The 48,031-nt window shown below is 58.0% G+C and carries 39 protein-coding genes and 1 tRNA gene (1 of these 40 only partly in view); 18 read left to right on the top strand and 22 right to left on the bottom strand.

All coding sequences use genetic code 11. From position 1 onward, the window contains the following. From F8A88_RS11285 to F8A88_RS11310, 6 genes are all read left to right on the top strand, one after another. Positions 1–471, top strand: the 3' portion of a protein-coding gene (locus F8A88_RS11285) for a 4Fe-4S dicluster domain-containing protein (protein ID WP_151151255.1). 432 nt of this gene lie to the left of the window's left edge; the window shows 471 of its 903 coding nt (coding positions 433–903); the start codon falls outside the window, past its left edge; its stop codon occupies positions 469–471. Further along, entirely contained in the window at positions 461–1,624 is a 1,164-nt protein-coding gene (gene nrfD / locus F8A88_RS11290) for an NrfD/PsrC family molybdoenzyme membrane anchor subunit (protein WP_151151256.1), read from the top strand. The genes F8A88_RS11285 and nrfD overlap by 11 nt, the downstream gene beginning before the upstream one ends. Continuing rightward, the gene (locus tag F8A88_RS16055; RefSeq protein ID WP_151151257.1) at positions 1,621–3,777 is read left to right on the top strand and encodes a tetrathionate reductase family octaheme c-type cytochrome; all 2,157 of its coding nucleotides are present in this window, start codon (positions 1,621–1,623) and stop codon (positions 3,775–3,777) included. Before nrfD ends, F8A88_RS16055 begins: the two co-directional genes overlap by 4 nt. 187 nt (positions 3,778–3,964) lie before the next feature. Continuing rightward, positions 3,965–5,287 (top strand): sigma-54 interaction domain-containing protein, encoded by a 1,323-nt coding sequence (locus F8A88_RS11300; RefSeq protein WP_151151258.1) that lies wholly within the window; start codon positions 3,965–3,967, stop codon positions 5,285–5,287. A 215-nt stretch (positions 5,288–5,502) separates the two neighbouring features. Then, positions 5,503–6,801: a (Fe-S)-binding protein gene (locus tag F8A88_RS11305; protein WP_151151259.1), complete on the top strand. Its 1,299-nt coding sequence runs from the start codon at positions 5,503–5,505 to the stop codon at positions 6,799–6,801. A gap of 263 nt (positions 6,802–7,064) precedes the next feature. After that, the gene (locus F8A88_RS11310; RefSeq protein WP_161598398.1) at positions 7,065–7,361 is read left to right on the top strand and encodes a DUF5320 domain-containing protein; all 297 of its coding nucleotides are present in this window, start codon (positions 7,065–7,067) and stop codon (positions 7,359–7,361) included. 198 nt (positions 7,362–7,559) lie between these two features. Here the strand turns inward: F8A88_RS11310 and F8A88_RS11315 are convergent, their stop codons facing one another. The 3 genes from F8A88_RS11315 to F8A88_RS11325 form a co-directional block, all read right to left on the bottom strand. Further along, positions 7,560–8,360 (bottom strand): gamma-glutamyl-gamma-aminobutyrate hydrolase family protein, encoded by an 801-nt coding sequence (locus F8A88_RS11315; protein WP_161598399.1) that lies wholly within the window; start codon positions 8,358–8,360, stop codon positions 7,560–7,562. Continuing rightward, positions 8,353–9,333, bottom strand: coding sequence for an amidoligase family protein (locus tag F8A88_RS11320; protein ID WP_161598400.1), 981 nt, complete (start codon positions 9,331–9,333; stop codon positions 8,353–8,355). Before F8A88_RS11320 ends, F8A88_RS11315 begins: the two co-directional genes overlap by 8 nt. A gap of 64 nt (positions 9,334–9,397) precedes the next feature. Further along, entirely contained in the window at positions 9,398–10,438 is a 1,041-nt protein-coding gene (locus tag F8A88_RS11325) for an Lcl C-terminal domain-containing protein (protein WP_241667430.1), read from the bottom strand. 534 nt (positions 10,439–10,972) lie between these two features. Between F8A88_RS11325 and F8A88_RS11330 the strand changes: the two genes are divergently transcribed. Together F8A88_RS11330 and F8A88_RS11335 are read left to right on the top strand one after the other, a co-directional pair. Then, entirely contained in the window at positions 10,973–12,232 is a 1,260-nt protein-coding gene (locus F8A88_RS11330) for a DcrB/PsbP domain-containing protein (RefSeq protein ID WP_151151262.1), read from the top strand. Between the two features lie 51 nt (positions 12,233–12,283). Beyond that, positions 12,284–12,712 (top strand): hypothetical protein, encoded by a 429-nt coding sequence (locus F8A88_RS11335; RefSeq protein ID WP_151151263.1) that lies wholly within the window; start codon positions 12,284–12,286, stop codon positions 12,710–12,712. Between the two features lie 85 nt (positions 12,713–12,797). On the opposite strand, the gene nhaB is transcribed toward F8A88_RS11335, so the two are convergent. The 3 genes from nhaB to F8A88_RS11350 form a co-directional block, all read right to left on the bottom strand. Then, positions 12,798–14,420: a sodium/proton antiporter NhaB gene (nhaB, locus tag F8A88_RS11340; protein ID WP_151151264.1), complete on the bottom strand. Its 1,623-nt coding sequence runs from the start codon at positions 14,418–14,420 to the stop codon at positions 12,798–12,800. A 172-nt stretch (positions 14,421–14,592) separates the two neighbouring features. After that, positions 14,593–16,392 (bottom strand): SLC13 family permease, encoded by a 1,800-nt coding sequence (locus tag F8A88_RS11345; protein ID WP_151151265.1) that lies wholly within the window; start codon positions 16,390–16,392, stop codon positions 14,593–14,595. 45 nt (positions 16,393–16,437) lie between these two features. After that, positions 16,438–16,890 carry a universal stress protein gene (locus tag F8A88_RS11350; protein WP_151151266.1) on the bottom strand — a complete coding sequence of 151 codons (453 nt, stop codon included), beginning with the start codon at positions 16,888–16,890 and terminating at the stop codon, positions 16,438–16,440. 704 nt (positions 16,891–17,594) lie between these two features. Here F8A88_RS11350 and F8A88_RS11355 point away from each other — a divergent pair. Beyond that, the gene (locus F8A88_RS11355; RefSeq protein WP_151151267.1) at positions 17,595–19,664 is read left to right on the top strand and encodes a S16 family serine protease; all 2,070 of its coding nucleotides are present in this window, start codon (positions 17,595–17,597) and stop codon (positions 19,662–19,664) included. Here the strand turns inward: F8A88_RS11355 and F8A88_RS11360 are convergent. The 6 genes from F8A88_RS11360 to F8A88_RS11385 form a co-directional block, all read right to left on the bottom strand. After that, the gene (locus F8A88_RS11360; RefSeq protein WP_151151268.1) at positions 19,642–20,973 is read right to left on the bottom strand and encodes a sigma-54-dependent transcriptional regulator; all 1,332 of its coding nucleotides are present in this window, start codon (positions 20,971–20,973) and stop codon (positions 19,642–19,644) included. The genes F8A88_RS11355 and F8A88_RS11360 overlap by 23 nt on opposite strands. Next, positions 20,970–22,382 (bottom strand): sensor histidine kinase, encoded by a 1,413-nt coding sequence (locus F8A88_RS11365; protein WP_151151269.1) that lies wholly within the window; start codon positions 22,380–22,382, stop codon positions 20,970–20,972. The genes F8A88_RS11360 and F8A88_RS11365 overlap by 4 nt, the downstream gene beginning before the upstream one ends. Before the next feature lie 108 nt (positions 22,383–22,490). Continuing rightward, positions 22,491–23,669, bottom strand: a complete 1,179-nt coding sequence (locus F8A88_RS11370; protein ID WP_151151270.1) for an ABC transporter permease — start codon at positions 23,667–23,669, stop codon at positions 22,491–22,493. Beyond that, on the bottom strand, positions 23,666–24,340 hold the full coding sequence (locus F8A88_RS11375) for an ABC transporter ATP-binding protein (RefSeq protein WP_151151271.1): 675 nt from the start codon (positions 24,338–24,340) through the stop codon (positions 23,666–23,668). The genes F8A88_RS11370 and F8A88_RS11375 overlap by 4 nt, the downstream gene beginning before the upstream one ends. Positions 24,341–24,346: 6 nt before the next feature. Then, the gene (locus F8A88_RS11380) at positions 24,347–25,687 is read right to left on the bottom strand and encodes an efflux RND transporter periplasmic adaptor subunit (protein ID WP_151151272.1); all 1,341 of its coding nucleotides are present in this window, start codon (positions 25,685–25,687) and stop codon (positions 24,347–24,349) included. After that, positions 25,677–27,185, bottom strand: coding sequence for a TolC family protein (locus F8A88_RS11385; protein ID WP_161598401.1), 1,509 nt, complete (start codon positions 27,183–27,185; stop codon positions 25,677–25,679). Before F8A88_RS11385 ends, F8A88_RS11380 begins: the two co-directional genes overlap by 11 nt. A 111-nt stretch (positions 27,186–27,296) precedes the next feature. Here F8A88_RS11385 and F8A88_RS11390 point away from each other — a divergent pair, with 111 nt between their 5' ends. Next, positions 27,297–27,908 (top strand): hypothetical protein, encoded by a 612-nt coding sequence (locus tag F8A88_RS11390; RefSeq protein ID WP_151151274.1) that lies wholly within the window; start codon positions 27,297–27,299, stop codon positions 27,906–27,908. A 147-nt stretch (positions 27,909–28,055) separates the two neighbouring features. Here F8A88_RS11390 and F8A88_RS11395 read toward each other — a convergent pair whose 3' ends face one another. Beyond that, the gene (locus tag F8A88_RS11395) at positions 28,056–29,468 is read right to left on the bottom strand and encodes an MFS transporter (RefSeq protein WP_151151275.1); all 1,413 of its coding nucleotides are present in this window, start codon (positions 29,466–29,468) and stop codon (positions 28,056–28,058) included. 137 nt (positions 29,469–29,605) lie between these two features. On the opposite strand from F8A88_RS11395, the gene F8A88_RS11400 reads away from it, so the two are divergent. Continuing rightward, complete coding sequence (locus tag F8A88_RS11400; RefSeq protein WP_151151276.1) at positions 29,606–30,001, top strand: hypothetical protein; 396 nt, start codon at positions 29,606–29,608, stop codon at positions 29,999–30,001. A 7-nt stretch (positions 30,002–30,008) separates the two neighbouring features. Here the strand turns inward: F8A88_RS11400 and F8A88_RS11405 are convergent, their stop codons facing one another. The 8 genes from F8A88_RS11405 to F8A88_RS11440 all read right to left on the bottom strand — a co-directional run bounded on the left by F8A88_RS11405 (position 30,009) and on the right by F8A88_RS11440 (position 40,130). Continuing rightward, a complete protein-coding gene (locus tag F8A88_RS11405) occupies positions 30,009–31,220 on the bottom strand; it encodes an ABC transporter substrate-binding protein (RefSeq protein WP_161598402.1) in 1,212 nt (403 codons plus the stop codon). A gap of 115 nt (positions 31,221–31,335) precedes the next feature. Next, the gene (locus F8A88_RS11410; RefSeq protein WP_151151278.1) at positions 31,336–33,966 is read right to left on the bottom strand and encodes a PocR ligand-binding domain-containing protein; all 2,631 of its coding nucleotides are present in this window, start codon (positions 33,964–33,966) and stop codon (positions 31,336–31,338) included. A 396-nt stretch (positions 33,967–34,362) separates the two neighbouring features. Then, the gene (locus F8A88_RS11415) at positions 34,363–35,433 is read right to left on the bottom strand and encodes a DUF3644 domain-containing protein (RefSeq protein WP_151151279.1); all 1,071 of its coding nucleotides are present in this window, start codon (positions 35,431–35,433) and stop codon (positions 34,363–34,365) included. Between the two features lie 297 nt (positions 35,434–35,730). Beyond that, a tRNA-Thr gene (locus tag F8A88_RS11420) sits at positions 35,731–35,806 on the bottom strand. Positions 35,807–35,860: 54 nt separating this feature from the next. Continuing rightward, the gene (locus tag F8A88_RS11425) at positions 35,861–36,745 is read right to left on the bottom strand and encodes a universal stress protein (protein ID WP_151151280.1); all 885 of its coding nucleotides are present in this window, start codon (positions 36,743–36,745) and stop codon (positions 35,861–35,863) included. Between the two features lie 10 nt (positions 36,746–36,755). Then, positions 36,756–38,012 carry an EAL and HDOD domain-containing protein gene (locus F8A88_RS11430; protein ID WP_151151281.1) on the bottom strand — a complete coding sequence of 419 codons (1,257 nt, stop codon included), beginning with the start codon at positions 38,010–38,012 and terminating at the stop codon, positions 36,756–36,758. A 272-nt stretch (positions 38,013–38,284) separates the two neighbouring features. Beyond that, a complete protein-coding gene (locus tag F8A88_RS11435; protein ID WP_151151282.1) occupies positions 38,285–38,827 on the bottom strand; it encodes a hypothetical protein in 543 nt (180 codons plus the stop codon). An 85-nt stretch (positions 38,828–38,912) separates the two neighbouring features. Continuing rightward, on the bottom strand, positions 38,913–40,130 hold the full coding sequence (locus F8A88_RS11440) for a molybdopterin molybdotransferase MoeA (RefSeq protein ID WP_161598403.1): 1,218 nt from the start codon (positions 40,128–40,130) through the stop codon (positions 38,913–38,915). 150 nt (positions 40,131–40,280) lie between these two features. Here F8A88_RS11440 and mobB point away from each other — a divergent pair, with 150 nt between their 5' ends. Beyond that, on the top strand, positions 40,281–40,790 hold the full coding sequence (mobB, locus tag F8A88_RS11445) for a molybdopterin-guanine dinucleotide biosynthesis protein B (protein ID WP_151151284.1): 510 nt from the start codon (positions 40,281–40,283) through the stop codon (positions 40,788–40,790). Position 40,791: 1 nt separating this feature from the next. Here the strand turns inward: mobB and mobA are convergent, their stop codons facing one another. Then, complete coding sequence (gene mobA, locus F8A88_RS11450; protein WP_151151285.1) at positions 40,792–41,400, bottom strand: molybdenum cofactor guanylyltransferase; 609 nt, start codon at positions 41,398–41,400, stop codon at positions 40,792–40,794. A 138-nt stretch (positions 41,401–41,538) separates the two neighbouring features. Here mobA and F8A88_RS11455 point away from each other — a divergent pair, with 138 nt between their 5' ends. The 6 genes from F8A88_RS11455 (at position 41,539) to F8A88_RS11480 (ending at position 47,812) form a co-directional block, all read left to right on the top strand. Continuing rightward, positions 41,539–42,081, top strand: coding sequence for a pilus assembly FimT family protein (locus F8A88_RS11455; protein ID WP_151151286.1), 543 nt, complete (start codon positions 41,539–41,541; stop codon positions 42,079–42,081). Continuing rightward, entirely contained in the window at positions 42,078–42,518 is a 441-nt protein-coding gene (locus F8A88_RS11460; protein ID WP_151151287.1) for a type II secretion system protein, read from the top strand. The genes F8A88_RS11455 and F8A88_RS11460 overlap by 4 nt, the downstream gene beginning before the upstream one ends. A gap of 10 nt (positions 42,519–42,528) precedes the next feature. Then, positions 42,529–43,050, top strand: coding sequence for a prepilin-type N-terminal cleavage/methylation domain-containing protein (locus tag F8A88_RS11465; RefSeq protein WP_151151288.1), 522 nt, complete (start codon positions 42,529–42,531; stop codon positions 43,048–43,050). Positions 43,051–43,064: 14 nt separating this feature from the next. Continuing rightward, the gene (locus F8A88_RS11470; RefSeq protein ID WP_151151289.1) at positions 43,065–45,257 is read left to right on the top strand and encodes a LamG-like jellyroll fold domain-containing protein; all 2,193 of its coding nucleotides are present in this window, start codon (positions 43,065–43,067) and stop codon (positions 45,255–45,257) included. Between the two features lie 8 nt (positions 45,258–45,265). Continuing rightward, on the top strand, positions 45,266–45,598 hold the full coding sequence (locus F8A88_RS11475; protein ID WP_151151290.1) for a hypothetical protein: 333 nt from the start codon (positions 45,266–45,268) through the stop codon (positions 45,596–45,598). A 99-nt stretch (positions 45,599–45,697) separates the two neighbouring features. Continuing rightward, the gene (locus F8A88_RS11480; protein WP_151151291.1) at positions 45,698–47,812 is read left to right on the top strand and encodes an acetate--CoA ligase family protein; all 2,115 of its coding nucleotides are present in this window, start codon (positions 45,698–45,700) and stop codon (positions 47,810–47,812) included. Positions 47,813–48,031 lie beyond the last annotated feature (219 nt).

The following is a 48,031-nucleotide window of genomic DNA, read 5'->3' on the forward strand; positions in this document are numbered from 1 at the left end:
ATCGGCTGCCGCTATTGCATGGCGGCATGTCCCTTTGAAATTCCCGCCTACGAGTACCACGACCCGATCACGCCGCAGGTGCGCAAGTGCACCTTCTGTTTCGACCGGCTGGAAAAGGGCCAGAAACCCGGCTGCGTTTCCATCTGTCCGGTGGAGGCCATCACTTTTGGCAAGCGCGACAAGGTGCTGGAGCTGGCCAAGGGCCGCATCAGCCGCGATCCGGCGCGGTACGTGGACCACGTGTATGGAGAAAAGGAAGTGGGCGGCACGAGCTGGCTGTACATTTCCGGCGACGACTTCGGCAAGGTCGGTTTCCAGAACTTGCCCGCGCGGCCCATGCCCCAGACCTCGGAAACGATTCAGCACGCGCTGTTCAGTTATCTGTGGTCGCCGCTGGCCCTGTTCGGTCTGCTGGGCGCGGTCATGGGATACACCTCCCGCAAGCACAAGGAGGAAGACCATGACGCATAAGCCGTACCCCGTGGACAGGCCGTTCTGGACCCCGGGCACCTATGTCATGCTGGTGTTCATGATTGCGGCCGCCCTGACGCTGGTGGTTCGCTACACCTTTGGTCTGGCCGCTGTCACCAACCTGAACAACCACTACCCGTGGGGCATCTGGATCGGGCTGGACGTGGCCTCGGGCGTAGCCCTTGCCGCGGGCGGATTCACCACCGCGTTTCTGGCCCACATCCTCGGCCGCCACTATTACGAGGCCGTGACCCGGCCCGCGCTGCTGACCGCCGCACTGGGCTACACCTTCGTGGCCATCGCGGTGTTCGTTGACATCGGGCGTTCGTGGGCCATCTGGAAACCCATCGTCTACCAGAACCACAACTCGGCCCTGTTCGAGGTGGCCATGTGCGTGATGACGTATGTGACCGTGCTCTGGATCGAGTTCATCCCGGTTCTTGCCGAACGCCTCGGGAAAAAGATTCGCCTGCTGGCCTTTTTGAACCGCATTCTGGACAAAACCATGTGGGTGTTCATCATCCTCGGCGTGGTGTTGTCCTGCATGCACCAGTCCAGCCTCGGAACCCTGCTGGTCATCGCGCCCACCAAGGTTTCGCCGCTCTGGCACACGCCGCTCATGCCGCTTCTGTTCCTGACCTCGGCCTTTGCCGTGGGCTATCCCATGGTCGTGGTGGAAACGACCATAGCCACGTCGTCGCTGAAGCTGGATTCCGAAATGAACGTGCTCGGCCCGCTCTCGCGCATCACCATCCTGCTTCTGGGCATCTACATGGCCATCAAGGTGGGCGACCTGATCGCCCGGGGTGCCTATGTGACCCTGCTGGACGGCTCGGCCCAGAGCAATTCGTTCCTTGTGGAAGTGGTGCTGGGCGTCATTGTGCCGTGGGTCATGCTGCTGTTCCCGGCGGTGCGCCGTTCGCGCAAGCTGCTGTTCTCCGCAGCGTTCATGATCGTGGCCGGGGTCATGCTGAACCGGTTCAACGTGTTCGTGGTCTCGTTCAAGGCCCCGTATGCGTCGCATCCCTATTATCCGGCCATCGGCGAGGTGCTGGTCACCGCCGGAGCCGTGGCTACCATCTTCTTCCTGTACCGGGTGTTCGTGACCTTCTTCCCGGTGCTCTCCGCCCAAAAGCAGGAGGTTTCCCAATGATGAAAAACATACTCGCGTGGCTGGCGTTTGCAGCCGTTGCGGTCGGTTCCGGGGTTTCGGTCCCGGCATGGGCCGCGGTGCCCGCTGGGGACGCCGAGCCCGTGGTCAAGTCCCGCAAGGACAGGACCCCCATGCCCGCAGGATGGGCGGCCAAGGATCAGGACGAGGCCAGAAAGCTGGCCACCAAGAAGTATCCTTTCGTGGAAAAGGTGCTCATGGAGGACCTGCCGCTCAGACAGCAGCGTCTGCGCAAGATGGGCATCGGCTACAAGGACATCAAGCACAGCTACATCCTGCTGGACAGTCCGTATGTTGATACCTACGAAAAGAAATACGAGCCCGTGCGGTTCATGCATTCCAAGCACGCCGCAGCGCTGGACGGCGACTGCGCGGCCTGCCACCATCTGCGGCCTGCGGACCCTAAGGCCCCGGAAACCGTGGCCTGCCGAGCCTGCCATCAGGAAACGGCCATTGGCGACGGTTCCGAGCGCATCGGACTCAAGGCGGCCTATCACATGCAGTGCATGGACTGCCACGAGAAGATGAAAAAGGGACCGGTGGGGTGCGAGGGGTGTCATGCCAAGCGCAGCGTGGACCACAAGGAACTGGTCAAGCTGCCGGAAAATCCCACGCCCCAACAGGTGACCATGGAGTGCCTGCGCTGCCATCAGGCCGCGGGCGAGGACATGCTGTCCACGGCCCATTGGCTGTGGCGCGGGCCTTCGCCGTATACAACCGAACACAGAAAGAGCGTCATGTCGGGAAAGGGGACAACGACGCTCAACAATTTCTGAATATCCCCCATCAGCAACGAGGCTCGTTGCACATCATGCCATGCGGGATACGGTTGGAAGGACGCTTCCTTTGATTTCACCAACGAAAAGAACATTGACTGCCTTGTGTGTCACGACACCACGGGCAGCTACGTCAAGGCCCCGCCCAAGGCGGGTATGCCCGATCCCAAGGTGGATCTGAACTATGTGGCCAAGAATGTCGGCCCCACCAGCAGAAAGACCTGCGGCACCTGCCACTTCAGCGGCGGCGGGGGCGATGCGGTCAAGCACGCGGACATGAGCGCCGAGCTGTTCTGGCCCAGCCGGAACTGCGACGTGCACATGGGCGGGTACGACTTCTCCTGCGTGGAATGCCACAAGACCCGCAACCACAAGATATCGGGCCGTTCCACGTCCGCGCCCGTGGCCGAAGGTTCCCGGGCCTGCGAGGACTGCCATACGTCCGCGCCGCACTATGGCGACACCCTGCTGGACCATCACCTGAACAAGCACAGTACCACCGTGGCCTGCAATACCTGCCATTCGCCGGTCTATTCCAAGTGCAGCCCCACCAAGACGTGGTGGGACTGGTCCACGGCCGGAGACACGGAGCGTGTGGTGGGCAAGGACAAGTACGGCAAGCCGGATTACAACTGGAAAAAGGGGAGCTTCCTCTGGAAGGAATCCGCCAAGCCGCAGTATGCTTGGTACAACGGCTTCATGAGCCGCCTGCTGCTCGGCGACGCCATTGATCCCGAGGCACAGGGATTCGCGCCCGGCGAAACGCTGACCTTTGAACAGAAGCAGCAGCTCGTGCGCACGCGCATCACCGAGCCCATCGGTTCCATCGGCGACCCCCATTCGCGGATCACGCCGTTCAAGATCATGTCCGGCATCCAGCCCGCGGATGCGGAGCATCGCTATCTGCTCATTCCGCACCTGTATCCTTACGGCAAGGACGACAAGACCGCCTACTGGAAGAACCGGGACTGGCAGAAGTCCTTTGGCGAGGGCATGAAAAAGGCCAAGCTGCCGTACAGCGGCAAATACATGTGGGTGGCCACGGATATGTACTGGCGCATCGAGCACGAGGTCATGCCCAAGGAGAGCGCGCTCTCCTGCGTGCAGTGCCATGAAAGCCTGAAGGGCGAGAAGACGTGCGACCGCTGCCATCAGGACTCCCGGAACGTCAAGTTCAAGGAGTTGGCGGAAAGGGGCACGGACTTCAGGTACATGCAGTCCCAAGGACGCGACGTGGGCGATTTGATCGGCGTCACCAACTACATCGAGTTCAAGAAACTCGGCTACAAGGGTGACCCCATCATCTATGGCGGCCGCTTCAAGCAGCTGCCGTTGGGCTACGGCCCGGCCGCAAAGTAGCGGACATTGCCCGGAAACGACAACGCGGCCCCGGACCATTGCGGTTCGGGGCCGTTTTTTTTGTGCGGTGCAGCAGTGTCTTTCCCGGTGCCGGGTTGCCATGAACATGCAAACCGGGGTAACTATGGTAATAAAACCATGAAAGAGGGAATTCGGGCGCGCGTCGAGGGCCGCCAAAGGAAATGTCATGAACGGGCAGGTCGATTCCACCGGGCTGAAGCGGATTCTGGACTGCGTCGGACTGGGCGTGTTTGCCGTGGACACGGACTGGAGGATCATTTTTTTCAGCCGCGAGGCCGAACGCATCACGGGATTTACCGCGCAGGAGGCCATGGGCAGACTCTGCCGCGACGTGTTCGGATCCGACCGCTGCGTAAAGAAATGCCACCTGCAGCAGGCCATGCGTTCCGGCCGCAACGTGGTCAAGGCGCGCGTGGAGATCGTGAACCGGAATAACCGGCGCGTGCCGCTGGAGGTCACCGCCGCGGTGCTGCGCGACGAGCAGGGCACGGTGCTGGGCGGGGTGGAATCCTTTGTGGACCTCACGGCCCGGCAGGCATTGGAAAAATGCGTGCGCCAGTCCTATCGCTTTTCGGACATGGTGGGGCGCGATCCGGCCATGCAGCGGCTGTTTCGCACCGTGGAGGTCGTCGCCCCCACCGAGGCCACGGTGCTGCTGCAGGGCGACACGGGCACGGGCAAGGACCTGCTGGCCCGGGTCATCCACAACTTGAGTCCGCGCTCGTCCGGCCCGTACGTGAAGGTCAACTGTGCGGCCATTCCTGCCAGTCTGCTGGAATCGCAGCTTTTCGGCTACCGTAAGGGTGCGTTCACGGATGCGAGGGAGGACAGGCCCGGCCTGTTTGCCGAGGCGCAGGGCGGCAGCATCTTTCTGGACGAGGTGGGCGACATTCCGCTGGAATCGCAAGCCAAACTCTTGCAGGTACTGGACGAGCAGCAATACATTCCCCTCGGGGCCACCAGCCCGGAGAGCGTGGACGTGCGCCTCATGGCCGCTACCAACCGGGATCTTGCGGCCATGGCTGACCGGGGCGTGTTCCGGCCGGACCTGTTTTACCGTCTGCGTGTGGTGGAGCTTGCCCTGCCGCCGCTGTCCGAGCGTCGCTGCGACATCCCTTTGCTCATCGACCATTTTCTGAACGAATTTTCGGCGTTGCAAGGAAAAACGGCACAGGAGCTTTCGCCGCGCGCACTCAAAGTCCTTCTGGATTACCACTACCCCGGCAATGTGCGCGAGCTGCGGCACATCATCGAACACGGGGTCATTTTGAGCACCGGCGAGACCATCCACGCGGCCGACCTGCCGCACTATCTGCTTTCCGGGCCGCGTCCGGCAGTGCCCGGCGGAGATGCATCAGACGAGACCGACGAGCGCACACGGCTTCGCCAACATCTGGACCGGCACGGCTGGCGTATGAACGAGGCCGCGCAGGCGCTCGGCATCGACCGCACCACCCTGTGGCGGCGCAGGCGCAAGCACGGGCTGTGATACGCCACAAGGGCGTTTTGCCGATGTTGCATCTGTTGCGTTGTTTGTTGCGCACTGCAACACGATAACGCAACATCAGTTGCATCATTGGTTTCCCTGCCTGCCTAATCCGTTGAAATCATTGGTCCCGGATATTCTGCGATTTTGGCCTTGCTCTTGCTCTTTACGGATAGTCTGGGCGCGTTGCGCGTCCGGCAAAGCCGCAAGGAGGTATCATGGGCGAATCCGCAGTGCTTTCCATTGACGTGAAACAGTCCAAGTTCATGGACAAGGTGCAGGAGTTGCTGCCCGAGGGCGGCAACCTGAACATGTGCCTCACCTGCGGGGCCTGCTCCGCGGGCTGTCCGGCCACCGGGCTGGAGGACATGAGCCCGCGCAAGTTCCTGCGTCTGGCCGCCATGGGGCAGGACGAGGTCATCATGTCCACGCCGTGGGTCTGGCTCTGTACCATGTGCAAGCGGTGCATTTATGCCTGCCCCATGGAAGTGGATATTCCGCAGTTGGTTTATTATGCGCGCCAGACATGGCCGCGCGACCAGCGGCCCAAGGGTATTCTCGGTTCCTGCGAGCAGGCCCTGAATACGGATGGCAACAGTGCCATGGGCGCGTCCAGCGAGGACTTCAAGTTCGTGATCGAGGATGTGCTCGAAGAGGTTCGCGAAACCCAGCCCGGCTTTGAGAATCTTGAAGCACCCATCGACAAGAAGGGCGCATACTACTTCCTGAACCAGAACTCGCGCGAGCCGGTCACCGAACCGGACGAGATGGTGCCCCTCTGGAAGATACTGAACATGGTCGGCGCGGACTGGACCTACGGAACCAGGGGTTGGGCCGCGGAAAACTACTGCATGTTCCTGGCCGACGACGACGCATGGGAAACCGTGGTGCGCAACAAGGCCAAGGCCGTGGAAGACCTCGGGTGCAAGGTTTGGCTCAATACCGAGTGAGGCCACGAATTCTACGCAGTCCGGGCCGGACTGCAAAAGTTCAATGTTGAGCATGATTTTGAAATGGAAAGCATTATCCGGTGCTATGCGCGCTGGATTCGCGAGGGCAAGCTGCCCGTCAATTCCGACTGGAACAAGGATTTGGGCGTGACCTTTACGGTTCAGGACCCTTGCCAGTTGGTGCGCAAGTCGCTGGGCGATCCCGTTGCCGAGGACCTGCGTTTCGTGATCCGCTCCGTGGTGGGCGAGGAAAACTTCATCGACATGTGGCCCAACCGTTCCAACAACTATTGTTGCGGCGGCGGGGGCGGATTCCTGCAATCCGGCTATACCGAGGCGCGCCGGGCGTACGGCCGCATCAAGCTGGACCAGATTCTTCAGACCGGGGCGGACTATTGCATTGCGCCCTGCCACAACTGTCATTCGCAGATTCACGACCTGAGCGAGCACTACGAGGCCGGGTTCCCGGTGGTGCACCTGTGGACCCTGATCGCGCTTTCGCTGGGCATTCTCGGCGAGAACGAACGCGAATACCTCGGGGAAGACCTGCAAAACGTGGGACTGTAAGTCGAGCGCGGCCTGTTCGATTGATCCGGGCGGGCCGCATTTTTTTTGTGTCTTATGTGTGGGGCGGGCTGTTGCAGTGGGCGAAATCTGCGCAGACGCGGCCCTGCGGATGGGAACAAATAACGCCGTGCTGCCGGGTCATTTGATCATTTTTTGACGATAAAGATCATGATCCCAGATTGTTAAGGTGTTGGTCCGGAAAATGCTTATACGAGGGCAAGTGGTGATGTTTCTGTCCGGGGATAACAGCAAGGAGTTGCATCATGCCTGGATTTGACGGAACAGGTCCGCGCGGAATGGGCGCCATGACAGGCGGCGGATTCGGAAACTGTGGCACCGGCGCCGGATACGGCGGTTATGGTCGCGGACGCGGCTACGGCCGTGGTTTCGGACGCGGTTTTGGCCGCGGTTTCGGACCGGGATACGGCGGCGCATATGTCGCCTCCCCGGTGGTGGCTCTGTCGCCCGAAGAGGAAAAAGCCTCGCTTGAACACAGACTCGAGCTTCTGGAGCAGGAAGCGACCCGGATCAAGGATCGTCTGGAGTCGTGGAAATCCTGAAGCAGCATTCATTGACTTACTCCTCCTCTCTGCAAGGGCTGCCCCGGTGCAACGGGCGGCCCTTTTCAGTCTGTTTCGGAGGTTGGCGGACTCTCGCGGTGCGCTAGAAAACGGAGTCGCGGACCGGCCGAGGCGCTGGCCGGTTTTTTCAAGGAAACTCTGGCTGGCGAAGAGTGAGCCGCGAGCGCCCCGTCCCGGTCAGTCCTGCTGCACGGATTCGGCGGCCGCAGCAACAAGGGCTCTGAAGAGCCTGCGTTGCGAACGGAACTGGATCATGTATTCCGGGTGCCATTGCACGCCGAGCACGAAGCGTTTTTCCGTGCCTTCCAGCGCCTGCACCATGTCTGATTCGTCCCGGGCAACGACTTCAAGCCCCTTGCCGAGAGCATCCACCGCCTGATGGTGCATTCCGTTCACGCGCAGGGTCTGCCTGCCCGTGATGCGCGCGAGGCGGCTGCCCTGTGCCGTATCGACGTTTTTGACCGGAAAGACCGTATTGGGATGCCGTGCGTCTTCGTACACGTCCGCTATTTCTTGGTGCAGGGTTCCCCCGCAGACCACGTTGACCAGCTGCATGCCCCGACAGATGCCCAGAATGGGCAGATCCTTTTCAAGCGCCTGTTGCAGGAGCCGGACTTCCAGTGCGTCGCGCGCCTCGCTGGTGGCCGGTGCACCTTTGCGCGCTGCAAGGTAGCGAAACACGAAAATGGCCAGCGAAACGAGCATGCGCACGAGGTGAATCCACCACGGATGGCGTTTTTCGGTATCCTTGGTGGCATCCAGTATGCTCATGGGCTTTTCCGCGTCCTGATACAGGCCGGGGGTGATGTCGGCCCCGCCGCTGAGCACCACCCCGTGCAGCCCGGCGATGTCCGCAGGCCTGCGCGGGGTGATGCGCACGGCAACGGCGCCCGCAAGGCGCAGGTTCAGCCATATGAACAGCCATGGGGCGAACCCGCCGCGGTCCTGTGTGCTCACTCCGATGCGCGGCCTATGCATTGAGGTACGCATCCTTCAGGAACGCCACCCAGCGGGCCGGGGTCCTGCCCGGTTTCAGATATTCGCGGCTCAGTGCGTCGATGACGCCGAGGTCGGCGGCGAGGCATTCCACCGTGACCCAACGGTTCCATTCCAGCGCCATGGACCAGCCGGGTTCGTCAATGCGGCAGTCCGGCAGCCTGTAATGGAAGGCCGGGCGGGGTTTGACCAGTTGCGGTTCGTGGATGGAATCCAGCGTGCGCTTTTTGTCCAGATGAGCGAACAGGCAGGTCATGTCCAGCGGCCGGTTGCGGGTGGGGTTGTAGGCCATGTAGTCGTCAATGAGTTCGGTCTGGCCGGGCCTGTAGGCCGGGTCCAGCACCTTGGCCACGTATTGCGGAGGAAAATCGTTGATGAACGGGGATATCCTGCGGGTCAGGTTTACGTTGATGCTTTGTTTGAGCCAGTCGAGCAGCAGCAAAAACGCCCGCAGGTACGAAAGCAGGGTGAACGGGTCGCGCGCGGGAATTTCGGGATTGAACTGCATGCCGAACCCGTAGAGCAGGGACGCGCGGGTTCCTTTGGCGTGCATCTCCCGGAGCGCGGTTTCCAGCCGGTCCAACTCATGTATCCTGTCCATGGGTATGGGTGGCGTGACTATCTCCAGCGGCACCGCAATGGATGCGAGATTGAACAGGGTGTCGTCGATGCGGTCCAGCATGTCGGGGTCGGGAGTGAACCCGAGTTTTTCCAGAAAGGCGAGATAGGTGCGCTCCTGTAATTGGATGGAGTCCACCTCAAGGCCGAAGTCCCCGAATTCCCCGGACGTGATGTTGTAGCGGAACTTTGATGATTTTGTGAGTTCTCCACCATAGAGCTCGGCGATTTTATTGCCGAGCCGGTCCATGCCCACGCTGGCGAATTCCAGCTCGAATCCCACGCGCCGGTATTGGCCGTCGTCGCGTTTTTGCCTGTTCGGATATGTCCATTCCATGAATTGTTTTCCCTTGCGTATGTTTTTGGGGCCGGAACGTTCGTTTGGTGTGGCGGGGGCCTGCCTACAGCGGACCGGCCACCGGCCAGCAGTTGAACTCGGGCTTTTGCTTGAAGCCCACGCCCACCGCTCCCTTGTGCATGTACAGGACGTAGGCCCAGTCGGTTTCATAAAAGCTTGTGGTGGATGACCAGTATGCCTCTGCGGTCCGTGCAAAGGGATGGCCCGAAGGCAGTGCCGGGCTTGATTGCGACGCGTCCACCAGCGATTCCAGTTCGTTGATGTCCGGCAGCCGCCAGACGATATCGGAATCGCGGTTCAGTTTCTGCACCGCGTTCAGCGCGTCCTGCCAATGGGCCGGTCCCGCAAGGTCCGCAGATGCGTGCCACACGAGCCGGGTCAGCCGGTCCACGATGCCGAATTCCCTGGTCGTGAAACGCGGCTCCGGCCACGGCGCCCCGGTTTGCAGCGCGCCGTCCTGCAAACAGCCTTCACAGTCCATCGTGTTGCCCGAAACGTCATGGCAGTTCGTCTGTCCGGTGCGCGGCAGGACAATGCTTTCGCCACGAACGGGCCAGCCCATGCCCGGGTCGGTTTTCTTGCCGTAGAACATGCGCCCGCCCTGCATTTGCACTCGCCATGCGTAGGCCGTTGCCATTGCCGAGGTGGTGGAGGTCCAGTACCAGCCCAAAAAGACGTTGTGGAAGGGATGGCTTTCGGGCAGGGCAGGGTTTTTGGCTCCGTGGGAGATCAGGCTGCGCAGTTCCCGCCGGTTGGGTAGCCGCCAGTCGTGGTGGCCGAGATAATTGGTTTTATTGAGTCGAGCGACTTCATTCAGGGTTTCGGGCCACGAAAGGGGGTAGGTGAAAACGTCTGCCCGGCGGGGCCAGTGCAGCCCCGTAAGCGTGTCATGCACCGTTTCTCCCTGCGGGCGGAATCGATCCGGGTCCGTACTGACGCTGTCGCGGCGAGCCGCGTCCTGTCCGCTGTCGCGGCAGTCCATCCTGTTGCCAAGGACATCATAGCATTCGTTGGCACCTGTTTCGAGAACGTGTCCGGCCCGCTGTGTCATGCCGGTGTTTTGTTTATTCCGTATCGTCTGCATGCAGGTCCACGATACCGCAACGCGCTTTTTTTTTCATCCGCAATTCTCACGGTATGGAGAACATGGCGTCTGTCATCTTTGCAGGCGGCGGGGTGTTGCCAATCGCCGCCTTTCAGGAACCGGATGATGCCGGGCGTTTTCGGGGATGGATTGCTCATCGCTGGAAATGGCCCAACCGTGTTTCGTTTGCCTTTTTTGGACGGAACATCGTTGCGGGGTTTTAGTCTTCTTAGAATGCATTGCCTTGACTCGAAAAAAATGGCAATATTGAAATAATTGCAAAATAGTCATTAAATATAATAAGTTGAGTATGGTTAATTGTTTGCAGGCGGTGTCGGCGACTGAGGGAAAGGCCCAAGCTGATCAGCGTGGTCAGCCGGTTGCCGTTGCCCGTGGAGTCGTTTGGAGGTTTGCCACGGCATCGTGGGAATGAGCAGATGCGCAATGCATAGCTTTTTTGTGTCTGGAAAAAGAAGGCTGTAACCGTGTCCTGAGGATGTTGTTTTCCGGAGGGACCTATCGTGGGAGTGTTCTATGTTCAAGCTGATGAGATTTTGGGCGGTGTTGATCATTGTGTCGATTTGTCTTGCTTCCCCTCTTTATGCTGCCGACATGTCTCAGGGGCTTACCTGTCCGCCCGGATGGAAAGACAATGTCTCTGCCCGGGGCAATGACCTCATAAAACAGTGCATAGCTCCTTCTCAGGATGCGTTCATAGAACTGTACGCTGCTGCAGACACCCACAACATGACGCTCGGCGAATTGCTGGACGCATGGACCACGGCCATGACCCAGCGGGGACTTCCTTTCCAGAATTTCGTTTCCGAACAGCCGGGACAGGTCTCGGGACATCCTGCCGTTACCCGCGTATATTCGGGGCATACCAAGAACAACGCCCAGTTCGATTCGTCCCTTGTCGCATCCAGATACAACGGCATGGTGTACATTTTTCAGGGTCTTTCCCTGAAGGGGCGCGAGCAGGCCAGACAACAGGTCCGGCATGCCATGAATACCTGGTATTACCCCGGCGCGTCTTCCCAGAACACCGGCGGCTCCTCTGCCGCGTTGCCGCTTGGGGGCGGTGGCGCCGGTGCGCATGGCGCCAACCACGGCGGTTCCATGCCGACCATATCCGGAACGTTCATCTCCGACCAAAAGGATTATTGGGGCGGTGCGCATTACTACAGGATTTATCAATTTTTCAACAACGGTAACTATGTCGAGGGGACCAAGAACGCAAAAACCGGCAAAGTGCAGATGGATTCGAAGAGGAAGCGTTTCAAGGTGGCCAAATCCGGCAAGTCGTACGTCGTGAAAGGCGCGAGGTCCTGTACTGACGGGTATGTGACCGATACCGAAGGCAATGCCGTCACGCGTTTCAAGAGCGGATGCTACAGCTCCGGCGGAAAGGCGATGTACTTCCATCGGGCCAAGCATGCTTCCTCGGCTGCGGTGAACCGGGTGCAGACGAATGGGATTCCCAAGATATCCGGAACATTCATTGCGGACAAAAAGGATTACTGGGGCGGGCAATACTACTACCGGATGTACCATTTTTACGGCGACGGCACGTATGTCGACGGCAGCCAGAACGCGGCCAGCGGCAAGGTGAATATGGGATCGAACCGGAGGAAATGCAAGATATCGAAATCCGGCAATTATTATGTCGTGCGCGGGGGCGGTTCCTGTACCGACGGATACGTCACGGACACGAAGGCCAACATGATCACGCGATTCAAGAGCGGCTGTTACAGCTCCGGCGGAAAAGCCATGTACTTCGAGTTGGTCCGGTAGGGCAATGTCCTTTGGGAATAGAACAATATGCCTGTCGGCGGGGCTGTGCCCATGAAAAAATCATCCATGCTGCTTGTGATGGTTTTGGGGGGCGCGGTCCTGCTGGCGGGGTGCGACAAGGACCCTGCCGACGTGCGGGTGCATGAAAAGGATTTCTGCACCCGCTATCACGAGGCCTTCCCGAGGTGCGATTGCTTTCTTGATCCAACCATGCAGAATCAGGGCCTTGGCAAATATGGCGACGGGGCTTTGTACAAATCCGGGAGAAGGATCAGCAACAGCAATGACGCGGAGGCGTTCTTCAATAAATGGCTGTTTTCCATCCAAAAGGATTACTACGATACCGGCAGGATAACGAAGGATACGCGAATCGAGTGCCAGGACCTTGGGCACGGATTTTACAATTGTTTCGTGTTCAATGAGTTTTATGTGACGGTTTCCGATGACGGAGACATATATAAAACCGTGTGCATGGAGTGATTATGCAGGGGCCGGATAAAGCAGGGGCTCCCGGTACTGGTGACCGGGAGCCCCTGCTTATTTCGGGTAACGGCAATCGTGTCGGCTACAGGAAGGCGTACACGGCCGCCAGTCCTGTCAGGGACATGGTGATGGTGTATGGCAGTGCCAGCAGGACCATCCTGCCGTAGGAAAGCCGGATGACCGGTGCCAGCGCGCTCGTGAGCAGGAAGAGGAATGCGGCCTGTCCGTTCGGGGTGGCCACGCTGGGGATGTTGGTTCCGGTGTTGATGGCCACGGCCAGCTTGTCGAAGTGCTCCATGGTTTCCTTGACCACGGTGGCGGTATCGTGGGGAAGCGTGGCGAGCGTGTCGGCCCGCGCAATGTGCGGGTCGGTCAGCTTGGCCATGAGCTCCTGGCCGGTCATGCCGATATGGGGAATGGCGTTCAGAACATGGATGAAGTGCAGCTTGGTTTCGGAGATATAGACCGTTGCCACGAAGACGTTGTCCGATATGGAGGAGAGAATTCCGTTGGCCGCATAGTAGGCCACAAGCTGATCCTGTCCCTTCAGACTCAGAACGTATTCGATGATCGGGGCAAAGAGTTCCTGGGAATGGATGACGGCCACCACCGAGAAGAACACCACCAGCAGGGCGGTAAAGGGCAGGGCCTCCTCAAAGGCGTGTCCGAGCTGATGCTCCTCCACGATGCCGGTAAATGAGGTCAGCAGGATGATGACGGACAGTCCTATCAGGCCCACGGCCGCCAGATGGAAGGCCAGCGCCGCGATGAGCCAGATGCCGACCAGGGCCTGTATAACCAGCTTGAGTTTGCCTTTGTCGCCTGCCCTTTCTTCCATGGCAATGGCATTTTCCAACAGGAACGAACGGATGTTGCCCGGCAACTGGTGGCCATAGCCGAAGACGTGGAATTGCTCCACGGCCAGACAGGTGATGAGGCCCACCACGAGCACGGGCATGGTCACAGGCATGGCGTGGAGAAAGAACGGTATGAAGTGCCAGCCCATTTCGCCGCCCACAAGCAGGTTTTGCGGCTCGCCCACAAGGGTGCACACGCCGCCCAGAGCCGTACCCACGGCACCATGCATCATCAGGTTGCGCAAAAAGCCCCGAAAAGCCAGCAGTTCCTTCCGGTTGGCCTCCCTGACTTCCTGATCCGAGCTCAGATCGTGCGTATCCGCCTGACCCTTGCCCGAAACATAGCGGTGGTAGAGTTCGTAAAACCCGTAGGCCACGGCCATGATCACCGCCGTGACGGTCAGGGCATCCAGAAAGGCCGAGAGGAAAGCCCCGGCCATACAGAACATCAAGGAGATCAGCTTTTTGGAGCGGACCCGGACCAGAATGCGGGTGAAGGTGAACTGCAGGAAGTCCTTCATGAAGTATATGCCGGCCACCATGAAGATCAGCAGCAGGATGACCTCGAAATTCTTGAGAGCCTCATGGTACACGGTCTCCGGGGAAGTCATGCCCATGATCACGGCTTCGATTGCCAGCAGGCCGCCCGCGGGCAGCGGGTAGCATTTAAGGGCCATGGCCAGAGTGAAGATGAATTCGGCGATGAGCGCCCAGCCGGCAACAAATGTCCCGGCCGTGAGCATCAGGATGGGGTTGAGGACAAGAAAGCCGACAAGGGTCAGTTTGTACCAGCCCGGCGCATTTCCCAAAAATGTCTGGGCAAAGATTTTTGAAAGCGGTGATTTCATTTTCTTATTCTCCTTGAACGTAAAAAAACGCCTCGTGGCGTCTGTCTGCGGGCTGCCGTACAGCCGTGCCGAGGCGTCTGGTTTTTATGAGTTTTTCAATTTCGTTTCAGGTGGATATTTGGTCTGCTATCGTTAAAGCGGGCGCCGGGCATGTGCCCGGCGCCCGCATGAATTAATACAGCATCATCAGCGCAGCGATCATGACGACCATGTACAGGATGGTCATGCCCACGCCGCTGCGGACGTAGTCAACGGTACGGTATCCCCCCGGGCGCATGATCAGGGCGTTGACCTGATGGGTGGGCAGTACAAAGGTGTTTGATGCGGCCACGGCCACGGTCAGGGCTGCAACGCGCGGGTCCACCCCCGCGTTGAGGGCCATGTTCATGGATAGCGGTACCAGCAGCACCGTGGCTCCCACGTTGGAAGCCACCAGCGTGAAGAATGATGTCAGGATGCCGATGACCGTGAGCAGTACCACGGCGGAAGGCGTGCCCAGAGCGGCCATGATGGTGTCCGCAATGAACTTGGCTGCCCCGGTGTTCTCGAAGGCCATGCCCAGCGGGATCAGCCCGCCGAGCAGGAATACGGTCATCCAGTCAACTGATTGGTAGGCTTCGTCAATGGTCAGGACTTTGGTCAGGACCATGCCGAGCGCTCCGGTCAGCAGGGCGATGGAAAGCTGCACATGGAAGCCGAGAATCATGGTCAGGGAAACGGCCAGCCACATGAGCGCGAGCTTGGCTTTTTCGGTGCGCAGCAGTTCGCCTTTGACCGTTTCGGTAAAGACCAGGTCGGGCAGGCCCTTGAGCATGTGGAACATTTCCCAGCGACCATGCAGGAGCAGGGCGTCGCCCGATTCGATGATGATGTCGTTCAGCCCGCTGACGAAAATCTTGTCGCCCCGGAAAATGGCCAGAGCGGACACCTGGAATCGTTGACGTATACGCAGTTCGGAAAGGGATTTGCCGCTGAACTCGGAGCGGGGCGTGACAAGCCCCTCCATGATGCCTGCGTTGTTCGGGGAAAGCTCTTCGGCGAATGTGGTCAGCTCGTCCTGAAGGACCCAGCCCATGTCTTCGGCCATGTGCGCCGCGAATTCCTGCGGTCCCACCACCACGATGTGGTCACCCGGCTGAATTGTTTCCTCCGGGGTGGGCGCGAAGATATGCGTTTTGCCGTGGTTGCGGGCAATGGCCACCAGCGTGCAGAAGTAGACGGGCCTGAGGTCAAGGGATTTGAGAGGCGAGTCGTTTTCCCAGCTTTCCGGAATAGCCAGCTCGAAAAGGGACCCCACGTTGTTGTATGTGCCGGTGAGCACGGATGACATGGGGCCGGATTTTTCGTCTTCGGAACGCGAAGGCAGGATGAACCGGCCGAACAGGATGAAATAGACCAGTGCGGCCGCAATGAGCAGCAGGCCGATGGGGGTGACGCTGAACATGCCGAAGGCCGCGTATTTTTTGCCGCCCACGACCATGAGGTCGTTGAGCAGGATCAGCGGACTGGAACCGACCAGTGTCAGGCAGCCGCCGATGATGGCGCAGAAACCCATGGGCATGAGCAGACGCCCCACGGGGACGCCGGTCTGGTTGCCTATGCGTTTGGCCGCGGGCAGGAAAAGTGCTGCCGCGCCGATGTTTTGCATGAAGCCTGATATGATGGCCACCGTACCTGCAATAAGGGTCATGATTCTGGATTCGCTTTTGCCGGCGAATCGCAGAATCACCCGGGCCATGGAATTCATGACGCCGGTTTTGTCCAGTCCGGCGCCGATGATGATCACCGCGATGATGGAGACCACGGCGTTACTGCTCAGACCGCTGATGGCCTGTTGCGGCGTGACGAGTCCGAGCAGGGGGAGCAGCACCATCATGATGATGCCGACCACGTCCACCCGAACCCATTCGAAGATGAAGAGAAGGACAGCGAAAACGAGTACGGCCAGAACAGTAATGATTTCTGGGGTCATGGGGAATCCTCGGGAATCGTATGGTGTTGCCGCTACAGGCCGGTTTTATTTGGCCTGCAGCGTCGCACGGGTGTATACGGGAATGGTTCTCCTGCTCTGGCACACGGCAATGGAGTCGTCCATAACGTAGCGGAATTGGTCCTGCTCATGCATTGCGGCTACGACGGCTTCCTCGTCACCCTGTCGCACCTCATGACTGAAGTTGAGGCCCGCATCAACAGCCTTGCAGGAGAAATACTCTATGTTTTTTCGCGCCTCGTCGGAGAACTCGTTGAAATCCTGACCGGATTCATCAACGTTCACTGCAACCAGTGAGCTTCTGGTCTTGGCAGCCATGCTTACGGCGTAGTCGGCAATATCGCGGGAAAAAGCCTGACCCCGGCAGATGACGAGGATTTTGCACTCCGGACGATCACAACGGACAGCTTCGGTGGCCAGGGGGGTGTCGGTGACTGTTTTCTTGCGGCTTGCGGTAAACCGTTTGAAAAATGTTTTCATCGAGGATTCTCCTGAATGTTCCATAAGGTACGTTTCACGGCCGACAACCCACGCCCCGATGTGGCACGTGTTGCAGTGTCTTTCGGACATTATGTCGTAGTGTTTATCAACCGCTTTTTTCATTCCACTGAAGAGGGCCATAGTTTACTCCTAGCGCTAAATGTTGGAGATTTTTTCGCCTCTTTTCACCCTGTACCAATCAAAACACATGCCAACAAAGCGTATGTCGCCAACCATCTGAAAAGATATGGTAAAACGATGTTTCGACGAAATGCGGCCGGGCGGTATGTTGCGATATGTAACGCCGCGTGTCGGCAAACACGGCAGTCCGCGTGGATAGGGGGCATATGGTTGCAGATTGTTGCGATGCAGAATGCAACGCTTTCATGTCTGAAATGTACGTTGAATGAGGGGCGGCAATGGCGTGGCGCGGGCAAATGGGGACCGAGTTTTTTTTTGTGCACGGAGTCACAAGGTGATTATGTTTTATTTTCAGCATGTTGTGAGCGTGCATGCGCAGTACCGTTTGTTGCGTACGTGGGGACGAATGAGCTCCCAGATATTTGGGTGAAACATTGTTGCGAATTGCAACCTTAACAAGTCCCAGTCCCGGTGATACATAATGATAATAAGGAGGTGCGGGGTGCAAAGGCCGGTTCGGTCCGCATTACCCGCCCGCCGTATTCTTGCAGGAGGAGACGGACATGGGTTGGTTCGGCAGAGAGAAATCCCCGGCCCCGGCCGCGAAGGAACCCCGGCAGGACGATGCCCGGAAGGAGTTGTCTGGACCTTCCAGACAGCAGGATGCCCTGCGCGAGAGGATTGAGGCGTCCGGGCTGCCTCCCGAGGTGTATGAGGCGGCCATCAGTGAATGCGACCGCATGGACGGCGTGGAGCCTTCCTCGCCCGAATACGCCATCAGTCTCAATTTTCTGGAAACCATACTTTCCCTGCCGTGGAATGAAACCACCAAGGATGATCTGGACATCAACCGGGCCGGCGAGGTTCTCGACGCCCGCCACTACGGCCTTCGCCGGGTCAAGGATCGCATCCTCGAGTTTCTGGCGGTCAAGAGCCTGTGCGCCCGGGACAAGCCGCGCATTCTGGTGGTGGATGACGAACGTATTGCCCGTGAGAACCTGACCATCGTTTTCGAAGACGACGGCTATGAGGTGGAAGCTGTTGCCAACGGTGTGGAGGCCGTGGCCGCAATGGAGCGGAAGCCGGCGCATGTGGTGGTCTCCGACCTGAAGATGGACGGCATGGACGGCATGGAGCTTTTGCAGGTGCTGCGCAAGCGCTGGCCGGACACCAAGGTGGTCATGATTACGGGGTATGCCACGGTCAAAACCGCCGTAGATGCCTTGCAACAGGGCGCGGACCAGTATCTGGGCAAGCCCGTGAACCTGACCAAGCTGCGGCGGCTCGTCACCGAACTGCACGCCCAGAGTGTCCGGGCCCGGCATCTGCACGGTTTCGTGCTGTGCTTCAACGGTCCTCCGGGCATGGGAAAAACGTCCATCGGCAAGGCCATTGCAGAGGCCATGGGCCGCAAGTTCATCCGCCTCTCCCTGGCCGGTCTGCGGGATGAGGCCGAGCTTCGCGGGCATCGGCGAACCTATGTGGGGGCCATGCCGGGCCGAATCCTCCAAGGCATCAGCAAGGCCGGTTCACGCAACCCCGTCATCATGCTGGACGAGGTGGACAAGGCCGTGCAGGATTTCAAGGGCGATGCCGTGTCCGTGTTGCTGGAAATGCTCGATTCCGAGCAGAACAGCGGGTTCGTGGATCATTACCTCGGGCTGCCGTTCGATCTTTCCAATGTGCTGTTCATATGCACGGCCAACGCGGTGGAACGCCTGCCAGCCCCTCTTTTGGACCGCCTCGAGGTCATTGATTTTCCCAGCTACACCTTGAACGAAAAGGTGCGGATCGCCACGGATTTCGTCATCCCCGATCAACTGCGGCGGCATGGTCTGGACGAGCAGCTGGTGAGCGTTTCCGAGGACGCGGCCAGAATTGTGATAACAGGCTATACCCGCGAGGCCGGGCTTCGCGGAATGCGCATGCAGCTTGCCTCCCTGTGCCGCAAGCTTGCCCGCCGGGTACTCGCGGACGGCAGTCAGGCTGTGGAAGTGGACGAGGCCATGGTCCGGGAACTGCTTGGGGCACCGCCCATGATTGCGGCTTCCGCCCGGTCCCGGCCACGGGTGGGATTGTCCACGAGTCTGGTCTGGACCGAGAATGGCGGCGAGATCATTTTTGTGGAGACCGCACGAATGCAGGGCAACAAACAGCTTATCCTGACGGGATCGCTGGGCGAGATCCTGCGCGAGTCGGCACAGACGTCGCTCAGCTACTGCCGCAGCCATGCCGGAGAGTACGGCATCGACCCGGACGTGTTTGCCGCTTCGGACATCCACATCCATATTCCGGCCGGTGCGGTTTCCAAGGAAGGACCGTCTGCAGGTGTGTCCATCACATTGGCATTGCTTTCCCTGCTCACGGGCAGGCCCATCCGGCAGGACGTGGCCTCGACAGGCGAACTTTCCCTGTTGGGCGAGGTGTTGCCGGTGGGTGGTATCCGGGAAAAGCTGATGGCCGCGCAGGCTGCCGGCGTCGGTATCGTTATCCTGCCGCAGGGGTGCGCCCGGCGGGTCGACGACATTGAAGAGGACGTGGTGCGGGATCTGGATATCCGTTTTGTTTCAACCATGGAGGAGGCGGCCGGAATAGCCCTGTGCGACTCGCCTACTCCAGATGATAACGCTTGATTTTACGCCACAGCGAGACCCGGTCTATGCCGAGGATGCGCGCGGCCTGCGTCTTGTTGCCGGCCGAAGCGGCCAGCACCTTGCGGATGTGGCTTTTTTCCAGATCCTCCAACGTGGGCAGCGGCGCCTCGGTCCCGGCATCGCAGATTTCGGCGGGCAGCAGGTCCGGAGTGAAGGACGTTCCCTGTCCGAGGGCCAATGCGCGCTGGACAATGTTTTCCAGCTCGCGCACGTTGCCCGGAAATGCGTAGCGCATGAGCACGTTGAGCGTGTCCTGTGAGATGGACGATATGGTCTGCCCCGGCTGGCGGTGCTTCTCCAGAAAATGTCCGATGAGGATGGGGATGTCCTCGCGATGCTCACGAAGCGGCGGGGCCTGAAGCGTGACCACGTTCAGCCGGTAATAGAGATCCTGACGAAATTCCCCCCGGTCCACCATTTCCTGCAGGTCGCAGTTGGTGGCGGCCAGTACCCGAATGTCCACCGGAATTTCCTTGGTGCCGCCGACACGCAGGAAGTTGCGCTCCTGAAGAACCCGCAGCAGCTTGACTTGCATGTTCAACGGCAGTTCGCCGATTTCGTCGAAAAAGACCGTGCCGCCGTCGGCCACTTCCAGAATGCCTTTCTGGCCCCGGTTTGCTCCGGTGAAGGCTTCCTTTTCGTGGCCGAACAGTTCCTTGTCCATGAGTTCGGCCGTGAAGGTGCCGCAGTTGATGGCCATGAACCGTTCTTCGGAGCGCCGGCTGAGTTGATGGATGCCCTGCGCCACCAGTTCCTTGCCCGTGCCGGTCTCGCCCTGGATGAGCACGTTGCAGTCCATCTGGGCCAGTTGCCGCACGGTTTTTTTCAGCTTGACGAACACGTCGCTTTCACCCACCAGCGGGAAATCGCTCTTGCCTTGGGCGACGAGTTCCCTGAGGCGCTGGACCTCAGCGGACAGGGCGTGCTGCTCCAGCGCCCGCTCCACCTGAAGACGCAGTTCGTCCAGCTTGACAGGCTTGGCAACGTATGAGTGAGCCCCTTTTTGCATGGCCGTGACCGCGTTGGACACAGTGGCATGGCCCGTGACCATGATGACGAAGGTTTGCGGGTGGTGGGAGCGGATGCGGTCCAAAAGCTGAAGGCCGTCAATGCCCGGGAGCATCAGGTCCGTGATGACCAGGTCGTAGTCGTTTTTTTCCAGTTCGCGGAGGCCTTCTTCGGCCGAAGCCAGCGCGGTCGTTTTGTGGCCCGAGGACGTCAGGGCGAACGTCAGGTTTTCGCGGGCGATGCGCTCGTCCTCGATGACAAGGATGGATCCGGCGCTCATGCGGTTTTCTCCGGGTTGAGGGGGAGTCGGATGAAGAATTTGGTGCCTTGTCCGGGGGCACTCTCGACCCGTATGGAACCGTTGTGTTCCTCGATGATGCCGTAGACCACGTAGAGGCCCAGGCCCGTGCCCTGCCCCACTTCCTTGGTAGAGAAGAAGGGATCGAAAATGCGTTGCAGGATTTCGGGCGGAATGCCCGGGCCGGAGTCCGCAATGGTGATGATTTTGTGGTCCGCGTCCCGATACGATTCGATCTCGATGGTTCCTTCCTCGTCACCAATGGCCTGGGTGGCGTTGATGATCAGGTTGATCAGCGCTTCGTTGAACCGTTGTCTGTCCAGATACAGGGTGACCTCGTCCGCCACCCGCACATTGACCGTTATCCGGGGGCCGATCTGGCTGGAGACCAGTTGCAGCGCGGAAGTGATGACCTTCTTGATGTTGCACGGCCGGGGAGAGAAATCCTTGTGCCGGGAGAATTCGAGTAGCCCCTTGACGATGTCGCGAGCCCGCACGGTTTCCTGGGCGATGTTGTCCATCATCTTGTCGGCAAACGGATTTTGCCCCGCGGTTTGTTCGGACAAGAGCTGTGCCGAGGTGGAAATGTTGTTGAGCGGATTGTTCAGCTGGTGGGCGATGCCGGATGCGAGCGTGCCGATGGAGGAGAGCTTCTGGGCCTGCACGAGCTGGGTTTGTCGTTTGTTCAGTTCCTCGACCATGGAGTTCAACGCCACGAACACCTGTTGGATCTCGTCTTCCGCGTTTTTGACCGCCAAGGGCTCAAAGGTGCCCTGGGCGATGCTGCGCGTGGCCTCGTGCACCCGGCGCAGGGGCCCGAGGATGGATTTGGAGACAAAGATGACCAGCGCCAGCACAACAATGGCCACCACGCCCATGGCGATGACCAGCGTAGTGCGCAGTTTGTGGTTTATGGTCAGGACGCTCTGACGTTCGAATTCGGCGATGGCGATGGAGTGCTCCACCATGCTTTGCCCGGCCTCGCGGAGGGCCTGTGCTTTGGGGGCGTTTTCCATGACGGCCGAGGGGCTGGCATCGAGCTCGCCGAGCAACACGTTGTAGCGTGCCAGTCCCTGCTTGAGGGCCCGGCCGTGCTCGCGGCCGGGGGGCGTGTCGATCTCTTCGGAAAGAGTCTGCAGCAGGGTGGCGGCCTTCTGGATGTTGTGCCGGTTCAGACTCAGCACTCCCTTGTCGTGATACAGGAAAAAGTTTTTTTCCTCGCGTCGGATTTCAAGGATCAGGTTGCGCAGGTCGTCTGCCCGCTCCACCAGAGTCACTTCCTGCTCCAGCTGGTTGATGTTGGAAAGGGACAACAGGGCGATCCCGCCGAAGGCAAGGGTGAAGATGGCTATGCCGATGATGATGGTGTGTCTGAGATTGGGTCTGAACATAGGTGTCCTCGTCGCATATCCTCGGAGACCTTGACACTAAGCCCCGCCGTGGGAAATGGCAAGGCTACCGGAAAGTTCGGAAAACCGGCGGCCGGATCGGGGGGGGGGTTATTCGGATCTCAGTGCGTCAATAGGGCTGAGGCGTGCCGCCTGACGGGCCGGATAGAAACCGAAAAAGATGCCGACCAGACAGGAGACGACGACACCTATGGCAATGGCGTCCATGGAGACGAAGAAATCCCAGTGGTTGAATGCCGCCAGCCCGTAGGCCACCCCCACGCCTGCAAAGGAGCCGATGACTCCCCCCGCGACGCAGAGCAGCAGTGATTCCATGAGGAATTGTTGTTGAATGTCCTTTTGCATGGCCCCGAGTGCCCGGCGGATGCCGATTTCCTTTGTCCGTTCGGTTACGGAGACAAGCATCACGTTCATGACGCCCACACCGCCCACGATGAGTGAAATGGAGCCGATGGCACCCAGCAGCAGGGTAAAGAGCCGCATCTGGGCCTGTTGCTGATCGATCAGTTGTTCAGCGCTGCGGACATTCACGTCAAGGTGTCGCGAGGCTCGTGCGAAATATCCCTTGATCTGGTTGGCTGCGGTCTGCCATGCGGCATCTTCTCTGAATTTTGCCAGCATGGCTTGTACGCCGGGATTGCTCATCATTCGAAACGACATGGAGATCGGAATCAGGATACCCGAATCCAGTCCGTCAGGCCGCATGCCGCTCATGGGCTCGTGTCGAATGACGCCGCAGATTGTCAGAATGCGATTATCTACCAGGATCTGCGCTCCAAGCACCTTTTGCATGCCTCCCTCGATCAGGCGCTTTTCCACTTTGTCCGTGATGACGCAAAAGGGCATGAGCAGGTCGAGGTCGGAAAGGAACCTTCCTTTGAGCACCTTGAGTTTGTTTATGTCGCCGAAGGATTGGGTCACGCCGAGCATGGTGAGGTTGAAGCTTTTGCCCTTGTTGGTCACTTCGACGAATGATCGCGTATAGGGGGCCACCTGAGTGATGGCCGGGCAATATTTCGGGGCGCGCAACGCCGCGGCGAACGGAATATGTCTGGGCGTGCCCGAGTCCTGATTCGGTTCGACAGCAAGGAGGTCGGTTCCCATGTCCGTGAAGGCTTTCATCACTTGATTCTTGACCATCTCCCCCGCGGACACCATGGCAATGACCGATCCTATGCCGATGACAATGCCGAGCAGGGCAAGCAGGGTGCGTTGCTTGGCGTCCCACAGGCTCCCGAGAGCCTCGCTGAAATTTTCGCCCCAGATCATGACTCTTCCTCCACGAGTGCCCCGTCGCTCATGTGAACAATGCGTGCACACTGTCGGGCCAGGTCCGGATCATGGGTGATGATGATGGTGGTAATGTGTTTTTCCCGGTTGAGTTCGGAAAAAAGGGACATGATGGCGTCGGAAGTCGTGGAATCGAGGGCTCCGGTCGGTTCGTCAGCCAGAATCAGGGCCGGTTCGCCAACCAGGGCGCGAGCAATGGCCACGCGCTGCTGCTGGCCGCCCGACAGCTCCGATGGCCTGTGGTTCATGCGATCGGCCATTCCAACCCGGTCAAGCATCTCGCTGGCTTTTTCGATGCGCATGGATTTGCCGACACCCCGGTACAGGAGCGGCAGGCAGACATTATCTCGGGCAGAGAGTCTGGGAAGCAGGTTGAATTGCTGGAAGCAGAATCCGATGCGTTGGTTGCGGATGCGTGAGAGGGCCCCGTCATCGAGATTCGAACTCTCCCTTTCTTCGAAAAAGTATTGGCCGGACGAGGGCGTATCCAGAAAGCCCAGTATGTTCATGAGGGTGCTTTTGCCGCAGCCGGAAGCCCCGACAACGGACAGCAGTTCACCCTTTTCGACGCGCAGCGTGATTCCGCGCAGGACTTCCAAGGGCACTGATCCCAGCATGTAGGATTTGTGGATATCTCGGAGTTCAATCATTGCGTTCTATTGTATGACAATCTTGTCGCCCACCGAGAGGCCCCTGAGAATCTCCACGTCCTGCAGGGTGGTGATGCCGGTCTTCACCCTGACGGGTTTCGGCTTGCCGGTGGAAGGGTCGATGCGTTGAACGGTCTTGGCCTTCGGGTCCACCGCACTGATGGGAACGAGAATCGCCTTGGGATTTTCATAGACCACGATCTGCAATTCGGCGGACATGCCGATGCGCACGGTGCTGGCTACATTTGCCGGGATGTCGTTGATGGTGACATCCACCCGGTAGAACGGATGAGCGGAATCGGACTCCTTGACTGTCTGGGAGGCTATGTCGCGAATGACTCCGGCCAGGACCACGCCGGGAAATGCCTCGCCGGTAACGTGCACTTTCTGGCCCACGCGCAGTTCGACCACGTCCACCTCGTCCGCCTTGGCCCTGACTTCCATGGATTCAAGGTCCGCTATGGCGAGCATGGGCAGGCCCGCAGTGACGCTGGCGCCTTCCGATAATACCATGGTTTTTTCATTGTCGGAGAACTGTGGTTTCATGGCGACACCGCGAACCGGTGCGATCACCGTGGCCAGGGCTGCTTTCGCCTTGTAGCTTTCGAAAACCGCCTTGGCATTCTCCAGTTTGATCTCGGCCATGCGTACGTTGTCCTGCCCGCCTTTCTTGAGCTCTGCCCTGTATTTGTCTTCAGATGAGGCCAGCGTGTCCTTGGCGGAGCGGTAGTCCTCTTTTGCCTGCTCCATGTCGTCGCGGGAGATGATGCCGTTGCTGAACAGGGCTTCGGCTTCCTTGAGTTTGCGTTTCTTGGCGTCTGCGCTGTTGCGGGCGCTGATGAGTTCGCGTTGGGCGTCGCGGCTCTCGGGAGACTTCGACCAGTGCGCCTTGTCGTTGAAATCCTGTTTGGCCTTGATAAAGTCGCTCTCTGCGTTGCGCAGTTTGATCATCAGGTCGGAATTGTCGAGGACCATGAGCTTCTGACCCCGCCGGACCTCCTCGCCGTATGTGAAGGCCATTGTCTTTACCGGGCCGCTGAATGGGGCCGGGATGTTGACGGTCTTGAGCGGTTCCAGTGAACCGGTCAGGGATACTTCCCGGCTGATGGGCTGGGTGGTTACTGTCACTGTTCGCATGGTCTTGCCGGCGGGCAGGTGGTGAAATTCCCCGGCAAACCAGTCAGCCGTAAACATGTGGTAAAAGACCCACGAAAACATGACCAAAAGGATCAGAAGTGCGCTTTTCTGAATTGTTTGGAGCCGGGAAAACCGCTCCTTGGCTCGACGCACCGTCTGTTCCATGGTTTTCAGTTCAGAGAGCGCCGGGTCGCGTTTGTCATCGGTCACTGTGCACCTCGGTGATGGATTTTTTGGCCCCTTGCCGTTGGGTCTTGAAATCTATTTTCCAGGTGTCGAGAGTCGTTCCGAGAAACTTGTCAAAATCGTTGAGCGCGTCGAGGTAGGACACCTTTGTTTCAAGCTCGTTGTACTTGGCAGTGAACAGGTCACTCTGGAAAGTGACGATCTGAAATGTGGAGGAGCGGCCTGCCTTTGCCTTGATCTGTTCCACCTCGAGTTTCTTTTGGGCCAATTCGCGGGCTTTGATTGCCAGCTTGACCGAACGGGCCTTTATTTTCAGATCGCGGATGTAGTTCTCCACATCACTGGCGAGATCGTCTTCCATCTTCTTGAGCTCGATGAGCGCAATGCGGACCTGGGCCTTGGCGCTCAGTTCGTCGCTGGTCAGTTGGCGGCGTTCCGTACCGAATAGCGGCATATTCATCTCTAATTGCACGGCCCAATCGTCTTGCCGGGTTTTGGGCTGATTGGTCGTGGACGTCCGGGCATCCTCGTATTCGGCTGTGAGGTCCAGCCGGGGTAAGGTATCGCGGCTTTTGCGTATCAGTTCATATTCCTTGTATTCAAGGTCAAGGTGCTTGAGCAGATATTCGGGCCTGTTCTGCCTGGCCAGGGCAAGGCTCTTTGCCTCGTCAAAAGCCATGTCTTCGATGTCTATCTTTTCCGATGGGATGATTTTGGTGTCCTTGTCGAGGCTGAGGTGCTTGGCAAGGCTGAGTTGGGATTTGATGTATGCGTTGCGCGCCCGCTCCAACGACAACTCCCGGTCCGCGAGGTCTGATTCGTACTGGATCAAGTCCATGGCGGCCATGCGTCCGTATTGGACTTCGACACGGGCGTTGTCGAGGCTTTTCTGGGATATCTCCATTGACTCCTTGCTGATCTCCATGGCGTGCATGGCTGTGAGAAGCTCCCGGTAGTATTCAATGCCCTGCGCCACCTCGTCCATAAGCGTGTTCTTGAGGTTGACGATGTTCACCTTTTCGTTGACCTCGGCCTGACGGACAAAGCTCAGGTCGTAGTCTATTCCAGCACCCTGCAGAAGGGGTTGGGTCAGTTTGACCTTCCATGAACCGGTCCTGACGACCTCGTTTTCCGTAAGAGAACCGCTCTCGGTATCGTGTTCAAGGCTCTTGGAAAAAATGAAATCGATAGCGCCGCCAGTGGGAATTCGTTGGGAAATGGTGGCCGAGGCAGCGAATTTTTCATCGCGGCGGGATTGGATGTTGGTGATGTCTTCGGCCTTGCGGGCAGTTCCGTCTATGGAAACACGCGGGATATAGCGAAAAGTGGTGTCCGTGATCAGGTCATACTTTTCCAGGACCCGATTCAGGTATGCGATTTCCACGTTGGTGTTGTTGCGAATGGTGAGGGCCACGCATTCGCCAAGCGACATGGTGATGGGCCTGGGGTCGGGTTTTTCTGCCAATGCTTCGGGAATGCTGCAGAAACAACAAAAGAGCAGTGCCGCCGCAAGTGACACCATGACTGTGCTTGTAAAGTGGTGTCTCATTCTCTACATCAGCCTTATATATTGCATGGATAGTAAAATAATAGCATAGAGTGTCGTCAATTTACAAGGAACCGATAAGCGGCGATGCCGTTTTACGGACAGGCCGGCATCATTTCTTTGTACGTGCCTCCGGGGGCAGATTGCAGCAACGCCATCATTCCGGATCAAAGAAAAAGCCGCTTCCGTGAGTGCGGAAACAGCTTTGTTTTTGGTTTGGCTGGTTGCTGGGCGCGATTTTCGCCAATCCTATTTGGTGCAGATTGCCTTCAGCGAAAGGTCGCAGTTGCATGCCCCGCGGACCCGGCCTTTTTCTTCGGCGTTTATGGTGGAGCCGTCGAAAGTGGCTGTGACCTCGCCGGAGAAGGTCACTCCCATGCCTTTTGTTGTCCCACTCCAATGGGCCACGCCGTTCTTGATTTCAACGTCAACGCAATCGCCGTTGCCAGAACGAATTCCGAGCGTATCGGTATCGTATTGTGGGCAGATTTGGTACGAGCCGCCTATTTTTTTTACGATAACGGAACTGGGGGGATAGATTTCGATACTGCTGCACTCTTCACCGCTGCCGCAGCCCATTTGCGGTTCTCCGGAACAGATGTAGGTTCCGGAATAGGGATCACTGTCCTGAGCCTGGGCGGTGCCTGCAAAGGAGAACAAGGCAATTCCAATCAGCAAAGCATACATAGTTTTCATTGAACAACTCCCTTGTCCCCGGTTGGTTCGAGGACAGTGTTTTTTATACCTCTCATTGTATTCTGTTACCTCTTACTTCGAGTTTGCGCAAGGGGGGGCGAATTGATCGTACCATGGCTTTCCAAAACAGAACGGCCCAGAAACGGTGCTTCAGGATTTTCCGTGCGTTTTTTGCCGCCGGTAACTGCCGCGTAGCGAGGCCAGGGCAAAACCTGCTGCCACGAGTCCGCAAAGAGCGTTGGCCGTGTAGACCGATTTGAATCCTTTCAGATTGTCAACGTTTTGGGCCGTGATGCTCTCTCCTCCTGCCAGATGGAACATGAGCACGGCCAGGGGCACGCCGATGGCCATGCCCACGTTGGTGGCTGTGGTGAAAATACTTGTGCCGACAGCCCGCGATCGCTCCGGCATATTGGTCAGGATGAGTTTGGCGTTGGGGGAAAGGAAAAAAGCATAGGAAAGACCAGACAGGGCAAGAAAGACACAGGTTGGCCAGTTCGCATCCAGGTCCAGGGTCATGACAAAGAATCCAGAGGCCAGAACCGATCCGGTCATGCCTAGGGTTGTCAACACCGGCAGGGGCACCCCGCCTTCATTGCGATCAGACAGGCGGCCCGCATAAGGGGCCACGATTGAAAGGATGACCGGGAAAATAGCCAGCACAGCTCCGGTCCCCTGAGTCGTATAGCCGCGCGACCAGTCCAGATAGAACGGCATGACGTATCCCTGGATCGACATCTGAATGAAGGCGAACACCTTGGCCAACAGGGCATAACTGAATACTGGGTTCATGAATAAATCCAGATCGACCAGGGGAGCGGCGATCCGTCGTTCGTGCCACACGAATGCAATCAGGCAGGCGATGCCGGTCGCTCCCCACATTGCTGCGGAAGTGGCCGAGTCTGCCTTGCGCAGGAGATCAAGGCCCAGAACCACGCCCCACAGTCCGGCCATGCTGAGCAGTGCCCCGAGCCAATCGAACGCAGGACGGCCGGTCCGACAAACGGAATCCGGCGGTAATGTGTGCCAGCACAAACCCATGGCAGTCAGGCCGAGCGGCACGTTGACCAGAAAGACGGACTCCCAGCCGAGCCACTGTGTCATGACCCCGCCGAGCGGGGCTCCCAGCAGCACGCCGAGCGACCCGACCATGTTCATCATGCCTATGGCTGACCCTACCCGCTTGGCTTTGATGAATGTTGGCACAAGGGAGTAGCTTGCCACAAGCAACAGGGCCGCCCCCAGGCCTTGAAGGAATCGGGCCGCAATCAGCATGTCCAGCCCGGGAGTCAGGCTGCACAGCAGGGACATGGCCGAAAACAGTCCGTACCCTGCGAGTATGGTCCGGCGCAGGCCGAAGCGGTCTCCCAGACTGCCGATAATCAGCATGGAGGAGGCCAAGGCCAGTAGATAGAAGAGCATCACCCCGGACATGGCTCCCATGTCGCGGCCAAACACCTCTCCCATGGACGGCAGGGCCACGGATACGATGTAGGCGTCCAGCCGACTCATGAAAGTCCCTACACCCACGCAGGCCAGAACGGCGACGAAAGTCGGCTTCATCGTTACACTCCCGGATGGTACGCCAACACCCGGGATTGCTGGCCCGGATCAAGGCCCCCATCCCGGGTGCGAACGTTAAATAAAGCTTGGCCGAGGCAATTGTATCTCTTCGCTATTATGAGGCAGATACACACAGGTTGAAATCGGCATCATGCTATCAACGGCTGATTCGTGTTGCAAGGGCGGGCAAAGAAAAGCCAATTACCCGGGTCGGACCGACCGGCAAATATTCTTCAACTGGCGGAGTTGCTCCTTTTGTCAGCAGATGCTTCGCTTTTTTGAAGGAAATCGAATGGTTGTCAAACATCTTTGGCAACATGAACGCGACCTGTACTATACAGGCCGCGTTCTTTGCTGAGTTTTTCTCTCTTATGGAAAAAGCGTTGCCCGTGGGTTTGTGGAGGTGGGCAGAGGAGAGCGTCTCTTCCGGGGGGGGAGAGGTCTATTCGCATTGGCTGTTCATGAGCAATTCCAGTTCGTTGCTAAAAAATCTTTTGGGGCAGTGGGCAAGGGAGGCCTTTCATGGCCCATAGCCGGACCCTACTGTTCCAGCTGTTTTAAAATTGCGTTTGGACTGAAGTCGTATTCGGTGAGGTTTGGGTTGTAGGTTTTGGACAACGACGTAAAGTCGATCCTTTTCCAGTTTTTGCGGTCAAGAACAGAGGCGTAGGCATTGATATCTTTCGCATCGATCACTGTCATATGTGATCGCAATGTTGGATTTGGATCGGCAAAATCGTGTCCATTTTGGTAATCTAGAATCATAATCAAGGCCCATGCCCCTTCCATGAAATGTCCACCGACAGAGGCGACCATGCAGCCATTTCTCATTGCTTCAATACCGTCCTGAGACCAGTCGATCCCTCCAACGAGAACATCCTTTCCTGCTTTGATTCCTGTTTCTTCCATGGCATGCAAAGCTCCCATGGCAGTATGGTCATTCACTGTCCAGACGATCTTTGTTTCCGGGTAGAGTGCAAGAAGTTTTCTTGTCTTATTATATGAGGTGCTTTTATCCCAACGCGCAAGAACATATCGTTTCAATTCGACATCTGCATGGTTTTCAAGGCTTTTTTTCATCCCTTCTTCACGGTGGATAGACGAGGTTGCCAGCCGGTTGCCACCAAGTCCAATCGCATGGATTGTGTTGTCATCGCCATGAAGGCCCATGTCTCGGGCTTTTTTGATCAACAGGTCCATGAGCAGTTTTCCTGCTTCTCTGTCGTCGGGATAAATGTGTCCGATCCAATGCGGAAATTTTTCGCGAGGAAAACCAACCGAGTCTCGGTCCTGATCAACAACTGAGGTGTTAACAATGATCGTTTTTACGCCAGCCTTGTCGGCCAGTTCAAGTTCAGAAATGCTGATAGATGCCTGATAAATGTGTATCAGATAGTCTGGCTTGCGTTGCGCGTGCAAAGCCTTCTTGACATTATCTGCTTCTTCAAAACGATTATTGGATTCTGCAACAGTCAACTCTATCCCTAAATCCTTGGCTGCCACGTTCATGAATGCAACATAATCATTCCAGAACGGTGCACTTGAAGGAGGAGTTGGTGCAATAAAAGTGACCCGGATAGGAGCCTTTGCCCATGCCTCGGAAATGGAGCCAGCAACGAGGAGGAGGCAACAAAACATCACTGTGAAACCAGTGCCGATCATTATTTTCATGGTTTTCATTATGGTTGCATATTGCCGAAGTGATGGTATTTTAGGCAGAATCTGATATATGGTAAAGAGGTTGCCGTGCATTTCTCTTTCCTCCTGCCAGATGAAACATAGGCACGGCCAATGGACACCAGGTGGCCAATTGGCATTCATATCCGGGACCACGACAAAAAAAACCAGAGGCCAGAACCGATTCTGACTACTCTTTCCCCATCATCCTTTCGATAGTCTGTTCCAATTCATCCATGTCCACGGGCTTGGCCAGATAGTCGTTCATCCCGGCGGCCAGGAATTTGTCCCTGTCTCCTTCCATGGCGTAAGCCGTCATAGCGACAATGGGGATGCCGTTGTTCTTTTCGCCCGCATCACCTGCCCGAATCATTCTGGTCGTTTCAACGCCATCTATGACCGGCATTTGCACGTCCATCAAAATCAGGTCAAATGACTCTTTGCGCAAGGTCTCCAGCACCTGTCTTCCATTTTCCACGGATGTCACTTCGAAACCCATTTTTCCCATCTGCTTGACGGCAGTCATGGTGCTGATCCGGTCATCTTCAGCCAAAAGTATTTTTCCCGTTGTACCCATAAGCCGAGTCCCGACTTCAGCGAATTCTCCCGTTGACGAGGGTGTTGCGTCCCGCAGAAAGGTGATGGTGAAATGCACGGTGGTACCCTTGCCGAGCTCACTTTCAACGGAAATATTGCCGCCCATCAATTCAATCAAACGCTTGCAGATGGAAAGGCCGAGTCCGGCTCCCTGATGTGTGCGCGTATACCCTTGGCTGCCTTGAGTAAACGGCGTGAAGAGCGTGTCGAGCGTATCGTCGGAAATTCCTATCCCCGTATCGGAGATGGAAAATAATACTCTGGCCTGCTCTTTCTCCATGGCAGGCAATGGGGAGGCTGCCACCAATATTTGCCCTGAATGCGTGAACTTGAGCGCATTCCCTATTATGTTGAAAAGCAACTGCTGCAGACGCGCCGGATCGCCAACAACCCTTCTTTGGACATCGGGATGAATGTCTACGTTCAAAAGAACGTCAGATTGCTTTGTTGTGGGGGTGAACAGCTCCATACACTGGTCGAGTACCTCAGAGAGGTCGAACGGTTCGGACCTGATTTCCAGTCTGCTGGCCTCGACTCTGGAAAGGTCCAGAATGTCGGCAAGCAGGCGCGTCAGTCGGTTGGATGACTGAAGGGCCATCAATGAATACTCTTTTTGCTCGTTGTCGAGTTCTGTGGTTTGCAAAAGCTGGAGCATGCCAATAATACCGTTCATGGGCGTGCGGATTTCATGACTCATGTTGGCCAGGAACTCGGACTTGGCCTTGTTGGCGGCCTCGGCTTCTTCCTTGGCCTTGAGCAACTGGTCGTGAGCCTTCTTGATGTCGGTCAATTCCACGTCTATGCAATACATTGCCCAGTTGCCCTGAGAGTCCTCTTGTTTCACATGCGAAGAATGCACTGGCACCAGAGAGCCGTCCTTTCGTAGCAACTGGAGTTCACCGGCAGGGATGGCGTTTCCATTTTCAATCCAATCCGTAACCAGCCCAACAACCTCGGCACGCATGGGTTCGGGAATGATCAGGTCTTCCAGCTTCCTGCCAAGAGCTTCCTCGGCCGAGTACCCATACAGCCGCTCGCTGGCCGCATTCCAAAAGATGACCTTGCGTTCTACGTCGTACCCCTGCACAGCCACCATATCCACGTTTTCCAGCAAGCCCCGGAACTGTTGTTCACTGGCCTTGAGCGCCTCCTCTGCCTTTTTACGTTCGGTGATGTCCCTGAATAGACCCAAGATGAGACAGCTCTCCCCGATCTCAAATGTGACCGCAGAGACCTCCGCGAGTCGCGGCTCTCCTCCCGCGGCCAGGAGCCATACTTCCTCTGAGTGATTTGGATCAGTCACATGGCGTTTGAAGTCTTCGGTAACGCCATGTTTCATGGGAGTTTGCGGCGGGTGCAGTTCGTGTTGGGGCGAGCCGATGATTTGCTCCCTGCTGCGTCCAAAATAGTTCACCGCAGCCTTGTTGCACTCCACAATGATGCCCGTTTTTCTGTCGGCCACCAACACGGGATCGCTTACAGCGGCGAATAAGGCCTTATAGCGCTGCTCACTTTGCTGAAGCCGTAGCCTGACCTCGTTCAAATGGCTCACGGTCTGGGTTAATTTCCAGCGGGCTACCCCGGATTCGGCCAGCATTTCCGCCAGCTTGACGTAAAAGGACATGACTGCGTCCACCCGGTCGCGGCTCAGGCGGGGCACTCGGTCAAGGGCGTCCAGATAGGCGGATTCGTCAAAACCGTACCTGCGGGCTTGGGACCGAAAGAAGTCTCTGTCTGGTTCTTCGTCCTCGAGCATGAACTGGCCAAAAAAGATGTTGCCCGCGTGCCTGTCTCCGACCATGACGGGCGAGGCCATGTCCCACAAGTGGTTGCGGCACTTGTACAGGGAGAACTGGCCGGGTTTGAGATCCTGGGCCAGAACCGTGTCGCTTTTCAGACAATTGGCGGCCGTGTCCGGATTGACTCGGTGGAATTTGGTGCAGATGTCTTGCCAGCCCACGGCCACATGCACTACGCCGGCCGTGTCCAGTAGGGCCACCAGAAACCCTGTGATTCGGTGGAAATCTTCCATCATGGCCTGGATCGCATCTATATCCAGAATGGCCCGGAACTCCTCGGTCGATAGAGTGGAGTTCATGGTCTGCGCACCCTGTTCCTCGATCCCTGAAACGTCCTTCAGTCGACGCTCCAGTTCCGCAACCCGGGCTCGGGCCTGCTCCAATTCGGCCTTAAGCCCCTTTTGATCTCTGTTCGTTTTCGACATTAAGGCCTACTATCGTAAAAGATACACCAACTGAAACAACACCAGTCCTAGTCTAATATCATATCGTTTTTTGTTTTCAATCATATTCAGCCGCAATGCTATGATTGTTTCCCCCGCTCAATGGAAGGCTGGCCTGAACCGAAAGAGCGGCGTAGTTCGTAAACGTGTCCACCTTACAATCGTCGCTCAGTGGTCCGAAGAACCGAGGCCAGTTCTCGCTTCTGAAGCTTTGTCCTTTTTTGAGCGGATGTGTTGGAACTTCTCATTGATTTCCCAGAGTTCACAGACCCATTTTGGGGATAGTGGTCCCGGCTGATTCAAAGAGTGATGAGCCAACTTTTTTTCGCCAGAGCGGGAAGTCGACTTTCGGACGTCGGGCTTTCATTGGTCTGGCCCTCAGCGGTTGTTGTTTTTCTTCTTCTGCTCTTCCCAGAATTGGTCGAGGTCGTTGTTGTTCAGAAAGTCTGAAAGCACCTTAGTGGCCTTCGCGGAGTATCGTTTATGTTTACTTTTTCCAATTTTAATCAGCTTGAAGTAGTCGGGGTCATCTTGGAGTTTCAAGTGGCCAACGACTGCCAATAATTTAACGTGAGATACGCCGAGGCTTTGAGCTATCTTCTGAATTCCCAGTGAATAGTAGCCTAGCTCGTCGACCCTTTTTATCGCAACTGGGTACCCGTTTTGGTCGCCTTCAGGGACAACGTGGATGGGGATGCCATCTTTTTTGGTCAATCTTAGGCATATGTTCGCTCCCTCTCCTTCAGTGGAGTAGTTGAGTGAAACAACTCCTGGGAAGAGCTTTTCCAGTGATTCACCATCGCGAATCCTATTACACAACTTGTCTAGTTCTGTTTTACTTGGCTGTGATTTGTCGCCTGATACCGTGTTCTCAAAAATTGCAAGAGCTCTAATTTTTGTTCTTGCCTCAATTCGTTTCCGTTTGCCCGGTTCAAGTAGCTTCTTTATATCTTCAATTTCACTATTGAACAGCGTCGTGATGTCTGCAGGGGCATGTGTTGAAATCGGCAAAACTCGGTCAGGAAGTTCGTTTGCGACATTTTCACCAAAGACCTCTTGGTATATGTCTGTGTAAAGTGTCACCCCTGATTGGGCGTGAATGTACAATTGGCCTTCTGAGAGGTCGATTAAGTAATGCTGGGCCGCATCTCTTAGCCCATTGATTGTTTGGAGGGTCAATGCTTGTTCTTCGGTGAGGAACTTTACTTTGCCATCCGTCAGTCCTCGACGAACAGACGCGTCAAAGCCAATTGTGTTTTTGTCTCCTTTGTGCCTGATTTTTCCACCGCGCTGAAGAATAGATGCTTTCAGTAATAGCTCAAAGGCGTGGTCCATCAATATGAGGACAGCTTCGATGCGTCCTCGATTCCATGGGCGATTGAAGTGTTCAACAGCTAAGATGAGGGAGTCGACGCTTCTTTCTTTTAAGAGCTTTACTTCGCGCTTCATAACAATGACCTTCGTTTTTTGCCAGCTTTGGGCAGAGGCTGTTGGATGTTAAGAGCCTATTCGCTGGGCGATAATAATAGCTCAGCAAGTAGGCATAATTCCAATGCTTAGGCAAGCTGTTGCATGCGGCCTTTTGTATAAATGGCTCTGGTTAGCTGGGGTAGTGCCGACAACTTTCAGGCAGTTGAAAACGGCAAAAGTTCCCCTACAGTTCCCCTTTGAGGAGTGGGGTAGAGTGCTGGGGTGCTGAAAAAGAGAAAGCCCGCCATGTAAATAGCGGACTTTCTTTGTGTTTTTTGGAGCCAGGAATCGGAATTGAACCGACGACCTACTGATTACGAATCAGTTGCTCTACCAACTGAGCTATCCTGGCGAGGTCGATTTTTGTAAATGAAGCCGGGCCTGCGGGTCAAGTGGAAAATTGGTCTTATTTGCTGATCCACAGGCTTGTGGTTTCGCACAAGCGCATGAGCCGGATGCACAGGGAGCTGGGAAAGAAGTTGTCCATGGCCTTGGGACTGTTGCCGCGCTTGCCCAGCGCAATGGCCGCGTAATTGCTTTTGCAGGCTTCGTTGATCACGCTGTGGGCCACGTTTTTCGAGGTGACCACTTTGTATTCTATGCGTTCCTCGGGCAGGCCGTTTTCCATGAGCGCGCTGCGGGCTTGCCCGAACATATCCTGAACGCTGTTGTCCATGGGCACGTTGTTTTCAGCCACGTGAAAGAGCGTTACCGTCTGTTCTTCCTGCTCGCGGAGCATGTAGCCCACGTGGTCGGCCATGCGCAGGCTCGGAGCGGAACCGTCCACGCAGAGCAGCACGTTGCGGCGTTCGCCTTCGGGCGGGCGTTTGCATATCCAGATGGGAAAATCGATTTCACGCCAGAGGATTTCGTGGGAGATGCTGTCTTCGAACAGGGTTTCGAACCACGAGAACCCTTTGCGGCCCAAGGCCACGGCATCATAGAGGCCGGAATGGGCTTCATCGATGATTTCGCGCACCACCCCCTTGCGCGACTGCACGGTTTTGACGTCCACCTTGTCCGGGTCGACTCCGGCCACGTCCAGCAACCATTGCCGCGCCTTGTTCAGGGTCGGGGCGGCCTTGTTGCTTTTGATGCGGCGGATTTCCTGCTCCACCTCGGTGCTGGGCGTCATGTCGGGCGCGTTCGCGTCCCAGTTGAGTGCGCGCGGGGTAACGTAGAAAAGTGTCAGCCGCACATCGTCCAGATGGGCGAACAGTTCGTGGATGAACCGCAAGGAATATGACGAGGTCGGCCCCTGTGTCAGCGTGACGAGAATGTGTTTTTCCATGATTTTTCCGCTAAATCATGCCTGCCACCTGCCGGGATGCCCAGGTGGAGGCCTTGAGGTAGTGTGTTGCTGTTGTGGTGAAGCACGCCTTGTATTTGAGCAGCAGGGCGTTGGCTGTTTTCCAGTCGGCTCGTTCTACTGCGTCGAGCATGTCCAGCGCGTCGCCGAGCTCGGAGCCTCGCTGTCCGCACAACGCCTCGAGCAATTCGGCATCAAGGGGGATGTCCTTGAGGATGTCGCTCATTTCGTTGCCCATAAGGGCATCCAGACGTGAGAACAGTCCCAGCAGGAACATCTGCTCGCAGGGATGTTCTACAGAGGGCAGGCTTTCGGTCAGCTGTTCCAGGAACCGCGCCCGTTGCAGCGCCATGTATGCCAGTTCCTCGCCTTTGGGCGTGTTGTCCATGTCGGTCATGGCCACGACCATGGCCCAGCGCCGGATTTCCTTGGTTCCCAGCAGGGAAACCGCCTGCTGTATGGACTTGATGGTGTTGGGGAGCCCGAATGCCGCAGAATTGATGTAGCGCAACAGCCGGTAGCTCAGGCCCACATCCGTGGCAATGACGTCGGCCAGCCGCTGCATGTCCAGCTCCGGCGCGTTCAGTTCCCGCAGCAGTCCCAGTTTGGCTACGGACGCACTGTTCAGGGTCTGCTCGGTCAGGCTGAAGGGGCGGGTGAAGAACGAGCCCTGGAAGAGCGCGAATCCGAGGGCGCGGGTTCCCTGATAATCCTCCCAGGTTTCAACGTCCGTTGCCAGCAGTCGTCCTGTGAAATCCTTCATCTGCTTGCGGAAGGCGATGACATCCTTGGGCGAATGATTCTTCATGGACATGGTGACGATATCCGCGTGTTCTTTGAGCACACTGAATGCTTCCGGCTCCACGGATGAGTCCAGGGCAAGGCGGGAGCCGTTGTCCTGCAGTGTCTTGGCAATGGAGTCGATGCGGTCGGCATCCGTTGCCGGAGATGTGAGGGAAATGACGTGGGACCCGTTGAGGGAAATGGCCTGCTGGCAGTGGGGCAGGGCGTCTCCGCACAAGGTGATCAGGGTTTTGCCGTGCCAGTTCGGGGCGCCCAGGGTTTCTTCCGTGTTTTCCATGACCCTGTCCAGAATGGCGGAATCGGTTTCCGCAGGGGAAAAGACGTCCGGGTCGCCATGATAGGCCAGCTCGTAGGCCCAGATGTTTTTTTCGCGGTCAAACACCGGCATTCGAGTGATGAATAGGTCCTGATTGTCAGTGTCTTGATCCGTCGTGGTGCTGTTCATGCCGATATCGCTTTTTTTTATCAGGTATCAATGTGCTTTCAATATCATATCCCTACATAATAATAAAAATTCGTTTCAATTATATATCATCGTTTGGCCGAAAATGTAACATTTTTCGGCAAGCACGGATGGGCAGACCTGGTGGATGCGTGGGGTGGTGCTTGCACGCGACAAAAGGGCGCACGATTTCTGCCGTGTGCGGTTGGAATGATGCCGTGTTGCCGCGACATATCGTGGTTTTGCCTGCGGCAAGGACTGCCGGTTTTTGTGGGTCAGTTGCCGTATCCGGCCGAGCGGAGCACGTTCGCGGCAAATTCCTCGGCGTTCTCTACCGGGCCGTCGTGATACAGGACCGTCTCGGGGGAGCTTTTCTTGTCGTTGCGTATCAGTATGCAGACCGGACAATCGTCTTTGCCGTGCGTTATTCTGGTCCCGGTCTCGGAATAGGGAAAGACGGGCATGGGAGCCGAGAATTTGTTGCGGAAGAAGTTGACCTCGAAAAGCGAGTTGTTCAGCCCTAAGCCGATCATCTTGATGCGGTTGGAAAGACCTTGGCCGTCGAGGATTTCAAAGACCTTGTTGACGTTGGGCATGTCCTTGCCGCACGCGTCGCAGTACACGTTGAAGACATAGATGAGCACGTATGGTGACGGAATGTCCGAAAGATGCAGCGGCGTGTCTTCCGTTTCCAGATATGTCTGGTACACGGAAGGCTGCTGTCCGTTCAGTTCGATGTCCGGAAACGGTTCGCCGCCAAGCACGGTGGACGCAAGAATCGCCACAGCCAGAAGTGCGGCGCAGAAACGTACGATCATATAGAATACTCCCCTGTTCATTGCATGGCATAAAGTGGGAGTCTGTGCAAGCCGGTTGCAAAAAACCGAAGTTTTGAGGTGGGAATCAGGAAAAAAGACGCGGACGAAGCATAAGTATCTCGATTTCATCACCTTTGTTGGCAGTTATGCCGGGAGGGGCGGCAATGAATCCGCCGGTTTGCATCATGGATTGCATGACGGGGGTTCCGGGGTCGTCCAGCGGTGTGGCCATGAGCCGGGACCGGCGCAGTTCCAGGGAGCACGGGATGATGCGCGACGGCCCTGCAGGCACGGAATATCCTTTGGCGAGCGTGGCTGGAACCGGTTTGTCCGGTTCGTCGAGGCCGCGCATGAGTCGCAGGGCCGGGAGTACCAGCATGCGCCAGCAGGCCAGCACCGCGGGCGGTGGGCCGGGCAGGCCGAAGAGCAGCGTGCCGTCCCGTTCCCCCAAAAAGCAGTTGTGGCCGGGCCGCATGTCCACGCCCTTGAACAGCATGGAAAACCCGGCTTCCTCGGCGGCCCGGGCCGCAAGGTCGCGTTCACTGCCGCCGGTGCCCCCTGTGGTGATCACCAGGCGGGCCTCGGGGTTTTCCAGTTCGTGCAGGATGTCCATCATGGTGTCCTGCACCACATGGTACATGCTTGTTCCGGCTCCGTGCTCCCGGAGCAGGGCGCGCAGCAGCACGGGATTGTCCGCCGGAAAGCCTGTGTCGTCGGCCACGACGTCTTCGGGGTCGGCCAGTTCGCTGCCCAGTGCCAGTATCAGGGTGGAAGGGCGTTCAAAAACATCGACTTCCTGCACGCGGGAGCGCACGGCCGCGGCCATGACTGTCGGCGAGATAAGTTCCCCGGCCCGGAGCAGTAAAGTTCCCCGGGACAGGTCGGAACCCGGGGCGCGCAGGTGTTCTCCCGGACGGGGAGGCGTGGTGACCATGAGTTTGCCCTTGCGCATGGTCGCGTCTTCGTTGGGGACTACGCAGTCCGCGCCTTCGGGCACGGGGGCGCCCGTGAACACGCGAGCCGCGGACCCCGAGGCAATGGAACCCGGATTTGCGGTTTCCGCAAGCACGGTATGGCTGGGTGCAAAGCCCACGGGTTTGAAAAAGGATGCCTTTTCGGCCTGGGCAGAGGCGATGGCAAAGCCGTCACGTGCACAGCGGGGTGATTCGGGCACGTCGCATTGTGCGGTCATGTCCCCGGCAGCCACAAAACCGTGGGTGATGGCCGGGGGCAGCGAGTTGACGCGACCCGGCCGGGCGTGTTCCGTGATGATGTCCAAGGCCTGGGCAAGCGATACGCTCATGGGATTCTCCGTGTGCGCCGGGTGCGGGCGCGGTGCGGCCCGTGTCGTGAATTGTGGCATCGGATTCAGACCTTGTAAAGCACCTGCGTTGTCGTGGTATTCACATTCGGTTTGGTTGGTGGCATAGATTGCGCCATACAAGGAGCGGCAATGAATAGATCCCCGATACTCTGTGTGGTGGGCAAGAAGCGATCCGGCAAAACCCGTTTCCTGGAACGTCTGATCCCCGAGTTGAAGCGGCGCGGCCTGTGCGTGGCCACGGTCAAGCACGACGCCCATGGTTTCGACATTGACCACGAGGGCAAGGATTCGTGGCGGCATCGCCGGTGCGGTGCGGACGCCGTGTGTATTGCCTCGCCCGACAAGGTGGCGCTGGTGCGCAGCGTGGACCGGGAGCCGGCGCCCGAGGATCTGGCCGCGACCCTGCTTGCCCATGCGGACATTGTGCTCACCGAGGGCTACTACCGGTCCGGGCATCCCAAGATCGAGGTGCATTGGAGCGGCACCCATGCGAAACCGTTGTGTGCGGAAGATGATCCTGCCCAAGCAAACGTGATCGCGCTGGTGACGGACGATCCTGTTGCCGTGGATGTGCCCTGCTTTGCCTCGGACGATGCTCCGGGCGTGGCCGACATGGTCTGCGCCCTGTTCCGGCTCTGAGTCAGCGTTTGCGGGCCTGTTCCAGTTCCTGTGGGGTGTTCACGCCCATGAAGGATCGCAGGTCCGGGTCTGCGGCGCGCAGCTTGTCTGCGGGGACGTTTTTGAGATTCATCTGCCCGAAAAAGTCCGTGATCTTCAGGTTGCCGGTGCGCAGTTGCGCCTCGATGTGCGGCAGGCAGCGCGTGGAGTACACCGCGCACAGGGGTTCGTGGTAGCCGTCTTCCTTGAGTGGGATGGTGATGTCCGGGCCTATTCCGTTTTGGGGTGCGGACTCCCGCACGAGCAGCCGCACCATTTCCGGGTGCAGGAATGGGGCGTCGCAGGCCGTCACAAAGGCCCGGTCGCCGGTGATGGCTTCGAGCCCGGCATGCAGCCCGGTCAGGGAGCTGCGGATGTCGAAATGGTCGGCAACGGCGCGTACGCCGGGCAGCGCAAAGGTCTCAGTGTCCCGGCAGGCGATGACGATGTCGGTGAACATGGGGGTGCAGACCGCCAGCAGCCTGTCGATGATGCGCGTGCTGCCCACCTTCAGGAAGGCCTTGTTCACATTGCCCAGCCTCGAGCCTTTGCCGCCGGCCAGAATGATGGCGGAAATCTGTGTATTGTGCATGTTTTTCGTCACGATATCGGATGTTCCACAGAACCGTTCAAATATCAAGGCAACCCAGGATGTAAGCTTTGCGGGGCGGCGTATGGGGTTCCCAAGGGCGCGGGAGTGGGGTATGCTGTTTTCTGGGAGAAAACGTCCATGAGGTGGAGGAACAGCGTGCAGCACAATCTGGGCCGGAGGGCATTGACGCCCCGCGGCAAACAGGGATTCACCATTATCGAGCTGGTGGTCATCACCCTGATCGTCGGTATTCTGGCCGCAGTGATCGGTACGAAGATGTTCGACATGAGCTCGGCCGAAATGGCCACAAGGCGCATGGAGGTGGCCTCGCGAATTCGACATGCCCAGATTCGGGCCATGAAGCAGGCTTCGGTCTGGGGCGTGCGTTGCGATGCCACGGACTACTGGCTTTTTACCGGGAATGATCCCGACAGCGCCGCGGACCGACGCGCATTTCCCGGGGCAGGCGCAGACAAGGTCTCGCTGGCCTCAAAGGGCATGGCCATGGACGCATTCACCGTCTATTTCGATCGATACGGCATCCCCTACACATCCTACACCAGCGCGGCCGTGAACACCAAGGTCGGCACGGGCAGTGCCGTCGGGTTCACACTCACGGTGTCGGGCAGCGGCGACAGCCATGATTTTTCCATAGAACCTGAAACCGGATTCATACAATGACCAGAGAGCGCAGAGCCGGTTTTTCCCTTTTGGAAACCATCATCGTCATCGGCATGGTGGGAGTGCTGGCCGCCATCGTGGTCACCATGCTCGGCAAGCAGGTTTCCCTTTCTCCCCGCCAGATCGACTGGAGCCGGGACGAAGTGAGCGCGCAGGCGATCATGGAGGACGTGGTCGCGGATTACGTGGAACTGATCAACGACGACGCCACGCGCGATGCGGCCCTTTCCCAGCTGGTGAGCCGCAACAATGCCGACCAGTATGCACCGTCCGGGGTAGTGACCATGAGCTACGTGTCGTTTCCCCGCGCCGGGGGCAGCGAGACATCGTCCGGTTCGTTGCTCAAGGTTTCCGTGCAGGAGCCGGGAGGCATAACCCTGACCACGATCCTTGCGCCCAGCAGGACCGAAGCGGCAGACAATGCCGTGAACTACTAGGGGGCGGGCCATGAACAGCAAGGGGTTTACGCTCATCGAAGTCTTGGTTTCATTGGTCATCCTCTCGTTCGTGGGCATGGTGGCCGGGTATTATTATGTGGAGGGGATCCGGGGTTTTTCCGTTGCCCGCATCACTTCGGAAGTCGTGCCCAAGGCGAGTATCGCGCTCGAGCGCATGAACATCGAACTGAGCGACTGTGACGATCGCAGCGCCACCGGCGACATTCTGGTCCAGTCCGACAGGATCATTTATGAAACCACGGTGACGGCTCTCGATAATGTCAGGACGCTTCGGTACTATTCGTCCAACGGGACCATATATCTGAATCCGGGCGACGGAACGGGCGAACACCTGTTGCTTGATGATCTTGGCAACTGCACCATGAGCGCCGATACCGCCGATCTGGACGGCAGCGGCGGCGACGAGATATCGGCCCTGAACATTTCCCTGTCCATGGATTTGGGCAACGGCGACAGCACAACGTATTCCCTGCGGGTCATGCCCAGGAATTTTGTGCATCTTGCTCCTTAAGCGTACGAGGAACCATGCAGAATCGAAATAGCGCAATGCACCATGTCGGCTGGGAAGGTCCGCGCAGCGGCGTGGCCATCATCTACATCATCATCGGCGTGGTGGTTTTCGGCCTGCTGGGGGCGGGCATCGTTTCCTTTGTGAGCACCTCTTCGGTGGGCACGGCCGAGCCGGATTGTGCAAAACGGGCGCAGTACGTTGCCGAGTCCGGCATCCGTTACGCCATGAGCGAAATGCGCGCCGCCACGGATTCCAGCGATGCGGACCAGGTCCTCGCGGACATGAACGCCACCACCTATACGCTGGCTGACGGGAGTACCTTCTATCTGACGTTCACGGACAACCGGCCCGATTTCACTGTCCGTTCCGTTGGCACGGCCTGTAACGGTCTTTCTCCCACGACGGCCACGCTGGAATACGATTTCAATGCGCCCAGTTCGTCCGGTTCGGACGGTCCCATTACCTCGGACGACGACAGCAAGGATTTCGTGACCGTGGCCGACGATGGCAACCCCGGCATTACCACCGTCGAAGATGCCCAGGGCAAGGTGACCGTGGTTTTCGGCAACAGCAATTACGGTACCTACGGCTGCCGGTGGTATGAAGGGGACAAGGCGTCCTGTGAAAAAGGTGTTTGCGGACTCGGGACCGGCCTGCGTACCTATTTTGTCCTGGATTTCGATGCCAACGCCCAAGGTGACGGCATCACATTCACCATCAAGAACGCCGATACCAATGCATTGATGAGTTGCGGCGGCGATTCCGGTATGGGCGAGCTTCTCGGGTATGCGGGCAAGGGGTTCGACGGCAAGGGTATCAGCCCGCCCAAATTGGGCACGGAGTTCGACATTTACTACAATGGAAACAACTCGCCCTGCAATGCGGGCAGCCGCAATGACGCCAGCAACCGCTATGACCATGTTGCCTTCATTTATTGGGGCGAAACCGATGATTCGTGCTGGCGCGGCAGGTATTATGACGACAACCGCCATGAAGAGGGCGATGACATTTCATCCGAGCCGCGCAACTCCTATGACTGGAACGACTCCGGCATAGGCAACGACGGGTATTTCTATCGCTCCTATGCCAACTGGCTCAAGGACGGGTACAACGGCAGCCGGGTGGCCGTGGCGCGCATCGAGCTGCACCGGTCCCAAACGCCCAATGCCGCAGGATACTACCTGTACAACCTTCGTGGCTGGATCCGTCAGGCCAACGACACCATGGAAACCGGCTACAGGGACGTGACCACGGACTTTGACGTGGCCCCGGATTTTGTGGACGTCATCGCGCTCGACGCCACCCGCCATGCCCAGATGAACACCATCTACTGGGGCTGGACCTCGGGCACGGGCGCGGCCACCCAGTTCGTGCAGATGGGAGAGTGGCAGCTGGCTTTTCGGGGAGACACCGCCTCCACCCCGGCCACATGGAACAACCGGGTTCCCTCGGATTACGTCATGGGCTGGACCATTGACGAGGGCGCTGGCTACGACATTCATGACGAATCCTCCACCGGTGCGGACGGCGAGGTCAATCCGCACAGCAACGGTTCCGAAAGGCTGACGTATGCGGAATGGGTGGCCGGGTTGACCGCCTCGGGCGGGGCCGGTTTGCGTACCATCCGTTCCAGCAACAACCGTCGGCCCGGACATATTCTGATTCCCTATGACAGTTCCATGGATCTTTCGCCGCGCGGTTCGGTCTCCCTGTGGTTCAATCCCAACCAGTTCCGCTCCGGCGACAACCGCTACGGCCTGCTGCGCAAGGGCAGCGCCAGCTCCGATTCCAGCGATCCGGATTACATGTTGCGTTTGGTGCGTTCCGGGGGCAGCCGGTACTATCTGCAGGGAACCGTGACCCTGAATGTGCTCGGATGGGATTGGCCCATTTCCGTGGCAAGTTCCACGGTTTTGCAGAACAACGACGATGACCGTGACCATTGGCATCATGCCGTGCTGACCTGGGAAAATTACACCCTGCGGCTCTATCTGGACGGCGTGCTGGAGAATACCTATGTATTTTCCTGGGGCACGGGCGTTCCCCTGAATACGGCCACTCCCGTGATCATCGGGGCCACGCGGGCCAGAAACGGCACGAATACCAACAACTATTGTCTGGACGGGGTCGTGGATCAGGTTTTCCTGTTCGACCGCGAATTGACGCCCGATGAGATCAGCACGATCTATCAGGCCGGGACCATGTGAGGTGTAGGATGCAGCGTACAGCAACGATCATTCTTGCCGCCGCGGCGCTCTGTTTTTTTGTGAACATGCCCGTTGTGGGCGTGGCCGACGAAATACGCGACGACTATTCCTCGTATGTTCGGGACGTGCGCTCCGGAAAGGCCAATGAGGAAAAAATGCCGGCCGGGTTGCTCAAGAAGCTCGAGGAAACGGGCAAGGAAAAGAAACAGCGCAATGCGGATGCGCCCGCACCGTCCCCAAGCGGGCCAGCCGCAACAAAGCGTTCGGTCGACGGTGATGCCGCATCCTCGCCTCCCGGCGACATGATCATCATTCATAAGTCCGGAAAAAATGACCAGTAGTTGTCCGTGTCCGAGGCGCTCTTTTCGCGCAGGCTTGTTGCATCGGGTGTCCGCGTGCACCCCGTTGCTGTTTCTTTTTTTGATATTTTGGAGATATTCGTGAACGAAAACGATAATTTACGCCATTTCTTCGAGCCGCATTCCGTTGCCGTGGTGGGCGCTTCCGCCACCGAGGGCAAGATTGGTCATTCCGTGCTTTCCAACATGCTTGCGGCCGGCTACAAGGGCCGCCTCATTCCCGTGAACCCCAAAGGCGGGCAAATCCTCGGCCTTGACGTGGTGCAGGACATGGAAGCCCTGCCCTCGCGGCTGGATCTTGCGGTGATCTGCCTGCCGCGCGACATGGTGCTGCCCGCTCTGGAGCAGCTTGCCGCACGCAAGTGCGCCTCGGTCATCGTCATTACTGCCGGGTTCAAGGAAGTGGGGCGCGAAGGGTATCGGCTGGAAGAAAAGATGGCAGAACTCTGCCGCGAATCCAACATGGCGCTGCTCGGACCCAACTGCCTGGGCATGATCAACGCCCCGGCCGGGGTGAACGCTTCCTTTGCCGCGAACATGCCCGCCCCCGGCAACATCGCATTCTTTTCCCAGTCCGGGGCCCTGTGCGTGGCGATTCTGGACTGGGCCACGGGCGCGGGCATCGGTTTTTCCAAGTTCGTGAGTCTTGGCAACAAGGCCGTGTTGGACGAGGCCGACATGTTGCGCCACCTCAACCGCGACGAACAGACGCGCGTGATCCTCGGCTATGTGGAGAACGTGGAAAACGGCGAGGAATTCATGCGTCAGGCGCGCATTGCCAGCCGCAACAAACCCGTGATCATGATCAAATCCGGCATCACCGCGGCCGGTGCCAAGGCCGCCTCATCCCACACCGGTGCCATTGCCGGTTCGGATCAGGCCTACGACACCGCCTTTCGCAAGTCCGGCATCATCCGCGTGGGCGATGTGGAGACCCTGTTCAATCTTGCCCGCGCCTTTGCCGAGCAGCCCCTGCCCAAGGGGCCGGGCGTGGCCGTGGTCACCAACTCGGGCGGCCCGGGCATCATCGCCGCGGATGTTGTGGAGCGCTCCAGTCTCGGCATGGCCTCGTTCCAGCCGCACACCGTGCAGCGCCTCCAGGAATTCCTGCCCAGCTATGCCGCGTTCTACAATCCCGTGGACATCATCGCGGATGCGGATGCGGACCGTTACCGCCGCGCGCTGGAAGTGGTGGCCGAGGACCCCATGGTTCATTCCCTGGTGGTGGTGCTCACGCCCACGGGCGCGGTGGACATCGAAAAGATCGCCGAGGCCGTGATCCATGTTTCCGCCCGATACGGCAAGCCGGTTTTTGCCGTGTTCATGGGCAGCCGACGCGTGGCCAGAGCGCGGGACCTGCTGCGTGCCGCAGGCATCCCCTGCTATGGATTTCCGGAACCGGCCGTTCATAGCGTCGAGGCCATGTATGAATACGGCCTGTGGCAGCGCCGCCCGGAATCCACGGTGCCCGTTCTGCCCAAGGATACGGCTCCGGTGCGTCGGCTCATCGACGAATCCTTGCAGCGGGGGGAAAACGAGGTTGTGGAGTTCCGCGCCCGGGAAGTGCTTGAAGCCTACGGCCTGCCTACGCCGCAGACCCGGCTGGCCCGTTCCAGCGACGAAGCCGTGGCCGCAGCCGACGCCATCGGCTATCCCGTGGCCCTGAAAATTGCCTCGCCCCAGATATCACACAAGACCGACGTGGACGGGGTGCGCGTGCACCTGAAAACGGCTGACCATGTTGCCGCCGCGTTTCAGGACATAACCGCCCGCGCCCAACGCATGCGGCCGGATGCCTACCTTGCGGGATGCCTTGTGCAGGCCATGGCCCCGGCCGATTGCCGCGAGGTCATCGTGGGTTTTCACCGCGACGAACAGTTCGGGCCGCTGCTCATGTTCGGTTTGGGCGGCATCTACGTGGAAATCCTCAAGGACATCGCCTTCCGGCTCGTGCCGCTGACCACCGGGGACGCCCACGACATCGTGCGCGAAATCAAATCATACATGCTGCTCAAAGGCCTGCAGGGCGAACGCCCCGTCAATTTCGAGGCCCTTGAAGGCATCATTCTGGCCATGTCCCAGCTGGCCGCGGATTTTCCGGAGATTCTGGAGGCCGAATTCAATCCCGTTTTGGTCAACAGTTCTCAAGCCATCATCGCAGACGTCCGTCTCACCCTCTCTTCTGGCGGGCGATAAGCGGGCGTTGGCTGCGTTGCTGCGAGAACGGCGACCTCTCGCGTACGTGTTGTACGCGTCGAGCCCGTCATTCTCTTGCGCCTTGCCCCCGTCCGCTTCTCGCCCGCCAGAGCGGCGTGGTCGGTGAGGGAGGGGGAGAAGAAGCCAGAGGAGCATGGTGTTTTGCTGGTGGTGTTGCTGCGAGAACGGCGACCTCTCGCGTACGTGTTGTACGCGTCG

This window comes from Pseudodesulfovibrio senegalensis (assembly GCF_008830225.1).
Classification (GTDB): Bacteria; Desulfobacterota; Desulfovibrionia; order Desulfovibrionales; family Desulfovibrionaceae; genus Pseudodesulfovibrio; species Pseudodesulfovibrio senegalensis.

Excerpts from the sequence above, each read along its gene's own strand:
- F8A88_RS11395 (WP_151151275.1), bottom strand. The coding sequence starts at position 29,468 with ATGAAGCCGACTTTCGTCGCCGTTCTGGCCTGCGTGGGTGTAGGGACT.
- F8A88_RS11365 (WP_151151269.1), bottom strand. The coding sequence starts at position 22,382 with ATGTTCAGACCCAATCTCAGACACACCATCATCATCGGCATAGCCATC.
- F8A88_RS11470 (WP_151151289.1), top strand. The coding sequence starts at position 43,065 with ATGCAGAATCGAAATAGCGCAATGCACCATGTCGGCTGGGAAGGTCCG.
- F8A88_RS11460 (WP_151151287.1), top strand. The coding sequence starts at position 42,078 with ATGACCAGAGAGCGCAGAGCCGGTTTTTCCCTTTTGGAAACCATCATC.
- F8A88_RS11405 (WP_161598402.1), bottom strand. The coding sequence starts at position 31,220 with ATGCACGGCAACCTCTTTACCATATATCAGATTCTGCCTAAAATACCA.
- F8A88_RS11415 (WP_151151279.1), bottom strand. The coding sequence starts at position 35,433 with ATGAAGCGCGAAGTAAAGCTCTTAAAAGAAAGAAGCGTCGACTCCCTC.
- nrfD (WP_151151256.1), top strand. The coding sequence starts at position 461 with ATGACGCATAAGCCGTACCCCGTGGACAGGCCGTTCTGGACCCCGGGC.
- mobB (WP_151151284.1), top strand. The coding sequence starts at position 40,281 with ATGAATAGATCCCCGATACTCTGTGTGGTGGGCAAGAAGCGATCCGGC.
- F8A88_RS11435 (WP_151151282.1), bottom strand. The coding sequence starts at position 38,827 with ATGATCGTACGTTTCTGCGCCGCACTTCTGGCTGTGGCGATTCTTGCG.
- F8A88_RS11320 (WP_161598400.1), bottom strand. The coding sequence starts at position 9,333 with ATGGAATGGACATATCCGAACAGGCAAAAACGCGACGACGGCCAATAC.
- nhaB (WP_151151264.1), bottom strand. The coding sequence starts at position 14,420 with ATGAAATCACCGCTTTCAAAAATCTTTGCCCAGACATTTTTGGGAAAT.
- F8A88_RS11315 (WP_161598399.1), bottom strand. The coding sequence starts at position 8,360 with ATGCATAGGCCGCGCATCGGAGTGAGCACACAGGACCGCGGCGGGTTC.
- F8A88_RS11370 (WP_151151270.1), bottom strand. The coding sequence starts at position 23,669 with ATGATCTGGGGCGAAAATTTCAGCGAGGCTCTCGGGAGCCTGTGGGAC.
- F8A88_RS11425 (WP_151151280.1), bottom strand. The coding sequence starts at position 36,745 with ATGGAAAAACACATTCTCGTCACGCTGACACAGGGGCCGACCTCGTCA.
- F8A88_RS11355 (WP_151151267.1), top strand. The coding sequence starts at position 17,595 with ATGGGTTGGTTCGGCAGAGAGAAATCCCCGGCCCCGGCCGCGAAGGAA.
- F8A88_RS11350 (WP_151151266.1), bottom strand. The coding sequence starts at position 16,890 with ATGAAAACATTTTTCAAACGGTTTACCGCAAGCCGCAAGAAAACAGTC.
- F8A88_RS11385 (WP_161598401.1), bottom strand. The coding sequence starts at position 27,185 with ATGGTGTCACTTGCGGCGGCACTGCTCTTTTGTTGTTTCTGCAGCATT.
- F8A88_RS11465 (WP_151151288.1), top strand. The coding sequence starts at position 42,529 with ATGAACAGCAAGGGGTTTACGCTCATCGAAGTCTTGGTTTCATTGGTC.
- F8A88_RS11375 (WP_151151271.1), bottom strand. The coding sequence starts at position 24,340 with ATGATTGAACTCCGAGATATCCACAAATCCTACATGCTGGGATCAGTG.
- F8A88_RS11440 (WP_161598403.1), bottom strand. The coding sequence starts at position 40,130 with ATGAGCGTATCGCTTGCCCAGGCCTTGGACATCATCACGGAACACGCC.
- mobA (WP_151151285.1), bottom strand. The coding sequence starts at position 41,400 with ATGCACAATACACAGATTTCCGCCATCATTCTGGCCGGCGGCAAAGGC.
- F8A88_RS11345 (WP_151151265.1), bottom strand. The coding sequence starts at position 16,392 with ATGACCCCAGAAATCATTACTGTTCTGGCCGTACTCGTTTTCGCTGTC.
- F8A88_RS11410 (WP_151151278.1), bottom strand. The coding sequence starts at position 33,966 with ATGTCGAAAACGAACAGAGATCAAAAGGGGCTTAAGGCCGAATTGGAG.
- F8A88_RS11335 (WP_151151263.1), top strand. The coding sequence starts at position 12,284 with ATGAAAAAATCATCCATGCTGCTTGTGATGGTTTTGGGGGGCGCGGTC.
- F8A88_RS11330 (WP_151151262.1), top strand. The coding sequence starts at position 10,973 with ATGTTCAAGCTGATGAGATTTTGGGCGGTGTTGATCATTGTGTCGATT.
- F8A88_RS11475 (WP_151151290.1), top strand. The coding sequence starts at position 45,266 with ATGCAGCGTACAGCAACGATCATTCTTGCCGCCGCGGCGCTCTGTTTT.
- F8A88_RS11300 (WP_151151258.1), top strand. The coding sequence starts at position 3,965 with ATGAACGGGCAGGTCGATTCCACCGGGCTGAAGCGGATTCTGGACTGC.
- F8A88_RS11390 (WP_151151274.1), top strand. The coding sequence starts at position 27,297 with ATGCCGTTTTACGGACAGGCCGGCATCATTTCTTTGTACGTGCCTCCG.
- F8A88_RS11360 (WP_151151268.1), bottom strand. The coding sequence starts at position 20,973 with ATGAGCGCCGGATCCATCCTTGTCATCGAGGACGAGCGCATCGCCCGC.
- F8A88_RS11310 (WP_161598398.1), top strand. The coding sequence starts at position 7,065 with ATGCCTGGATTTGACGGAACAGGTCCGCGCGGAATGGGCGCCATGACA.
- F8A88_RS11325 (WP_241667430.1), bottom strand. The coding sequence starts at position 10,438 with ATGCAGACGATACGGAATAAACAAAACACCGGCATGACACAGCGGGCC.
- F8A88_RS11455 (WP_151151286.1), top strand. The coding sequence starts at position 41,539 with ATGAGGTGGAGGAACAGCGTGCAGCACAATCTGGGCCGGAGGGCATTG.
- F8A88_RS11430 (WP_151151281.1), bottom strand. The coding sequence starts at position 38,012 with ATGAACAGCACCACGACGGATCAAGACACTGACAATCAGGACCTATTC.